Origin of the sequence: Vibrio sp. Y29_XK_CS5, from assembly GCF_024181835.1 — a bacterium.
Classification (GTDB): Bacteria; Pseudomonadota; Gammaproteobacteria; order Enterobacterales; family Vibrionaceae; genus Vibrio; species Vibrio harveyi.
On the sequence record NZ_JAMZAM010000001.1, the window covers coordinates 1,552,581 to 1,595,456 of the forward strand.

A 42,876-nucleotide genomic window follows, 5' to 3' on the forward strand; every position below is an offset into this window, starting at 1 on the left:
TCTGGAGATAAGTTAATCGAGACCTTAAAATTTGGTCGATTCGCCAAAGGCGCCACTTCACGCAGTGTGGTCTCAACCACCCATAAATCCAACTCACTCATTAAGCCGACTTTGGCAAAGTCCTCAAGAAACGTTGGAGGCGTGATCTCGCCCGTTTCTGAGCGGTGACGAATCAGTACTTCAAGCGACCGAATCTCCCCTGTGCGAGCATTAACCTGCGGTTGGTAGAACAACACGAACTCGCCATGCTTTTTCAGATCACTGATACGTTTTTGTGCCGCGAACTTATTGGTAATTTCAGGGAAAAATGCCCCAGCGACTTTGCCATTGTCTAATCCCTCGTAATTGAAAAAATCATCAGAGACTGACTTTGCAAACAACGTATTCGCATTCCCAATCTTGTCCATTTGCTTGAAGAACGGATAGTAAATCAGCACACCGACTAAGATGATGATCAGTTGTAATACCACACCAGTCCATGTGTAACCAGTCCCGATGTAACCACTGGCGAGCGGCGGAGTCATCCAGCTAACGATCTCGGTAATCGGTGCCACCAACCCCATTGCTGTTGCAATATACGCGATGACTAACCCCACAACCGGTGCGATTAAAAATGGCACAATCATGACTGGGTTGAACATGATGGGTAAGCCATAAATAATGGGCTCGTTAATATTAAACAAGCTCAACACCAGTGCTGTTGCCGCCAAGGCTTTATAACTGCGATTTTTAGTCAGAAACAGCATACACAGCACCAACGAAATGGTGTTCCCTGCACCACCCATTCCTGCATAAAAATCAAAGAAGTTTGTGGTTAAAATTGGCAGTGGTGTGCCCAGCGCTTCGTGGTTTTCTATCGCGACACGAGTTACCTCATAAAGCTCTGACTTGTAAGGGGCAAAAATGATGTGACCATTGATGCCAATCGACCAAAATAGGTTACGCACAAACTCATAAATGATCCCATCAAGCAACGAGTTTGGGTCTAGTTTCGGCAGTAACAGATCGGCAATATCAGCGGCACAGAATGCCTGTCCAAGTGCATAGCCCAACACAGTGTAACCAACCACCAAGACTACGGTCGCCATGATGAGGTTGTATGATTGATCCACCACATTTGGTAAATCGGAACGCATAAACCATCTGCGGTTTTGCATGAAGCGTACAGACCAAGCGACGACTGTCGGAACCAGAATCGCTAATGGGTAGTTACTCGGAACAACAGTACCATCTTGCAATAAGCCCCATTCGTTACAGACGATAAAGTAAATCATCAACGAAGGCGTTATCACGTTTACTCGCGAGACTTTTAGCAAAGAGGAAAGGAACTGCGAGAAGTACACTAGAAGCAAAATGGGAAATAGCTTCCAAATAATGGCGCTTGCTGCCCCAACAGTCATACCAAGTTGTTCATAGCCTGCGATCATCAGTAGATTGCTTAACAATGTACTGAATGCAGAAATCAATGAAACAGGCAGCAACATCACTAAGACGTTACACAAACCATTAATGTATAAGTTGGAAGAAATTACAGTAAAAAGCCGATTAATGTATCGATTGTTCATTTGGCTCAGTTAATCCATCAAAGTACGACTCAAAGAGCCGCTCAAGAAATTCGCCGCAATTAAATCCATTTAATTTGTTTCGCAATGAGGGAGAGTTTCGACAAACACGTCGAGGACGGTATCATTCGAGTAACAAAGCGTTGATCGTTCAAAGTTGCGAATAGTCACTCAACAAGGGTAGCCACAGCCAACTTGTTGTAATCGACCAAACAGAAAGAGCACCTTTTAAGCCCCTCGGTACTCTCTCGTTTGATAGAAACGCGTTGCTTCTAAGGTCAACGTCGTTCGTTAATTCGCCTGCTATTTAAGCAAGGAGGCGCACATTAGCGCCAGCAAGTCTATATTTCCACTCGACTTTGTAATTGTGACGATAGAAATGGTTTTTCTTGCTGTTCACCAAGAATGTCTAATAAAGGCGATGGACGAGCAAAGAAATAACCTTGCACCTTGTCCACGCCGCAGCGTTTAACAAAGTCATATTCCGCTTGCGTCTCCACCCCTTCTGCCACGACTTCACAATGGGTGATGTGACCTAGTTTCGCAACCAACTTGTAGAGATCTTTGCCCTTTTGATTGTTTGCATCCAACAAAAGTGAACGGTCTAGTTTGATCTTGTCGAATGGGTATTTCAGCAGGTGTGGAAACGACGCATAGCCTGTACCAAAATCATCCATTGCAATACGAATACCCTGTGCCTGAAGCGCTTCCATTGTTTTGATCAAAAAAACCTTATTGCTGAGAATCGCTTCTTCTGTGATTTCAATTTCCAACCACTCAGGAGAAATACCGTAATGGGCTAAACGCGAAAGCAAATGCGGCACAAACTCTTCTTGTTCTATCGTCGCCACCGCGATGTTGATGGCAATACGACGATCTTTCGATAAGTGCATTTTCTGCATGTCTGCCAAGACTTTCTCTATCACCAACTTATCCAGCAATGGCATCGAGTTGAGCATCTGAAAATCACTCACAAACGTCGGCGGGCATAACGTGCCATCTTTATCGATGTAACGAAGTAGCGCTTCATAAGAAAACTCACTGACGTTTTTGGTCGACTGGAGCTTTTGATAGAACATCACTAACTCACCTTCACGCAAAATCGTGGTTAAGCGTTTCTGCGCCGTCGACTTACTGATACTGGAGTTGTTCGACGCCTTTACGTTACTTAGCAGTGATTTAAATATCGAGCTTTCGATACCGGTATAAGCCGTATTCGCGCGAAACTGTGCTGAGTATTTTCCTGCGTACGCCAAATAGAACGGTCGATAGATGAAGATGCCCAATACAATGATGAAGGCTTGAAGAATCGAACCTTCTATTTGATTCCCCATCGCCATATAGCCACTGAACAAGGGTGGTGTCATCCAGTTCACAATATTCTCTACCGGCGGTACCACCCCCGATGAAATGCACAAAAAGGTGATGACAAAGCTCACTAACGGCACGAGCACAAAAGGAATGATCAAAATCGGGTTGAAGATGATTGGCAAACCAAACAACAAAACCTCGTTGATGTTAAAGATCACCAGAGGCATCGCTGCCAGAGCAAGCATCAAATGATTGCGCTCTTTAGCAAACATCAGCACACAGAAAAGCAAACTGATCGAGTTGCCAGATCCGCCCATCGACATAAATGCGTCGTAAAAGCCTTGGCTAATCACATTCAGTGACGCCTCTCCGGCCTGCCACGCCATTACATTGGCTTCGGTTGCGGCAAAGATCTGCTGCTTAATCGCAAACAACAGGTTGTGCCCATTGATGCCAATCGAGCCAAGTAAACCCAGCACAGTTTGATAGATCAAACCACCTTTGAATGTCAGCGGGTCTACGCCGAGCTCACGAACCATGCCACCTGACAACGCCATAAAGATCGCCGTGAAATGGGACATCACCAACGCGATGAGCACAAATAAGAAAAAGTGCACCACGTGCTTAAGCAGTCGTGATGAAAAGTCGAGGGCTTGGGGTTCTAACAGACGTATCTTGAAAATGCTGCAGTAAACATACGTCATTGTCGCGCTCAATAACGCCAACAATGGGTTGTTCGGTAACATGTAAGTCTGTGAAAGACTGCCATTCTCTATTGAGATCAAGTAGAACATGATCAACGAATAGATGATGAACACGGCACTCGAAACGTTGGTTTTATGGGAAAGGTAGTAACCCGCCACGACGCAGAATGCACTTGGATATAAGTTGATCAGGATATCTGATACATGAAACAGCAGTTGGGAAAAATCCGCTAAGCCAGTAAAACGGAATACGTGTCCAAAAAAAACTGCCAACGCATTAGACAGAATCAAAGGTAACAGCAGCAATGCGATTGACGCCAAATCCGTTAAATAGGATTTCGACGCTGACTGCCACTGCCCCATCAATGCGAATAGACGTTGAGAAGGCGAAAATTTGATTTTAAAGCCAGTTTGCATGAAGCATCTTAATAGTAATGTTATGAAGAGATTCAGCGGTTTAATAAACAGCCATGCGTGCAACCTTTACCGTTATGTCGTCGAGCCCGTGGGGAGCCAACCATTACGGTACGGACTATCTGAGTAGTCTTAATTGATGTTTTTATTGTGTATTTTGAGCAACAAGCGGAAGTTGTCTGAGGACAGATTGCGGGCGTAATTTAACGATTATATGCGCCTCGATCCATTAAGATATTTTATCGTAACGACAAATGGACAATAAAAATAACCCTCACCTTTGATTGGTGAGGGTTAACATTGAGGTGATGATTATTGAGCGAGAACTCAGTGTTCCGGATTCATCGGGAATCGTTGCTCATACAGCTCCATAAAGTCTTTGCGAATCAGGTGTTCTAAGTGGTTGGCTTTGTCCGTTGGACAGAAAATCATGATATGCACGATTTGCTCACCATTGATGTTGCTTGAGATATGGATATGCGGCTCTGCACCCGGAAGATCGACACCGGCGTGTTTTTCAATCATCGCGTTGTAGCGATGCGCGACATCAGCAAAGTAACTGCAATGTTCGTCAATCTTATCGGTCAGTAATGGCAAAATTGGGTATAGGTTGACGAAGTCTTTCACCACAACAGAAAAGTCATGGTAAACGTAACGCTTCATAAAGTTGAGGTTCTTCACTGGGTAGGTGAAAAACATGCTGTTAGGCAACGTCGCGGTTTTTCCTGTGAAGTGGTATTGCCCATGATGCAGGTCGATTTCTTGAATCACTGTCGCCATCATATTGTGCTCAATTACTTCGCCACATAGCTTACCGACTTCAATCCAGTCACCAATGCGAAATGAACGAGAACTGGCTCGTTGAATCGAACCAGTAAAACAAAGAATAATCTCTTTAGATGCGACAACAATCGCTACTGCAATCGCGGTAACGCTTAGGGCGAACTCGCTGATTTCTGATTGCCATAAGATGAACAACAGGATCAGCGTAAGAGCGAACGTACCGTTTTTGGTTCTCGACATCCAACTGCGTTGTTCTTCCGTAATGAAGGCATCGTCGCCACGAATTCGAGACAGAATCAAACGACGCAGAACAATGATGAACAGCAGGATTAATGCGGAAAATAAAATTTTGTGAGTGAGAAGAAAATCGACGACTAACTGCACTTTCTCCATTACCCGACTCCCTGTTTGGTTTGGATAGGTTGACCTTTGTATGCTAACTACCGCTATGAAAACAGGTAGGTAGCTAGCTTGCGAGAGGACAACCTTACCAAATTATTCCGTCGGTTGCCCCAGTTCGCTCTCTTTAAATACGATAAACGCACGGCGGTTTAAAGCATTGGCTTCTGGAGATTCTTCGTTGATCACAGGTTGAAGCTCACCAAAGGCTTTTACCTCCCACACAAACTGCGATGGATCGAGTTTCGTCTTGAGATACGCCACTACGGTTTGCGCTCTTCGCTCCGCCAGTTGTTCATTATAAGAGAGCGAGCCCACTTGGTCGGTATGACCAGCCACCATAATGCTACCTTCTAAACCTTGCAGTTTGGCGATGAAGTCATCTAATTGTGAAAGGTCTTCCGGTTTTAATTCCGACTTATCGAAATCAAAGTGTGGTGTCATCGCCATGTAGATCTTGCGTTCTGGTTTTGGCGGCTCACAGAAAGGCATCTCTTCGTATTTCTTCGCCTCTTCAAACATAACGTAAGCACGACGGTTTTCGGCGCGAGCTTGATCCGATTTACTCAACGCTAGCGGCTGCGACTCACCAAAGTGCTTCACTTCCCAATCGTATTGCTCTGGGTTGAGTTGTTGCTGAAGATACGCTTCTACCGATTCAGCACGACGCATAGACAGCTTCTCATTGTACTCATCAGAGCCTTTAAAGTCGGTATGACCAACAATCGTGATGCGCCCACTCAAGCCTTGAATATCATGGATGAACGCATCTAGACTTGCCGCATCGGCTTCACGAATGGTGGACTTATCGAAATCGAAATGTTCGGCAACCGCGATATGAATTTCGCGCTGCGGCGCCAAACATTCACTGATAAGAAATTTGGAGACATTCACGTCCGCAAACTTTTCTCGGTTCTCTTGGCTTACATACGCATCCGCCGAACAACCTGCCAATATTGCCCCTGCGATCATGCCACTTAACAAACGAATCGTCGTTTTCATATCGCCCTCTTATAGCTTACCAACTAGGTTAATGAACACGCCTGATGCGTCGTAATCGTCATCATTCGCTAGGTTGCCATCAAAGCCCGAGAAGTTGTAACCCACGCCGACTTTGAAGTTATCACTCAAATGTTTGTTAACGGAAACCAATGCGCCCTGCTCTAGCTCATCGTAGGTGCTGTCCGTCTTCCAATGGTACTCGCCGGTAACATCCCAATCTTTCATGACACGATAAGATGCACTCAAGCCGTACAATGAAATTTTGCTATCGACAGGAATGTCTTCGCCTGACTGACGAGTGAAGATTTCATGTTTGTCCTTGAATGCGTATTTCGCGCCTAAATCCCAATTTGCATCCAACGAATAGATACCTTCAATTTCGATGATATGGCTCTCTTCATCTTTGTAATCTACATCGCGGTTGAGCTGGTCGAAATCCACCAAATAGGTGTAGCGAGATAACAAGTTCAAACGGTCGTTGTAGATTGGGCGATACGCCAGTCCTGCCGTCGACTCAATAAAGCGAGCCAATACTTTATCGCTCGACTTACTCTCAGAGCGCGAGTAGTTGAACTTGCCAAATAAGGTGTACTCTTCCGTCAGGTGATGCGTGTAACGGTTAGTCGTCACCCATTGGTCGATACGTTTCTTATCTGGGTCTGCAGAATCATCGGTCTTGTCGACACGGTACTCCACTTTGTTCTTGAACAGCACGTCATCGATATCAATCGAAGTGCTAACGCTCACCGCTTGGCGCTCTGTGGTGATCTTCTGTTCGTCTTCGATTTCGCCTTTTTGGTAGCCGATGCCCATGTCGATGTCGTCGTTCATGTCGTAACCAAAGCCAAACGAGTCAATACGACCTTTGCCGTTGTTTTCATCAACAAATTGGTTTTCTTGGTAGAAATCAACCGTAGAAGTTAGGTCTGCACGCTGACCAACAATCACATTGTTTTTGCCTTCGTATGTGTCATCTACATAGGTTAAATACGTACTGTAATCTTCGGTTACGTCATACGTCACACTCGCTTCTGCGGCATCGCCACGATCGCCAGTGGTGTATTCAGCACCTACCACAAAGTCTTCTAGAATCCGGGTTTCACCACCCAGAGTGACGCTGTCGTTCTCGTCGTATTCATCCGTTTGACCTACGGTTTTCTGACCTTTGATATAAACGTTGTTATCGCTATCCCAGATGTAGTCAGCACGCAGACCCGCTAAGGTGCCTTTGCCTTTTTCATCTTGGTTGTTTAGCTCTTCAACTTGTTTACCCGCCGCCGAGATCTTGATGTGTTTGGTAACCTTAACTTGTGTTTCCAATTCCGCTTGTTGGGTATCGGTGCGTAAATCACCGTCTGATTCACGTTCTTCAACCGAGGTAAAGCGCGTCTTTACTGCAACTCGGTCAGTGGCTTGGAAACGAATTTCGGTACCGTATGACTCTTGCTCTAAGTCGTCATCTTGACTGGCAAAACTGTAGCCTGCATCTTTGGATTTATACCAAGCTTTGACGTCGTTACCCACTGCAGAAAAGACGTTCGGAGCGAGATCGTATAGGTTCATCACCCCTTTCACTTGGTAGATATCACCTTCGCGATCTTCTGCGTTATTGCCAATTGGGGTGAAAGTTAAACCTCCGTCTAAAGAGACGTAGTTAGAATCAGTTTGTCGACCTTTACTGTGCCCGAATTCGGCTTTTAAATAGGTGCCTTCTGAAGCACGCAAGGTTAAGTCTGTGCCGTATGCTTCGTAGTCTTGATTGTCTTTTTCTTCGGTTTGGTAGTTTGCCCCGATGCCGATGTAATCGTTCACCCAACCTTTCACGCGACCACCAGCAGTCATAGAATCTATCGCATCAGTGCCTTGAGGCACGTACTCATAATCCACCGCAAGATAGTTGTCGTAGCCAGAAGAAGGCTGGTCGTTGATAACCGAACCAAAGTTGTCAGAAATGATGTTGTTTAGTGGTCTGGTTAGAATGATGCGACCTTGATACGGGTCGATTTCATAGTCTCGTCCCGATTGCAGTGGCATTTCCTGAACCGTAATGCTGCTATCAGGGTCAACAACTTTCACCATCACCTTGTCGCTGCCCGGAACCACTTCACCATGACGCAAGAAGTACAACGAACCACCAGTGCCTAAGAATTCATCGTGAGCAAAGAGCGAGTCCGATTCAGCCGCAAAACCAACGATGTTCAGGCGATCTTCACCAAACTTGGTGGTAGAGCGAGTACGGTAATCACCTTTGAAACCATATAAGCTACGGTTGTAATCGTTGTTGTCTGTCCCCGTAATTCCTGTGTTGTAGTTACCCCACAACACATTGGATTTATCGTATTCGACGTTGAGGTAAACCTTACCTTTGGTATTGACCACTTTGTAGATGTTCGAACTGTCACCGTAGTTGCCGTAATACATCTCATCGTCGTCTTCTAGAATGTCGAATACACTGGATGAATCAGAGGCAAACGGGTGCTTAAACATGTCTCGAACGTCACTCTCTTTGGTATCAAAGTGAGTAGTAATTCTGAGTTTGTCACCAAACTTACCCTGTCCAAAGTACGCTAAGCGTCCTTGGTTGTAGATGTCATCTTGGTATTGGTCGTCGACGGCCAATGCCGCTGAGTTACCGGTGACCTTGTTTTTACCAATGTAGAAGTCAGCAAGACCCGCTTGTACCCAATACTCATCTGGAATACGTACATAAAGCTGATAACGGCGCTCTTCACCATTGTCGAACACCACGCGAGTTGGGAATAAATAAGCGTCTGCTGGTAGGTATTGCTCTGCGTATAGCTCACCTTCTTCCACATCGAACTCATCTTCGCCAATCACAACTTTGTCGACACCTTTTAACCCTGTACCCATGAATCTTGCCAGACCCGCAGAAGTTGGAATGTTGTGACGCATTAATTGGGCTTTACCAAGTTTGCGGCTTTGATCCTCTTCGCCGTCATTCTTGTCAATATCAACTTCAGAATCAGGCTCAACAAGGTCAATCACACCAACTGTAGTCACGTCCATATTGCCGTCTTTATCGAAGGCTTTTAGGCGGAACAACAGCTGTGTGTTCGATTCAAATTGGTAGTCTTGCGTGGTAGCGCCGTCCCAAACAATGTTGAAGTCATTAGCAAATTGCTGTCCTTCTACCACGGCTAATGGGTTCACTAAACCGCGGTCTCCACCCCGAAACACCTCAAGTTGGTAATGATCGACGTAGTAGCTAAAGTTGGTCGTAATAGCGAAGCTCATCTCTTGTAATGGCTTGCCATCTTTCACTTCCACATCACTGCTGATGCTCAGGTCGAGCACTGGGTCAAAACGCATAATGTCGCGGCTTACCCAAATCGCACCTTGATCTAAGTAGATGCGCGAGTTATCTGTTTGTTCGTGAGCTTTAACTTCAATACCCAGAGAGTCACTGTCAAGTTTTTCCAATTGGCTGGTGTCTTTCGCGTAGGAAAGTATCGGCAAACCAGCCGCGATGCACATTGTCAGTTTTGATGGTCTCAATCTAATCATAATAATCCTGCTTAACCGTTTGAATTGTCGGCTGGGACGCACCCAGCCAGCGTCTGTTCTTCGAACGGTTAATCATCCCCACTGCTTTGAATACTGAAGTTAAATTTCGTCAGCTTGTTTGGTGTAATTCGGCGTACTTTCGGGTTCTCACTGATCACCTTCATGCCTGTTGGTAGCGAGTCTGTGTCAACTTTGACCAAGAACTGCTTACCTTTCTTATTCAACACCCACTGATCTGGAACGTGGTATCGACCATATTGGTCTGTCTCGATAATGATGCCTTCGACGGTCAGTAATCGAACGCCTGGAATGCCATCTTCGTATAGCCCTTTGTTCTCTACGATGATTTCCCATAAATACGCATCACCATCTCGGTAGAGGTTTCTCACTACATCAATGTTCTCTGCTGACAGACCTTTTTTCTTGTCTCCTTTGTGCTTGGTAATCGCATTACCTTGCTTGTCGAACTCGATATGCGTGCCGTTATCCGTGGTCACCTTGAATGGGAAGCCTTGGCGAGTTCGAGTCTTGAATTGGAATGCCACTTTGTTGCTGTGCTCAAGCGTTCGATTGCGTGACAAGCCGTATAACTCATCCACTTCGTAGCCTTTGTCGATGCTCGACATCAGCACACCTTGACCTTGTTGCGTGACTTGAACGTCTTTAAGCTGCGTTTCAACACCATCTTGCGTAATGAAGGTTGAACCGGGAATGTAGTCACCTGCGGTTAAATCGACATCGATATAAATATCATCCGCTGTCGCATCTGCTTGGAAGCCGTCACCATTGTGATCCTCAAACACCTTGCCGATGATCGAAGCGGTGTCGAATACCTTATCTGGCATCACTTCCACCGTTGCACTGGCTAGATTAGATTTCACCACATAGCTTGTGGTCGCACTCTGAGCAGAGAAGCTCTCTGCTGGTGGCGCTTCTGCCCATGCAGTGTTGGTATAGACACCAAAGGTGGCACCGACACTGACCCGCATTAGGTAACGAATACGAACAGAATCAGCCGTTTTAGAATCGCCTTTGCCGTAAATATTCATGTCACCAACGTCAAAGATCAGCTGATTGGTTTTGGTCGGGTCCACTGAAATTTGAATATCATCTGAAGTGTCAAATACACCATCAGGACCGCTATTCACCATCTCTGTAGAGTCTGGGATATAAGCAAAGCCACCTGGGTAACGGTCCACCAAACGCACACCCGTGAATGGGTTTTCTTTATCTTCGTTAGTGATGGTTACTTCGTACTCCACCACTTCACCTACACTCGCTTCTGACTTACTCGCAACCTTAGTTACGGTCAGCATGCCTTCGTTGTAAGCTTGTTTCTTCACTTTGATAGTGACATTGGCGGTCGCAACTTCGCCCGTCGGCGCGGTCGCAGTGAAAACGTTGGTGAAGTTGTCATCAATACCCTGATTGATCTCGCCTGCCACCACAATTTGATACTCGTTACCTTGGTAGGCTTTCATGGTGTGGTTTGAGTCAACGTTATTATCTGAGTCAACCGATACCACAGCACCAGATTTAAGCTCGGTGATGGTCGCCGTCCACGAGGTAAATAACGCATTTCCATTGCTGCCAATCAACTTATCGATTTCATCCAACAAGTTAACGTTGTCAGCATCAGCAGAACCACGGTTGGTTGCCGTCATGGTAAAGGCGATTTCATCGTCATCATTGGTGTATTCGGTTTTATCCGCAACCTTGGTGACGGCTAGGATGATCGGCTGTGGCTTAATCGTAACGAAATCGTCAGCAAGCACATCACTCTCTGTTTTATCGTACGCATACGCATGGTTGGTAATTTCCCCCATGGCATCCACATTCACGACACCTGTGATTTCGATTTCCAGTTTGTCGTTTGGAGCAAGCACTACACGACTATTGATATCCACGTTATCACCTTGGATTTTTGGCAACACGATGGTTCGATCATCACTGTATGAACTTGTCATTCTCCAACTGGTGAATGCAGCGGCTTCGGTGTCATGAATCGTATTCACCTTCAATTCAGAGAGCAGGTCTTTAAGTACAATCTCTTCGGTGAATGAGCCAGATTCGTTACTCAGCACGACATGGTAAGTTGCATTTTCGCCCGGACGGTAATATTCCTCGTCAACGGTTTTCTCAAGCTTGACGGACTCTGGCATCGATAGCAGCGTTGCACTCGCTTCTTGAGTATCACCGCGGAATGTGGCATTTGCGGTGTTTTCAATCTCACCCGTCGCATATTGATTAACAAGCCCTGTAATCACAAACTCAACTTCATCATTCGCAGCAATCGTCAGCATTGAGTCAATGTCTGCGTTCACTCCCGGAATGTTAGTGATGTCTGTTTCTGGATTGCTCTTATTCACATCAATACGCCAAGAGTCGAAGGCTTTAACGGTGGTGCCATCAAGGCGCACTACGTCAAGATCGCTGATGGCATCTTTCACCTCAACGTCTGTTGCTGGCACCGTACCTTCGTTCTTCACTTTGACACGGAAAGTCGCTTCTTTACCCGGAATGTAGTACTCACTGTCGGTGGTCTTCTCGATAGAAATACCCTGAGACTGCGGTTGAATCGTCGCGCTCGATTGCTGCGTGGTGCCATTCAAATCCGCAGTGGCAATGTTGGTAATGTCACTTGCTGCCAACGGATTCGTTTTCGCGGTAATCGTGAATTCAACGATGTCATGTGGCGCGATATCAATAACCGAACGAATGTCTCGATCATCTACTGGCATTGGCGTAATCGTCGTACGAGTGTCTTTGCTAGTGGTTTTAATTGTCCAACTGATAAACGCGCGATCACTGACACCATTCACGTTAGTCGTTCTGATACCCGACAGAATGTCATCGAGTTTGATGTCGTTATCAAAGCCATCGGTACCGTTGTATACGCGAACGTGGAATACCGCGTCCTCACCCGGAATGTAGATAGGTGATTCCACCGTTTTCTCTATCCATACTTCCTCAGGTAAGGTTTCCAAAGTTGCCGTAGCATCAATCGTTGCACCGCCAAACTCTGCTGTGGCAGTGTTTACAACGTTTGCGACCGCACTGACATTGACCGTACCCGTAATGGCAAACTCCACCGTATCACCTGGCGCAATATCAATATTGGTAGAGATATCATCATTTGGTCCTGGGACCTTCTCGATATTGGTGCGAGGGTCGCCCTTCGTAGTCACGATTGTCCAGTCTTTGAATGCCGGTGCCATAGCGCCGCCCGATGTCTCCACTTCCAGAGCAGAAATGAAGTCTTCCACTTTGACATCTGACGCAAAGCCTGAACCGTTGTTGGTCACTTTGACGCGGAAAGTAGAGAACTCACCCGGCTGGTAGTAACGCTCATCAGTGGTTTTCTCCAGAACGATGTCACCCGGGCGAGGTTTCAGCGTCGCAGTCGCAGTAACGTCTTTGCTGTTATGGTTCAAGGTCGCTTGGTTAACGATATCTCCTGTAGCCTCAGCATTGACGAGACCAATCACGTACAGTGTGATGGTGTCATTTGGCGCAAGGTCGATGTTGTAGTCAATGTCCTTGTCCACGACTAGAGAGTTTGCATCCACCGTTGTTAATGAACTGCCCGAGACGTATTGCACTGCCCATTGCAAGAAGGCTTGATTGGTCGAGCCATCTATCGTCGTTACTGTCAATGCGCCAATCTCATCTTTCAGGTTGATGTCATTGGCGTAGCTATTATCTTGGTTAACGATCTTCAAGATGTAGCCAGCTGCTTGGTTCGGACTATAGAACTCAACCATCGGTTCTTTTGTGAAGGTTAAATCTGGGATTTTTGCTGTACTGGTCGCGTCTGCAGTCTTGGTCGTGCCGTTATAAGTCACTTCGACCTTGTTAGTGACATCCCCGACAACTTCCGGATCTAGCTCCCCTTCTACGCTCAGAGTCACAACGTCATTTGGACCAATATCCAAACTACCGTCCAAGAACTCCCCTGTCGCTGATGGGAACTTTGTATCACCAGTTTGCGAAGCTGCATTAAAGAAGATAGTGCCAGACTCAAACGCTTTCACCGTTGCACCAGTAATGTTGGTAGAGGTGATGTCGTTTACAAGGTCTTTAACTTGAACGTCATTCGCCCAGTTCGCGGTCGTGTTTTCAATTTTGATTGTATAAGTCAGTGTATCGCCAGATTCATACTGGTTCTTATCAACCGTTTTATCGACAGAAAGATCTGCCGTCGCAGCAACATAAGTTGCTTCGGCTGTTTGAGAACTGCTTGAATCACTCACTTCCACCAGGTTAGTGATGTCACCAACAAGGTCCGCTTTTACGACACCTTCAACATGCAATTGAACCGTATGGTCAGGGTGAATGTTGTAACGAACTTGATAGCCTTCACCTTTATCGCCTGTAATCTCCGAGCCAGCAATCTGTTGCGTCAGATTTGGGTTAGTGCCCACAACATTGATTGAGGTAGCAGACCAAGCATCAAACGCGCGCACTGGTAATGTAGATCCCGCTTTATCGGCACGAATATTTTTCCAAAGATCAGCGATCAGGACATTCGTTGCGTAACCATCACCGGTATTTTTGACTTCGATGTCATAACCAATGGTGTCACCAGGGTGGTAGATAGCCGGCGTAGTCGACGTGACTTTCGTTACTGTCAAGCTGCCCGGTTCTGGGACAATCACCTTCTCTTTTAAGTTGTAAGTGAAAAAGGTCGAGCCCGAGTTCAACTTACCTTGTAGTTGGTTGGTAAACTCACCAACTGCGTCATCACGAACATGCCCTACAACCTCAATTAAAATCTCAGTGTAAGTATCGTCAGCCGCTTTACCGCCCATTTGTACTGTGACATCAATGTCGCTATTCGCGGCAATGCTATTGAGGTTAGTAATATCCGTATATGACGGGTTGCCATCAGAAATCACACGAGCGCTGACTGTCCAATCTTTTAATGCTACCTGCTCTGAACCGTCAGCCACTTTTACCTTATAACTGCTAATAGCATCTCGAATATCAATCTTCTCGTTATTCGATGTTTGGTTTCGAATACGCATTTGATAACGAACTTCTGAACCAGGCGTGTAGGTCGGTGTATCTGTAGATTTTTGCGCGATTAGGCTCGACGTACCTGGGTCAAGAACAACGGGATTACTATCATCACCATTCACCTTGGCGATGTTAGTTATAGTACCTGTTGCGTCTGCAGCTACCGTACCATCAACCTCGAATACCACGGTATCTCCCGGCATCAAATCAAATGCCGCATTAAGTGGCACTGTACCTTGATAATCACCAGTGATAGAGAATCTATCCGCATCTGGAGCACTGATAATGGCAACACTGTAATCTTGGAATGCTGGCTTGCCATCGGATGTGTTAATTGTGTTCAGTTCATCCACGATTGTGGCATCGTTAGCAATACTCTCACCGGTATTAGTAACACTGACTTGGTATTGCACTTGACCATTCGGGTTGTAATGACACCCAGAGCCCGAGGTCGATGGGAAGGTACAAGTGCTGCTGTCAGCCGTCGTACTCAGTACCGACTTTTCAAAGCTCAATACAGGAACCACTGGTGGAATCACATCTGTGGTATCACTTTGATTGCCTGCTCGCCCGGTGTTGCCATCAATGTCTCCTAACGCGTCAGGGCGAACTTTTCCTTTCACCGTAAACTCTATGACTTCTTCGGGAGCGATATCAACTAACAGGTCCAAGTTATCGGATGCATCATAAGTTTCAATGTAGGTATCCTGCGTTCCCGAGGTACCTGTAGAGGTAAAGATATGAGAGATTGATGTCTCTGAGAATGCCGACTTCGTGGTTCCACCTACGACTTCAACACGAACGCCAGACACGATGTCTTGGATTACCGTCTGGTCACGCCAAACAGGCTCTGTATTAGTAACAGTAAACTTGTAAATCACCTCATCGTTAGGCTTGTAAGTATCGCCCGATGTGTAAGATTTACCTGCAATAGACACAATTTCTTTGCTCACGGCAAGGTTGCTGCCTTCCGGAGTAACCGTCGCTGCACTGAAGTTAGAGCCATTGTATTTCGGCTTCACTACGATTTGATCAAGTGCGTCTTGACGAATTTGCGACTCCATAACAAAGTCAATCCAACCACCTGGAGCAATAGACAGCTTGGCGATATCAATATCGACATCAGCACCGCCTACATACCCATCGATCAGCGTCGTTGCTTCTCCAGAAGTCGTTGCCTTCACAGTCCAACCATATTGATCGAATGCTGGTAGCGTCTGTGAGTCTGCTTCACCATCCGCATTCTGTGCAGTACGAACTTTGACTTTCGAGAAAAACTCTTCGAGAGATTTGTTGTACTCCAGACCTTTACCCTTGTTCTCGATACGCAAGTGGTAAACGATCTTCTCGCTACTCGTTGTGTGATTGTAAGTGGTTTTATGCGTAGCAAACGTTGTATCCGTATACGCTTTATGCGTTTTAGAGATATTTGCTGGCAGCATGTTCACTGGCTCTGATGGCAAGTTATGGCTGTTATCAACGACGGCTACGTTGAGAATTTGCCCTACGGCTTGCTCACTAATCTTCGCCTTAATGGTGTACTTAACAAACGTACCGCCGGTTACAAACTCATTTGCCGCGAGGTTGAAGTTAGTATTGATGTCCGTGTTGTTACTGACTTTACCCGCATCACTGATCGTACTCGCGTCCACACTCGGAGTAATCGTCCATGAGTCAAACGCACGGCCTTTCACACCGCCAAAGTAATCCGTTTGAATTTTGCTGATTTCATCTTTGATTGGCATCTGATTGATGTGAACGTTGTTTAAGTTCTTCAATAAGATTTCGTATTCGATGTAACCACCAGGCGTGTATCCGCCCGTCAATTCGGTGGTGCCATCTTGGTCATAGAGTTTTACGACGTGTTTAGAGAAATCGTATTTCTCGGCAGATGCCTTAGTCTCTGCACTCACGGTATCGCCGTCGACGGTCAATAGGTTTAGGATCTTACCCACCGCATTTTTATTGACGGTTGCAGTAACTACATATTCAATCTTTGTACCCGTCGGGATGGAGGCATGGGTATTGATGTCTTTGTTATCCGCTATACTGCTATCTAAATCGAGGATCGCTTTATCACTGCCACTCACAATACGTGGCGCTACCGTCCAACCAGAATCAAAGGCTTTTTCATTTTTACCATCGACGAGATCAACCGTGATACCCGACAATTCATCAATCACTGGGATGTTATAGGCGTTACCTTTACCATCGTTTTCAATGGTTAATCGGTAAACCAATGGCTTCCCTGGCTCATAACTGGATTGATCGACCGTTTTACTAAATGAAAGATGGTAGCCATTTGGAACAACTGTGATACCACCGATAGTAATCGTGCCTACGGCGTCCTCACGAACAACACCTTCCACTTCAAAAGTCACCGAATCACCACCAGCCACATCAATCGTTGTATTGATGTTCTGGTTATCTGCAACGGTGCCATCCAAAGTACCATCGGTGGTGCCGTCGCCACCATTTGAATCGCCTTTGGACACATCTACAGTGAAGCCTCTATCAAATGGCGTCTTCAAGTCTCCATTTAATAACTGAGTCGTCACACCATTAATATCTTCAATTACTTTATGGTTGTTTACGTAGCCCGTTTGAGAAGAAACGGTCACTTGATAGGTTAAAGTATCACCCGGCGAGTAGAAGTTTGATTCTTTACCGTTAACCAGCAGCTTTCTGACCACGTCACCGCCATTGTAAGCGCGCTCCATTTCGTGGTGAGAAACGTGTGAATCTTCGTCGTTGCCGACATAACGATACACGTAGGCATCATTTTCGATCTTGTTGTTGAGAGTGGTTCCATCCAGTGAGCCAACAACGTTATCTTTGACGCGTGCTTTGATCTGAAAAGTTCGAATCTCTCCAGGGTCTAGGCTCATTGTCGCGCCTTTACCACCCGGTGGGTAGATAAAATCATCGTTAGTGGCAGGCTCGAAATCTGAACCAGTCTTAAACTGCCAGTATTCAAACGGGTTTTGGTCAGGAAAATCTTGGAACTGATTGTCTTTGTCGTTCGCTAGAACTGACTTGATATCATTCAGATAGTCATAGACTTTGAGTCCATGTTCTGTAGTTGAACCATTGTTTTTGACACGGATTTCATAAGTCACGTCTTCACCAGGAATAAAGCGAACTTTATCGGCTGTTTTAAGAATCGAAACGTTTAATGAATCCCCAGATACATGACCGATTTCAGCAGAAGAAGACTGATTCAAATTGGTCGAAGGGTCGTAGGTTTCAGCCGTGTTAGAGATTTCACTCTCCTTGTAGTCGTTCTTAACGACACCAGTTACAACGAATGTTACAGAGCCATCAACTCCACTTACATTGGGGTCAATATCGACTCGGGCATCAAGATTTTCATCCGTTTGGTAACCACTTGAGTCCCCTGCATAGCTGCCTGTTTTATAAGGCGAATTGTTTGAGTCAGTTTCAGAGGTGTAACTCCAGGTAGAGAAGGCATTAAGAGCTTTGATATCATCAAATACACGAACTTCGTCTGCATAACCAAGCCCTCTGTTTCTTACCGTTATTTTGAAAGATACCTCTTTTCCTGGAATAAAATCATCATCTGGAGTTGTCTTCACAACAATGATTTTTGGATCATGTGGATACACGGTAACCGTATCAACCACGGAAGATTGAATGCCTGAATCTGGCGTTTTGACATCCGCAGTGTTGTTAAAGCGAGTAAAGAGGATTTCATCAGGCGTATCACGATCGATTTGAGCCACAATGGTGTATAGCACTTCCACGTTCGGTGGAATCTGCACTTTGGTATTTAAGTCCATGTTGTCAGCGAACGTACCAACATCGGTATATGTAGCGTTTCCATCTAAGCGAGGGTCATCCGAAATAATCTCTGCACTAATTTGCCAAGACTTAAACACTGGTTTCGTCATGCCATCTGGCTCAAGGACGCCAGCTTTAATCGTCGACAATAGATCTTTTACTTCAACGTCAGTCGCGTAGCCGTTCTCTTTCGCGTTCTTTAGACTGATTTGGTACGTCACTTCGTTGTCTAATTTTGAGTAAGCCGTCTGCTCACCATGGAAGCTTGAATCTGTGTTTGTTTTTACTCGCTTGTTTAACTGAATCACAAAGTCACGCGGGTCAGAGCCACGGTCGGCATAAACCGAGCCATCCACAGTCACTTGGTTAGAGATATGTCCATTTGCGAGCGGATTGGTTTCAGCAACAATGGTGTATTCGATGTAAGAGTGAGGCTGAAGCGTCGCAATCACATTTAGGTTATCCGGGAACTTCACCTCACCAGCAATACCGGTGTCACTTGCGGTTGCAGTACTTCCGTCGTCTTTGAAAGCCTGTGCGGTAATGGTCCAGCCCGTATACGCGGCGATCTCACCACCATGAATATCTTGAGTTTTGACTGACTTAAGGTCATCCAAAACCTGAACTTGGTTAGCGAAACCATCACCATCATTGGTTACTGTGATGGTGTAAGTCAGAGCCTGACCTGAAGAGTAGAAACGACTGTCGACATCTTTGCTCGCACGTAAATTATCGTCCGGCGTTTGTACACCAGATCCTTCTTCCGTCACGTTATCATTGGCACAGCTTGCACTGTCATCCAAAATAAGACCGGTACTCGTATCACTCGTTTTTGCCGTTAGCTTGTATTTGATCGTTTTGCCCGGCGCGATATCCGGTGTCAGTGAAAGCGGGCTTGACGTCCAAGTACCATAACTAAACGAACCAGGGTCCGAACCAATGGAATCCTCACCTGAAATAACATCCACTTTCCACTTTTCAAAAGCTTGACCATCGCCCGCGCCGCCTGCTTGTTCAGTCACCACACAAGTCAGGTTATCTTGGACCAAAAGGTTATTGGCAAAATACTTGGAAGAGCCATTGGTAACCGTGATTTCGTATTCAATCTCACCACCTGGCACATACTCTGACGCCGAGGTCGTTTTGGTAATTGAAATGTCGGAATCCGCAACACTCAGTACTTTCTCTGCATTTACCGTGTCTGAAATACTTGAACTCTTAACTAGGGTGTCAGCTTGATCCGTCACTGACGCAGTGAAACCTTGCAGAGCGCCAATGGTAACAGGGGTTAACGTTGCTTTAACTTGGTAGGTAATCGACTCTCCTGGATAAATCGAAACGATATCATTGAAGTCAACGTTCGTTTGCGTACTGCCCGCATAAGATGAATCTGACTTTCCACCAATGTTTGATACCGTGATGTCCCAAGTATCAAAAGGATTTCCGTCCACATCCGTATTGTTGTAGGAAGAAGTACGATCATTCGCTAGACCATTTGGGCTAACCAAATCTTTAATATTCTGTTTTACATGATAATTGTGAGCAATCGCTCCGCCGTTGTTGGTGACCTTGATTTGAAAATCAACTTCACCGTTAATTAGGTAAGGAGATGTCGACTGTAAAGTATGTGCCAGAGCGATATCTGGATCTGCCGGAGGCGTTGTAAGTTCACTACTGTTAACAGTGCCAGCACGAGTCGTTGATGTCGCTTTGGTGACAATGTCGCCAACAAGGTCATCAACAACGGTCGCTTTGATGGTGTAGGTGACGTGACCACCAACAGAGAGCTCAGCGTCTTTAACCGACAAATCACCAGAAGTAGCAAAAGTACCCGTTTTGCTGCCGGACGAGGCTTTAGCACTGATATGAACATCACTGAAAGCTGCACCTGTTGAGCCATCTTGTTTTTGAGCCGTCAGCGTCTCGAACGCTTGCTCGATATCTAACCCTTTAACGGTAACAGAGCCTCTGTTGGTCGCAATCAGCTTATAAGTTAGCTTACTCCCCACTTGGTATTGAGCCGGCTGAACGGAAGCTTCTAACGTGTAGTCGTAATCCGCAGGAGTAAACGTAATCGTTGATGTATTGGTAAACGTCGTTTCTGTGCCGGAAACGGTACCTTTTACCTCGGTGTTGCCTAAGACAATATCCTCAGCGGCGTCATCCGCAACGGTCGCTTCAATTTGGTAAGTAACCCGTCCAAAAGGGAGTAGGCTAGCCCCATTCACATCGAGGTTACTGTTACTTGCGGTGTAAGTGCCTGGGCTCGAACCTAATGTATGAGAATCAGAGATTGTTAAGCGGCTAAATGCTTTATTCGAACCAGACATGACTTCCCATATCTTATTCGTCACAGCAACATTACTAATAGTATTCGCTGTTGTATTTTTCACATCAATGGAATAACTGATTACTTCCCCATTTTCATAAGCAGTTCCTGATGTGGGACTAAACGATATTTCAATTTCCCCCGCGGCCATCGCTTGGGCGGAAACTAAAAACATCAAAAAGAATAAAGCGAGATAACGTTGAATCACTGGCACAATACTTTTCCGACTCATACAAAATATTAATCATTTATTGATTTATGACAGGACAGCGCCCCGTCAAAATACAGGCGTCGAGATACTGGCGACAGAAACGCTCCTTTTGTCACGTTTCTGTCAGTTATTATTCGACATGAGTTAAAATTGTTTGGGTATTAGCTCTGATTCATTTTTGCGACAGATTTGAGCTGTGCAGACGTAATAAATTCACCAAAGGTTTCACACCAAACAATGACTGACGTGTAGTTATCTAAGGGCAGATCTTGAGGAAGAGTGACCATAAAACGGTCAAATGTTTTCACCTCTCCCACCTTCACCATTTGTGACTTCAAGCGATTAAAATCCGCCTCGGTTTCAACAAACGTTGGTGAGAGATACAGCTTATAATCCGGTCCAGGAGCCAATTCTCCTTGAAAAGCAATCGTATCTTCAGTGACCCATAGATCCCCTTCTCCCCAATGAAGAAAGTCACTATCTGTTCGATTTCGCTCGAACATGCCACGGTAGAGAACACCTTCCGAAGAGTTAGACACAACCGAAACATCTGGTGAATCAGGTTGGATAAGAATAGGCAGTGCATAAATACCCGCAGCAAAACCCGCCACTGCAAACAAGATGTGGCTCACAAGCAATAAAATCCATTTCATCGTTATACCTAGCTTTAACTAACAAGACGTCAATATCAAAGTTAGTTCATAAATCCATTTAAAACAGAGCATTACTACAAACTCAGAAATTTCCTATATAGTTTTAAGGGCAATATCACAATTTCGGTGATAATTTCCCCAACCCATCGTCTTTTTAAAAAGTATGTCACTGTTTTTTAATATATGAGTCCTAACCCGAAGCACGAAAAATAGATATCGTCGCCACTGGTTTTAGAGTGTATCGAAGCAGAGGAATTATCATTCGGCATCTTTTGCGCAAAGAGTTTTTTAAATGCCTATTTCAAACGGTGAAAATGAATGTACTCAAAAACAGGGGGGGAGAATAAAGAGGAAAGTAAACGACTACCGATAAAATAATAAGAAGTACTCTACTGAAGAGCACTTCTGTACCCAAGAAAGTAAGCTTAATCAATCAAACTGTCTTGATAGATCATTTTCTTACTCATTCCACCATCGACAACCAAGTTGTGTCCATTAATAAAGTCATTCTCTGGATGAGATAAGAACAAACACGCATTTACAATATCTTTTGCCTTACCTACTCGACCCGATGGATGCTGCTGATGGTCAAAGCTATCTAAATCTTCATACCCTTCAACTTGTATCCAACCAGGGCTTACAGCATTAACGGTAATGGGAGTATCAGACAGAGAAATCGCCATGGATTGAGTCATCGAAACTAAGCCTCCTTTAGATGCACCATACGCATCCCAACCAGCTTCATTTTGATTCCAACGTGTCGAGGCAATGTTGACAATTCTTCCAAAAGATTGAGCACGGTTTAATGCAATAAATCGACGTGAACACGCAAACGCCCCTTTGAGATTGACATCAATGACTCGAGAGAATTCTTCAAAAGTCAGTTGTTCAACGGGTTTGTTAAAGTTCGCGATTGCACCGTTGTTGATCAGAATGTCAACCTTACCGTATGCACGTTGGATCTCATCAAAAGCGAGCTCAATCTGCGTAGGCTGCCCTAGATCGACGTGATAAAACTCGACGCTCGGATTTTGGTTTACGGCAATATCAAACACAATGACCTTCGCTTGTTGGTCTAAATAAGCCTGCGCGAGATACTTACCAATACCTTGGCTGCCGCCTGTAATAACCACCACTTTGTTTTTGTACATACTGCGTTCTTAATTGTTTGAGATGACATTGTTTGAGATGACCTTAATTCTAGAGTGTCAGGGCATAAAAAAATAGGCACGATCCTCGCGAAACCGTGCCTAAAACGAGCTGACTAATCAGCGCTATTGTTGTTATTCGTTATCCAAAGTCCCCTGAGATATAACGTTTAGTACGGTCGTTGTCTGGGTGATGGAAAATGTTTTCAGTCTTACCGAATTCTTCGAGCTTTCCTAGATACATAAAACCCGTGTAATCGGAGATGCGCATTGCTTGCTGCATGTTGTGTGTTACGATAACGATGGTGTACTTCTCACGCAGCTCTGTTATCAGAGTTTCAATGGCGGCGGTGGCAATAGGATCCAGCGCGGAAGTCGGCTCATCCATTAAAATAACCTCTGGCTCTAGCGCAATCGTTCGAGCAATACATAAGCGCTGCTGCTGACCACCTGATAAACCATTCGCATCTGCATCTAGCTTATCTTTCACCTCTTCCCACAAGTGCGAACGCTTTAGTGCAGACTCGACACGCTCTCTAACTTCGGCTTTGCTAAATGCACCTTGTATCTTCAATCCAAATGCCATGTTTTCGTATATCGACATGGGAAATGGCGTTGGTTTTTGGAAAACCATGCCCACTTTGGAACGCAGTTCATTGACGTCTGCATTGCTAAAGATGCTCTCACCATCAAGTAAGATTTCGCCTTCAGCGTACTGATGCCCATACAAGTCATATATACGATTTAACGTACGAAGCAGTGTAGACTTACCGCAGCCCGATGGACCAATCAGTGCCGTCACTCGGTTTTTATAGATTGGCATTGATACGGATTTCAACGCTGCATCAGAGCCTTTGTTGTAGTAAAAATTTAAGTTTTGAATGTCCATACGATGAGTCAAACTTGCTGAGACATCGTTGGCGCTAACACTGTGTACCAAAGTATTCATAGTGGATTCATTCATGCTTGCTCTGACTGGATTTAATGTTGCCGTGTTCATGCTCTTCTCGCTTTTAATAATTGCGGCAACGACGTCGCCAGTACGTTAACAATCAAAATAAAACTGGTGATAATCAATGCGCCAGCCCATGCTAGCTCTTGCCATGAGCTGTAAGGGCTCATAGCAAATTGGTATACCGTCACTGGTAAGTTTGCCATCGGTTTGCTCATGTCGGTCGTCATAAAGCTACTGTTTAACGCAGTAAACAAAAGCGGTGCCGTCTCCCCAGAAATACGAGCGATGGATAAAAGAATGGCAGTGATAATCCCCGGAGCTGCGGCGCGGTAACTAAGTTGGGTGATCACTCGCCATTTAGGCGCCCCTACACCGCTTCCCGCTTCTTTCAACGTTGGCGGAACCAAACGTAGCATCTCTTCCGTTGAAGCAACGATCACTGGTAGTGCGAGAACGGCTAATGCGATGGCACCTGCCCATCCAGAATAACCGCCTGTCGGTACCACAATCATGGCGTAGACAAACAACCCGACCAAGATAGAGGGAGCACTCATTAACATACCGTTAAGAAAGCGCAGCGATTCGGCCACTGTGTTTTCTTTATCAGCTTCTGCCAACCACGTGCCCGCAAGAACCCCAATCGGTGCAGCAATCAGAATGCCCAAGCCAGTCAGCATTAAGCTCCCCACAATGGCATTTTTTAAGCCACCTTCACTGCCCGGACCAGGCGTTAACTCGGTGAAGATAGCGAAGCTCAAGCCCTTTATTCCTTCACCAATCAAGGTGTATAAGATGCTCGCGAGAACGAAGACACCGAACGCTGCCGACAAAGTGCTAAATGTTAGAAAGCTAAAGTTCTTTAATTTTCTGCTATTCATGATGACTTCCTTAACAAACGACGAGCAAAACCCATCACAAAGAAAGTGATAAGAAACAACACCACTCCCAGACCAATTAACGATGCGATATGGATTGGATCTGTTGCCTCGTTAAATTGCTGAGCAATCGTCGAAGAAATGGAGCTTGCTGGCATAAAGAATGAAAATTCAATACGGCTCGCACCACCAATAACAAAGGCGACAGCCATGGTCTCACCGAGAGCGCGACCGAGACCTAAAATGCCAGCACTCACTGTTGCATTCTTAACTTTAGGGATAAGCACCTTGGTGATGACTTCAAATGGTGTCGCTCCCGTTCCATATGCTGCTTCACGGAGGACATCCGGAATGGATTTCAATGCGTCACGCGTTAAAGAAGTCATGATAGGCAGAATCATAAATGACAAGATGATCCCCGCCGCCAATAAGCCTATCCCAATCGGCGGACCATTAAACCAACCACCTACCAAAGGGATATCGACCAAGTGCACGCCGGCCCACATTTGGAAACCTTCAGAAAACCAAGGAACGAAGACAAACAGTCCCCACATGCCGTAGATGATACTTGGTACAGCAGCAAGCAGTTCAATGGCTTTACTTACTGGTTGACTCAACCATTTAGGAGCTAACTCAGCAAGGAACACCGCCGTACCTAACGCAATCGGTGCAGCAATAACAATAGCGATGAAAGAAGTAACCAGCGTGCCATAAATTGCTGAGGCAGCGCCAAATTGACCGTTAATGGGATCCCAAATATCTCTAAAAATGAAGCCTGGACCAAATTCCTTAAAGGCTGGCCAACCACCTTCAATAAGAGATAATAAAATACCAATTAAAGTTACGAAAATTAATAAAGCACTAGCAAAACTCAGCTTATTAAAAACCGAATCGCCGTTCACTTTACTTTTAATAGCTAAAGTAGTCATAATATTTTATATAGTAGCCTGACAAATATATTACTTATCAGGCTACTTGATTAATTATTGAATAATCGTGTGACCGTTAGATTTCAAACCCTCTTTCCAAGTCTCATTAACCATGTTAACGACTTTATTTGGCATTGGGATGTAATCCAACTCTTCTGCAAGTTGACCTTGCTTATAGCTCCATTCAAAGAATTTCACGATTTCTTTCGCTTTGTTCGCATCCGCCTGCTCTTTATGCATAAGAATAAACGTCGCTGCTGTCATTGGCCATGAGTTTGCACCCGGCTGGTCGTTTAACAATAAGTGATAACCCGGAGCATTATCCCAATCAGCATTGGCAGCTGCAGATTGGAAAGTGTCCATGCCTGGGTTTAGAAACTTGCCATCTTTAGATTGCATTTGTGTATAGGCGAGATCATTTTGCTTAGCAAACGCATACTCTACATACCCAATGGCTCCTCGGGTACGGTTAACAAAGTTTGCTACACCGGCATTGCCGTTCCCGCCAATGGTTGTTGCTTTTTTCGGCCATGTAATGTCTTTGCCAACACCAATAGACTGATGCCATTCGGGGCTTACACGGTCGAGGTAGTCCGTAAAATTGTAGGTGGTGCCAGAACCATCTGAACGGTGGACAACATAGATAGGTTGATTAGGTAGGTCGACACCTTTATTGAGTGCGACAATCGCAGGGTCATTCCAGTTTTTGATGTTACCAAGGAAAATGTCTGCGAGAACTTTACCTGTTAGTTTCACCTCTCCAGCATCAATACCAGGAATGTTCACTACAGGAACAATAGCCCCCATCACCATTGGAAACTGAATCATGCCCTCTTTGTTCAGCTCCTCGATAGTCAGTGGCGCGTCAGTCGCACCAAAGTCCACTGTGTTTGCTGTAATCTGGCGAATACCACCACCAGAACCAATAGCTTGGTAGTTAATCTGAACACCCGTTTCCTTCTGGTATTGCTCAGCCCATTTCGCATAAATTGGATGAGGGAATGTCGCACCAGCGCCGTTGATCGTTGTTTTAGCAGCAACGCCAAATGATGCTGCAACCAGAACTGAAGACACTAGAGCTGATTTCATAAATTTCACAATATATCTCCGATATAATTTAGTGAGAAATTTGGGCTAATTAAAAACCAATATTTAATTAGCCCTGTTAGTTTTAGTGTTCAAGTAAAACTAGGTATTGAAGTAAATAAACAGTCAATCGGTACTAATCAATCGACGCGTTGAGATTAAAAATTTAATATGACATTTTTATTAAAGAAATAAGTTAAACAGCTTAGTGTGAATAACAATTATCTCCAGCAAATAATTTATGATAAGAAGAATTCACAAACATCATATGAAATCTATATAGATAGGGACGTTTCTAAGGAAATATGTATGCAATGCAAAATAATAAGATTGCAAATTTTAAATATTGATGAAGGGTAAGGAGTCCTTTAGACTCAAATGATGGATATGTTACTCATCTTCAAAATTTACCTCTTCTATGGCTTAGCTTTCTTCGCCATCTTTTTTGCGATTCTGTTTCGAGATCTACGCAAAAGTCGCATTGCTATTGCTTCTGCTCTGCCCATTCTGGCTTTATTTGGTTTCATCCACGGCTTCCATGAATGGTCCGAACTTTACTTGGTGATGTATGAACACGAATTTACCCTGACTAAAGGCATAGAGACTTTCAAAGTATTTAAGCTCTTGTTCTCATTCATTGCTCTCGGGGCTTTCGCTTGGAAGATGCTAGATCTGACCAGTTGGAAGAAGGTCAAGTACATCAAATACGCCGCGATTGCGGTTCTGACTCTATTTATCGTTAGCTTGGTTTACCGCTTCGGCAACAAAGAATACGCCATTTATGTCCATAACACCGCTAACCAAGTACGCTGGATTTTTGGTTTAGGCTCTGGAGTCATCTCTGGTCTAGCCATGATGAGCTACGCCAATATTCTTGAAAAAGAAGGTCATGGCGCTTCACTGCCTTTTAAGCTGACGGGGCTTTCTCTCGTTGCTTATGGCATTGCCGCAGGCGCGCTGACGGTCGATTTAGGACTTTGGGTGCTGATCGTTAGAATGGTGTGTGCGCTCTCTATCTTGTGCACTCTTTGGATTGCCCTCAGAGTATTTGACGATGAAAAGAACAAGCAGCTTGAAAGTCATATCCAACTCTCTCAACAAGACGCTAAATTAAAAGAACTTGGTGAACTGACCTCAGCGGTTGCACATGAGATTAAAACACCACTCTCCAGCGCAACCATGAGCTGCGATTTATTGGAAAAGCAGCTGCCGGATAACGAAGCAACTCATCGACAACTGGCTAGAATTCGGCAGGGTCTTGAGCGCGCAGCAGAGATCAGCCACGAAGTACTTAACTACGCTCACCATAAGCCAATACGACGTGAGGTGGTTTCGCTCAAAGAGGTTGTTGAACATGCTTTGTCTCTCAATCAATACCGCTTAGAAGGCTTTATTGTCAGTACATCACTAGACGACAAATTGAGTGTGCGAGGCGATGCGGGCCAGTTAGAAGAAGTGGTAACAAACCTCATCGGCAACGCTATCGATGCAAGCCAAGAACATAAACAGATTTATATCGAAACTTATCAAGACAAACTCGTAGCAACACTCTCAATTTCGGATTGGGGAACAGGGATGCCACAAGACAAAATCGCCAAAGCAAAGACGCCGTTCTACACCACAAAACCTCGGGGAGAAGGTACGGGAATGGGACTGGCTATCAGTAATCAAATTATCTTACAACACGGTGGCGAGCTAAACTTGAGGAACTCGAAAAAGAGTGATCAGGTAACAGGCTTAACAGTTGAAATCCGCTTACCAAGGAACATTGAATGACATTAAAACTCTTACTTGCAGAAGACGATGTAGAATTGAGAGAGGTCCTCGTTGAGGCATTAACCTTGGAATCGTTTGAAGTCATCGCATGTGATAATGCAGAGGATGCGTTAGATATTGCTAGCGAGCAACATTTTGACTTAGCGCTATTCGACGTGGTGATGACTGGGATGACAGGTATTGAAGCTCTCTCCACTTTAAGGCGTCAACATCCCAACATTGGTATTATCATCACAACGGCATTTGCTACTGTTGACGTTGCTGTCGACGCCATGAAAAAAGGGGCAGATGAGTTTCTCACTAAGCCTTTTAACCTCGCTGCACTATCGGTCACCTTAAAGCGCGTCCATGCTGAACGCTCACCAAAATCCCCTCTTGATGAAAGAAAGCATGACCAAATCTTTAGTGCATTATCCAATCCAATTCGCCGCTCGGTAATCAAGCAACTTAAAATCCATCGTAAAATGAAGTTTATGGATCTATGTCGAGTGGTGGGTATTGAGGATCACACCAAGTTTAATTTCCACTTAAAACAGTTGGTCAATAGTGGTTTGGTGATCAAGGAAGACGGTCGTATTTATTCACTGACCGAACAAGGTCAACAAGTACATTCCAGTATGCTTTAGACCTCGAGTGTCTATTTGAACTCAGAATGAGAACCCCAAAAAAGCCGACTCAGAGTCGGCTTTTTGTTTATTTGTACTTTTTGTCTACTTGCGCTTTTTAGTTTATTTACTTCGCCTTTACTGCTCAATAGAACGAATTACTTTGCATGGGTTACCAGCGGCTACAACATTCGCTGGGACATCCTTTGTCACGACACTACCCGCCCCAATAACAGAATTCTCACCGATAGTGACACCAGGGCAAACAATCACACCGCCCCCCAGCCATACATTGTCACCAATCGTAATTGGCGTGCCAAATTCAACGCCTTCTTCCACGCGTCCTCTGACATCGAGAGGGTGACCCGCAGTGTAAATTTGCACGTTAGGAGCAAACAAAACATTGTCCCCAATGTGGACTTCCGCGACATCTAACACCACGCAATTGAAGTTGGCATAGAAGTTTTTACCCACTTTAATGTTTGAGCCGTAGTCGCACCGAAATGGCGGTTCAAGGTACGCCCCTTCAGAATCAGGGATCAATTCATCAATCGCACTTCGCCATTCATCCGTATCAGGAATGCTGTTGTTAATCTTTTGCAGAACCTTTCGGCATTCAATTCGCGCTTGGTAGAGCTCTTGGTCCCAAGCATCGTATGGCTCGCCTGCCAGCATTTTTTCTTTTTCTGTTCTCATCGTTCATCTCACCAAAATAAAAGCGCATCAAAGCACATCACAACGTCGCAAAATGTGACTGGCGTAGTGGATTATTTATTTGTGTAAACACTGTGATGAGATTTCAAACAGAAGCTATCCATCAATCTTCTCGGAATGCGCGATTCATACTCTCCGTTAATGGTTTAACCAAATAACTTAGGGGTGTTCTCGGTTCAGACAGAATCAACACTTCTGCATTCATACCAGATGTCAGCCTATGCTTCGCAACATCGTCTTGAGACAGCGCAATACGAGCGAGATAAAAGTCATCTTGATTCTGCTCAGATAATTTATCAGCAGAGACGGTTAATACTGTGCCATCTAGCGGTGCAAGTGTTCTTGCATTTAAAGCCGTTAAACGCACTTGAGCATGTTGCCCTGGACTGATCAAATCAATATCTTGAGGGCTTACTCGAGCTTCCACCAACAACTTATCGTCTTGAGGAACCAATTCCAATAAGGTTTCACCAGAGCCGATAACACCTTGCTCGGTAAATACTTGCATGTTGACCACTCTGCCAGAGATTGGCGCAACAATGGCAGTACGCGCAACAACGTCTTTCGCCGAACGGTACTCCTCACGAATTGAAACGATCTCTTTCTTAGTGTTACGCAACTCTTCTACGATTTCATTGAGCCGTTCAAGTTTTAGCTCTTCAACTTTAGCTTGGTTCTCATCCAAACGCTTGCTGACGGTGAGAGACTGGCGATCAAGCTGACTTAAGGTGCTTCGTACTTCTGCAGCAAGGCGCTTTAGCTGTAATAAAGCTGACTTACCTGAAAACCCTTTCTGTACCAAAGCTTGATTGCTCGCAATTTCCTCTTCGATAAATTTGAGGCGCTCCCTCTCAATTACTTTGGTTTCCTTAAGGTTATCCAATTCCAAACTCGCGCCGGAAACACTCTGCGCAATGATGTTTAACTTGCTGTTAAAAAAGCGTTTTCTTGCCTCAAAAATCTTGTTTTGAACAGACTTTGCTTCGGCAACAATCTCACTGTTCACGAACATTGTTAGATCTTGCGACCAAACAATCTCTGGAAGCTCATCCAACTCTGCATTGAGACGATTTTCTTTTGCGATAGTGTGGATGTACTGACCGCCAACAGAGTCCAGCTTAGCGTTAGCTTGACGCTGCGAGAGCTGAATAAGTAATTGCCCTTTTTCAACCAAGTCGCCTTCTTGAACGTAGAGCTTTTCAATAATGCCCCCCTCTAGATGTTGGATCTCTTGTCGTTTGCTCAATACAGAAAGATCACCATAAGCGATAGCTGCACTCTCAAGCTTAGACGTCGCCGCCCAATAACCAAGCCCACCTAAAAATAGCGATAGTGTAAGTACGCCAAGCAAAATGGGACCTTTTAAACGAAGCTCCGAAGATGGCATAAAGCGCACCACCTTTTCAGCAGCTAATTCGTTAACGGTTGGCAGTTGATTGCTCATTTCGCACCCTCGGTATATCTGTTCTCTCTTCACCCATTAAACGCTTAAGAACTTCATCTCTCGCTCCATACAGCTTCACGCGCCCCTCAGCCAAGTAGAGCAATCGGTCCATTTGCCTTAACGTGCTTGGGCTATGGGCAATCACAATCACGGTAGAACCTTGGGATTTAAGGTGAGCAATCAAGCGTTGGTACGCCGCTTCCCCCTCTCCGTCTAAGTTTGCGTTTGCTTCATCAAATACAACGACCGAAGGGTCACCATAAACGGCTCTGGCTAAAGCAATTCGTTGGCGTTCTCCACCCGATAAACCTCGTCCATTTTCACCGACCATGAAATCATAGCCTTTGTTTTTCTTTAGTATGAGCTCATGACAACCAGCTAGCTGAGCGGCTTGAATCACTTTAGCGGGGTCTTCGTCTTTGAAACGCGCAATATTTTCCCGAATAGTCCCAGGAAACAATTCCACTTCTTGTGCTAAGTAACCGAAATGTGCTCCCCGATCTTCAGAAGCCCATGTAGAGACTTCCATGCCATCTAACGTCACTTTGCCCGCAAGAGGCTTGATATTACCAAGGAGCAATCTAGCAAAGGTCGATTTACCAGTGCCTGAAGGACCAATTACGCCAACAGACACACCGGGAGGGATAGACAGCGTAATGGCAGACAAAACTGGCTCCGTTGCACCAGGATGGCGATAGGCTAAACCTGTCAATTCGAAGTGCCCCTTAGGTCGAGGCAAAGGCATATCAGACTCATCGTGTTTGACAATCTTGTCTATTTCAAACAGACGGCTGTAAGCGTTTTTTGCCGACATTGCACTGCGCCAAGTGCCGATCGCTTGCTCCATCGGTGATAGTGCTCGACTCATTAAAATTGAGCTCGCAATCATCGCGCCTGCAGTGATCTCATGCTGGATTACCAACCATGCGCCACCACCTAACAAACAAATTTGTAATGAGCCTCGAACAAACTTGGAGAAATTAGCAAGGTAGATCGATTTACCCGCCACACGCTGCTCCAACTGGTTGGATTCATTCACTCTAGAATACCAACGCTCTAAAAAGGCGTTCATCATGCCCATCGCAATGATTGAGTTTGAGTTTTGAGTCGCGACTTCTGCTTGATTGATATGAGAAATCGAACGAACTTCACTCTCTTGTAAGGTTTTGCGTGTCACAAGCTCATTAATTAACCCCAAACTAAACAGCACAATAGAGCCACCTAGGGCTATGTGACCCAACATAGGGTGCAGCAGATAAACGAATAAAATGAAAACGGGGGTCCAAGGAGCATCAAGTAAAGGGTATGGCGCTTGGCTACTTAAAAAGCTTTTGATGTTTTGAATGTCTCTCAGCACTTGAGAGGTGTAGCTTTTACCCGTGTGGGCTTGGTATTGAATACTGCGTTTAAGCATAAATACCGACAGTTTTGAATCTATCCAATAACCGAAGGATTTACTCATTTGAGCGCGAGCAATATCGATAAACGACATGGTTAGTAGCGCTGCAAGTACGATAACCGTTAATAAGAAAAGCGTATCAATGGAATAGGAAGAGATTACACGATTGTACACCTGCAACATGTACAAAGGGATTGAAAGTACTAATAAATTTATAAATAAACTAAAGCCAATCAGCAAACCTGTGAGCGTGCACAGTTTCTGTTTAACTTCTTTGAAAACCGTATTTTGCACGATTACATCCACATATGTTGATACGTGGGCGCTAGTAATTTAGCGCCCAATAGAATGACTTAGATAATGAATAAGTCGCTTCCGTATGACTCGATATCTTCTTGCGTGACGCCAATTAGTTTCACAGTTAAGTCTGCACCGTCCGTGAACACTGCGCTGCCGTTCGCATCGTAAGTAAACGTCAGGTCTTCATATGATGTTACTGAATCACTGACGATATGAAGTGAATCTTCACCAATAGTGAAATCAACGACCTTCGCCTCACCATGACCACCAAACTTATCTGTGAAGATAAACTTATCTGCGCCAGTACCACCGATCAGCACATTGTCACCTGAACCAGATAGAAGCGTATCGTCACCGACACCACCGTTAAGCTTGTTGTCACCTAATAGCCCTAGCAATTTGTCATTACCTGTACCTCCGCCCAAGTAATCATTGCCTTCACCAGCCTTCAAAATATCATCTCCGGCACCGCCAATAAGACGATCGTCTCCCGCGCCACCTACGACGTAGTCATTGCCGCCGCCCGCAACAAAGGAGTCATTGCCACCAAATCCAACAAAGATGTCGTTGCCGCCATCAAAGTCAGTTTTATGGTTGTCACCTGAATCACCGTTGTGCGTATGATTTATACTCATTATTGTTCCCTCTTGGCTTTATTTTTGAATAGACCTTTTCACGTCTGGACTACGACTCAATTTCAGACATAAAAAGTCTAATAAATAACCTCAAAGGAGCGAGTTTGAATATGGGATGAGATTTAAAGCTGACTCAATTATCAAAAAAATATTAACTCATACTTTCTTCAATATTCTTTATCCAATACAAAGAGTTACTAGTAGTACTAAAGATTTCTTTTTGCCCAACTTGTTGCTTGGGTTCGATTCTTTACTTCAATTTTTCTAAAAATGTTATAAAGATGAGATTTAATTGTATGTTCACTGATAAATAAAGAATCGGCAATTTCCATATTTGAGCCACCTTCTTTCAAAATCTGTAGCACTTGTATTTCTCGTCGGGTTAACTCCACTTCTATAGCTGGCTCAATAATTCGATTCACTTCCTTATCTTTGTAATAAGTAAGTAACTGTTCTAACAGTCGACGTGATAACCAGTTTTCGCCTTTTATAATTGCCTCTAAGCCCTGACATAACTTGTTCATAGAATCATTGGGACCAAAAATCCCTTTCACGAAAGGCCACGCAGCCAACTCTTCTATTTGAAGCTCATGCCCAAGGTTAAGCATTATTGTTCCTAGTACTTTTTCATTATTTTTTAAATAATCTAAAGTTTCAGAAGGAGTATCTATAGAAAAGTCAACAAGTAGAAAATACTTCTCTGGAATAAGTTCGTGGTAACTAGGATTCTTGTTATCAATAATCGTAATCTTGGTTTCGGTATTCTTAGAAAGCATCTCCTTGAAGTTTTCACTCTGTAAACTTTGCTGAGTGATCATTAGGATTTCAGGCTTATCCTTATTGTTTTCCATAATGTTTCTCATACTTTCACTAACGTATCATTCTAAATTTAATAATTATTAATCAGCACTTGGTCTCATATCTAAGTGCTAGTCGCTAGAGTATGTTTATTTCCTACTTTTTTGAATTGCAATTTCGTTAAAATCATAAACAAAAAAAGTGTTTCTCATAAAAGAAACACTTTTTACATATCAAATATCTATATAAGATCTGACTCGCAAACTAAGGCTAGAAAGGGGAGTCCCTATAAGTTTTATACGGCAATCGATAAACCTGAAATGTTTTCTTTAGCCCAAATTAATGCTTGCACTCTGTTTTTTACATCAATCTTCTTGAAAATATTGTGGAGGTGAGTCTTAACAGTATTTTCGCTCACAAATAGTTGCTCAGCGATCTGTTGATTCGAAGCCCCCATAGAAAGGAAGGTGATGATTTGTTGCTCTCTTTTGGTCAAAATTGCGGACACGCTCTTATTAACTGGTCTGCTATGTCTGCGCAGATGGGTGATGTATTGCTGAGAAAACTTACGGCTAAACCACATGTCACCCTGTAATACTTTGCCAATTCCAGCCTGTAATGTGCTGATATCGTCCGATGTGTAGAAGATACCCGCGAGTGTCTGCCATACAAATAGCTCTTCCGTTGAAATCGATTTGTCACAATTTAACAGAACTTCAATGGCATCTTTTAGCTCTGCTTTTTTAAACTCCATGTAACGAGAGAAGACTTCATCAGTCATAACACTATAATCGAGTAATATAGCGGAGACTGCTTCCAATGGAATTGTGTGCTTGGTGAGCTTTTCAGGGGCTATCAGAAAGACATTAATACCGAGTTTGGTTTCAAGAACATCTCTCAACAATGAAGACTGCAAGCTATCCTCAGTAATTAAAATTACGTTCCTTATATCTTTGTGCTCCATCTCGTTTGCAGTCCTTAATCATTTTGATTGAAATAAGCAATAGATTTAGGTACAGCGGGAGTATTGTCAAGTATGAAAAAAAGTAGTAACAAGGATTAATCTGTTGATTAATAAATAGATTAATAGGGTGAGTTAAATGGCGGGTATTAAAAAAGGGAGTATAAAACTCCCTCTTTATTAGTGAACTGGCACTGAATTTTTCTGATTGAACTTACCAAAGTATTGCTCAAGAACCTCTGGTGTCAGCTTTCCTTCAGCTTCTAGCTTCTTCAGTTCCGCTACGATTTCTTGTTGTTCTTCAAGAGATGGTAGCTTCACTTCAGGCTCGTCACCGGCTTCTTGTGAGATCAGTTCTAGTTCTTTTTCGAAATCATTCATAGTACTTACCTAAATATCGAGTCGTTAAACTTGTAAACTAGGTCTATTCTATCCAACTCTAGAGCTTGAAGCTACCAACCATCTTATCCAAGCGAGATGACAGTTCTTGTAGATCTCGACTTGCGCCAGCCAACTCTTCTGCCGTCGCAGTGGTCATTTCATTGATAGCGTTAATTTCTTCAATGTTCTGGTTGATGGTATGTACAACGGTTGATTGCTCTTCTGTTGCCGTCGCGACTTGCGTATTTCGATCTGAAATATCGGCGATACGCTCAGAGATATTCATCAGAACATCCACGGCTTCATCTGTTGATGCCACACCTTCAAACGTTACCGCTTTACCCGCTTCCATTGCTGTCACAGCATCTTGAGCATCACTTTGAAGTTGGTTAATCATCTTCTGGATCTCTTCAGTAGAATCAGCAGTACGTGACGCAAGATTACGCACTTCATCCGCTACCACAGCAAAGCCTCGACCTTGCTCACCCGCACGCGCAGCTTCGATCGCAGCGTTAAGTGCAAGTAAGTTGGTTTGCTCAGAGATATCACGAATCACATCCAAAATTGAGCCAATGTCTTTGGTCGTTGTCGCAAGTTGAGTGACCACCATGCTTGTGGTTTCCACATCACCAGCAAGGCGACTGATCACTTCTTTTGCTTGCGTTACGACTTGACGGCCTGTTTGGGTGTTATCAGACGCTTGGTTTGCCGTATCTGCCGCTGTTGCCGCATTAGATGCGATCTCACTGATCGTCGCACCCATTTGGTTGATCGCTGTTACTACCTGAATAGTTTGGTCGCGTTGCTCTTGGCTATTATCGTGCGTAGATGTTGCCTTACTTGAAACACTGTCTGCTGCTTGGCTTAGCGCACCACTAGTTAGTGATACTTCTTTCATGGTAGCGTGGATCTTCTCAATAAAGCCGTTAAAGCCTTTTGATAGCTGAGCGATTTCGTCGTTACCTTTGATTTCAATACGCTGAGCAAGATCACCCTCACCTTCACCGAGGTCAGTGAAGCGGTCAGCAATTTGACGAATTGGGTTAGTAATGCTGTTGGCAAGTAGAACACCCATCGCAATGAAGATCAGCGCCACGATTGCTGTTGTGAACAACATTTTCTCTGCGGTTGCATCCAGATCAGCAAACACTTCATTCACAGGAACCACACCAACAACAAACCAGTCCATTGATGGCACGTATAGGCTCGACACAAACATGTCTTGCCCTTCGAACTCAGTCGTAACTAGATTAAAGTGACCTTTATTTAGCAATTGAGATACTGCGCCGCCGAACAATTGATTAATAGATGTTTTGTTCTTACCTTGTTGGCGATGGATTTGGATGTCACCTTTACTATTTGTTAGGAACACATAACCCGTTTTCTCAATTTTAAATCCATTAAGTAGCGATACCATGTCATCCATCGACTTAGACAGACCAGACATCGAAATACCGTTTACGTCTTGGTAGTTGGCAAACATTTTCACGTCGCCATTCGCTTCTTGGAATACGCTAACTGACGTATCTTGACCAGAAGAAGTAAACCCAAAGAACCATGCGTCTTGTGAGTGGTTAAGTTGACGCAGGAAACCATTTTGGTTCCAGTAGTAAGCCGTTTGTCGGTTCGCAACGGAAGCGTCGTTCAACTGATATTGGGATTTAACATTGTTAAGCTGTTGAACAAGTTGTGCTTCTACTGATGGGTTACGGTCTGTCGTTGATAGGGCTTCAACGACAAATTCATTAGTAGCAAGTTGTTTTGCCGCTTGTTGCATCTGTACAACTTCGCGGTCAATTTCAGTATTAATTTGCTGCAACATAGCAGGCAGCTCAATGTCGATTAAGCGGTGACTTAGCACCTCACGTGCATGGCGCTGAGCCATCACACCGACAATAATTGTAGAAGCAAGAACGGCAAAAGTAATACCGATGACAACCTTCTGTTTGATACTCAGGGAGTTAAGTTTCAACATATCTGGACCTTTAAAAGAATCACTTATTATCTGCATTCTGAACAGAGTAAAACTAGGTGCATATAAGCTTGGTATGCACGGCATGAAATCTATATCGACCTCCCCCTACAAAACTAGAGAAAATTCTCACAAAATTATGCAAATGTGATGTAACAGACTGTCGAGTAAGGTAATTCACGCTTTTCAATGGCTTGCAATCACTTTACTCGCCCCAATATTGAAAAGATAAATTACGCGGACGTACTGGAACTTTTCCCCTTGAGAAAGTGACCAATACTCAAAACAAGAATCATATGGATACCCAGAGAGTCCAAAAAATGCACAAAACAAACTTCGAAACTCTTCAAAGCTACTTAGAGTCTCAGATCATTGGTCAGCATGATCTCGTTAAACAGCTTCTTATTGCTCTACTTGCCGATGGGCACATCTTGGTTGAAGGTCCTCCAGGATTGGCTAAGACTCGTGCGGTTAAGTCTCTGTCGGATTGTGTAGAAGGTGATTTCCACCGAATTCAGTTCACACCTGACTTACTGCCAGCAGACTTGACGGGCACCGATATCTTCCGTCCAGAAACAGGCGAGTTTACCTTCCAGTCTGGTCCAATTTTCAACTCATTGATCCTTGCCGATGAGATCAACCGTGCGCCGGCTAAAGTGCAAGCTGCGATGCTTGAAGCAATGGCTGAGAAGCAAGTGACAGCGGGAAGAAACACCTATGCCCTACCAGAGCTATTTTTGGTGATGGCGACACAAAACCCGATTGAACAAGAAGGTACTTACCCACTTCCAGAAGCGCAGCTCGACCGCTTCTTGTTGCACCTTGATGTAGATTACCCAGATGCAGAGCATGAACTGGCGATCTTGCGCATCAACCGTGGGGAGGCAAAAGGTGAAGCAACGGTTGAGCGTCCAAGCTTAAGTCAAGAAGACATCTTCACTGCGCGTAAAGAAGTACTCAATATCCATATGGCAGATGCGATTGAGCAATACATCGTTCGTCTTGTTATGGCAACTCGACAGCCAAGTGACTACGACTCAGAATTAGCGAAATGGTTGTCTATGGGGGTGAGCCCACGCGCGACAATCGCCCTTGACCGTTGTGCTCGCGCTCATGCATGGCTAGCAGGTCGTGACTTCGTCTCACCAGAAGATGTTCAAGCCATGGCCTACCCTGTGCTACGCCACCGTCTTCTACTTAGCTACCACGCTCAAGCAGAAGGCATTACAGCGAATCAGGTTATCGACAAACTTCTTAGCCTTGTAGGTAGCGCATAACGTAGGTAGGTGACATGTCTGCATCATATACATTGCCACCTCATGCGAATGGGGTGACATTGACCCTAGAAGAGCTGCTTCAATATCGCACTCAATCGGTTCGTTGGTTGCCACCAGCCCAGAGTATTTGGTCACAAATGAGCGGTAATCATACCAGCCGTCAAAAAGGTCGTGGTATGGACTTTATGGAAGTGCGCCAATACCAAGCGGGTGATGATATCCGCAGCATCGATTGGCGAGTTACTGCTCGAACGGGAAAAGCGCACACCAAGTTGTTTGCTGAAGACAAAGAACAAGCGGTGATTTTGTACATCGACTTGAGTCCTAGTATGCACTTCGGATCGCAATACGTGTTGAAATCGGTTCAACTGGCGCACTTCGCTAGCGTCTTGATTTGGCTAACATTAGCCAAGAAAGACCGCATTGGCGCGGTGATTGATGATGGTTCCCAGTGCATTGAGTTCCGCCCTTCCTCTTTACAAAAGCAAGGGCTGAGAATTCTTGACGCGATAGTGAATACTCACAATCAATTACTTACAAATCAACAAGCTGCCAGCACACGCACGTTGCCATACATGAGTGCAATTGAAACGCTGCACAACCTCACTCCGAAAGGCAGTGAACTGATTCTGCTGAGTGATTTTGCTCAAGTTGAAGAGAAAGAGTTGGTTCAACTACGCCGGTTAAAACAACACAACAGTGTTCGTGCAGTGCAGTTTTATGATCCTCTAGAGCGAGGCGAAACTGACTTTAGAGGACAAGCAAAAGCGTCTGATGGACACCGTAGTCAATGGTTTAACTTCGGCTCAAAGGGACAACGTAAGGAATTAGAGTCTCACTTTGTCAAACATCAGCAAGCAATCAAACAACAATGTCATTCCATGGCAATTCCGTTTAATAGCCTATCGAGCGGGTTACCGCTGGTTCAGCAATTAAGCTAATAACAGCAACAACATACAAATCATTCAAGCAGTAGTAATAATGACAACGAATAACCAAAGCCTAAACCTTGAACCTTTGATCCTACCTAATGCACCTGATTGGTTCCCACTAGCTTGGGGATGGTGGGCTGTTTTGGGCGGTGTAATTCTTTCCATCTTAATTGTCGCATTGTACTTAAGGTGGCGTTCAAAGCGTCTTGTTGCAAAGAAGACCGCATTGAAACTGTTAACCAACCCAATAACACCACATACGCCTTCTTCTGCATTAGAGGTTCTTCGTCAAGCAGCTTTGAGTTACTTCCCTCGTGAAGACATCGCGCCATTAACAGGCTCTGCTTGGTACGAGTTTCTTGATAGTTACACCAAAGAAACTCGATTCGTCGACAAACAACAACAGTGGCAAGCGGCGCTGTATCAAAAATCTGGTCAAGAGCAACATCAGGATTTGATTGATGATTGCACTTTCTGGATTTCGACCGCATTGCCACCAAAGAAAAAGGCAAAAACTCGTGACTGAGGCAACTCTCGTTTCGAGCCTTTCTCAGTGGATGAACATTGAGTTTGTCTGGTGGTGGGCACTGCTATTACTGCCCCTACCTTGGATAATTTTTAAGTTCTTCCCTGAAGAGACTCAGCAAGCTGAAATTAAACTGGCGTATTTGCCAGATAATCAGCACAACAGTAAACCAAAGCAACTGGTACAAAAAGCCCTGTCTGTTGGAGTATGGGCTCTATTGGTCATCGCCTGTGCTCGCCCCGTTTGGTATGGCGATCCGGTCGACTTCCAACCCAAGTACCGCGATATGATGTTAGTGGTCGACTTATCTGGCTCAATGCAGAAAGAAGACATGAACTACAATGGCGAATACATCGACCGCCTAACCGCAGTCAAAAAAGTCTTATCCGACTTCGTAGCAAAGCGCCAAGGTGATCGTTTAGGTGTGGTTTTATTCGGTGACCACGCTTATCTGCAAACGCCTTTGACCGCAGATCGCAAAACCGTGATGCAACAAATCAACCAAACCGTAATTGGTTTGGTGGGCAATAGCACCGCGATTGGTGATGGTATCGGTCTAGGAACAAAAACCTTTGTCGATAGTGATGCGCCACAACGTGTCATGATCTTGCTTAGTGACGGGAGCAACACATCGGGAGTTCTCGATCCTATCGAAGCGGCTAAGATTGCCAAAAAATACAATGCCACTATTTACACCGTTGGCGTAGGTGCTGGCGAAATGATGGTGAAAGACTTCTTCATGACGCGCAAAGTAAATACGGCTTCAGATCTTGATGAGCAGACACTTACAAAGATCGCAGAAATGACAGGTGGTCAGTACTTCCGAGCGCGTGATGCTAAAGAACTTGAAAAGATCTACGACACCATTAACCAACTAGAACCAGTCTCTAGTGAAACCCAAACCTGGCGTCCTCAGTCGGAATGGTTCCCTTATCCACTAGGCGCAGCACTTGCACTTTCCGTGTTCTTGTTTGTAGTAAGGAGAAAACATGGCTGAGTTTACTTTCTTACACCCATATTGGTTGCTAGGCTTGCTCGTCGTTCCTGTCGCGCTTGCCCTTAATAGTCAGTACAGAACGAAAAAGTCATCATTAATTGCTCCTCATTTAGCAAAGATGCTTGGTCATTCAGTCAAAACCAAACATTACTTTGCAGTATGGGGAGTGGCTTGGGCAGTAGCATGTATCGCCTTGGCAGGTCCTAGTTGGCAAACCAACACTCGCCCAAGCTTTGAGTTGAGCCAAAATCGAGTGCTAGTTCTGGACATGTCACGCTCTATGTACGCAACGGACGTGAAGCCAAATCGACTGTCACAAACGCGCTATAAGGCACTGGATTTACTGCCGAAATGGAAAGAAGGCTCCACTGGTTTGGTCGCCTACGCTGGTGACGCTTATACACTTAGTCCACTCACGACAGACTCCAGCACACTTGCAGGTATTATCGAAAACTTGTCTCCTGAGTTAATGCCCTACCAAGGCTCTAACTTACCATCAGCAATTGAAACAGCAGTGAACCAGTTCACTCAAGCAGGCGTGAGTCAAGGTGATATCGTTCTATTAGCGGACGACTTAGATGACACTGAGCTTTCTCGCTCATTGGCATTGCTTAACGGCAAAAACATCCGTGTGTCAGTACTCGCTATCGGCACAGCAACAGGTGCGCCTATTGCCTTGCCTGACGGTTCATTAATGAAGAACCGACAAGGTAATACTGTGCTAGCCAAAACAAACCTAAAAAACTTGCAAAAGCTAGCAAAGGAAACCGGCGGACTGTTTGTGCCAATTCAGCACAATAACCGTGATGTTGAGAACATCGCAGCCTTTACCAACAACGCTAGCCACAGCCTAGGTGCGAAACAAAGTGACGATGTCAAAACCGATTCTCGCTTGAATGGTGGTTTCTGGTTGCTACCTTTGTTGCTTTTTCCTGCCGCTCTGCTCTTTCGACGCGGCATGATTTGGGTACTCATCGCAACAGTATTGCCAATGACTTGGACGCCGAAAGCAGAAGCTAATGCCTTCCTAAACCAAAATCAGAAAGGTGAGCAACTCTACCAGCAAGGTGAGTTTGAGAAAGCGCAAAGTACCTTTACCGATCCAAATTGGAAAGGCGCGGCAAGTTATCAAGCGGGCGACTATGAAAGCGCTATTGAAGCATTCTCAAATAACCCAAGTTTGAATGGACGTTATAACCTTGCGAACGCACTAGCCCAAAACGGGCAATTGGAAGATGCAGAAAAACTCTACGAACAGTTAATCAAAGAAAAACCTGACTTTGATGCTGCGAAAAAGAACCTGTCGGTTGTAGAGGAGAAACTGAAACAGCAACAGCAACAGCAACAGCAACAGCAACAGCAACAGCAACAGCAACAGCAACAGCAACAGCAACAGCAACAGCAACAGCAACAGCAACAGCAACAGCAACAGCAACAGCAACAGCAACAGCAC

Annotated in this window: 27 protein-coding genes (1 of these 27 cut by a window edge); 7 read left to right on the top strand and 20 right to left on the bottom strand. The window is 44.7% G+C overall.

The window, feature by feature from the left end; genetic code table 11:
- The 12 genes from NL647_RS06985 to pstS all read right to left on the bottom strand — a co-directional run.
- A protein-coding gene (locus tag NL647_RS06985) for an EAL domain-containing protein (protein WP_017818530.1) crosses the window boundary here: on the bottom strand, positions 1-1,565 show its 5' portion. The gene continues 502 nt to the left of window position 1, outside the view; 1,565 of the gene's 2,067 nt are visible here — the first part of the coding sequence; its start codon is at positions 1,563-1,565; its stop codon lies beyond the left edge, outside the window.
- A gap of 338 nt (positions 1,566-1,903) precedes the next feature.
- A complete protein-coding gene (locus NL647_RS06990; RefSeq protein ID WP_253649888.1) occupies positions 1,904-3,994 on the bottom strand; it encodes an EAL domain-containing protein in 2,091 nt (696 codons plus the stop codon).
- A 324-nt stretch (positions 3,995-4,318) separates the two neighbouring features.
- Positions 4,319-5,167: a mechanosensitive ion channel family protein gene (locus NL647_RS06995; RefSeq protein ID WP_005452782.1), complete on the bottom strand. Its 849-nt coding sequence runs from the start codon at positions 5,165-5,167 to the stop codon at positions 4,319-4,321.
- Positions 5,168-5,269: 102 nt separating this feature from the next.
- Positions 5,270-6,175 (bottom strand): OmpA family protein, encoded by a 906-nt coding sequence (locus NL647_RS07000; RefSeq protein WP_253649889.1) that lies wholly within the window; start codon positions 6,173-6,175, stop codon positions 5,270-5,272.
- A gap of 9 nt (positions 6,176-6,184) precedes the next feature.
- Positions 6,185-9,700, bottom strand: a complete 3,516-nt coding sequence (locus tag NL647_RS07005; RefSeq protein ID WP_253649890.1) for a hypothetical protein — start codon at positions 9,698-9,700, stop codon at positions 6,185-6,187.
- A 68-nt stretch (positions 9,701-9,768) separates the two neighbouring features.
- Positions 9,769-20,850 (bottom strand): DUF11 domain-containing protein, encoded by an 11,082-nt coding sequence (locus NL647_RS07010; protein WP_253649891.1) that lies wholly within the window; start codon positions 20,848-20,850, stop codon positions 9,769-9,771.
- Between the two features lie 371 nt (positions 20,851-21,221).
- Positions 21,222-21,713: a DM13 domain-containing protein gene (locus NL647_RS07015; RefSeq protein ID WP_005452792.1), complete on the bottom strand. Its 492-nt coding sequence runs from the start codon at positions 21,711-21,713 to the stop codon at positions 21,222-21,224.
- Between the two features lie 425 nt (positions 21,714-22,138).
- Positions 22,139-22,864 carry an SDR family NAD(P)-dependent oxidoreductase gene (locus tag NL647_RS07020; protein ID WP_239910806.1) on the bottom strand — a complete coding sequence of 242 codons (726 nt, stop codon included), beginning with the start codon at positions 22,862-22,864 and terminating at the stop codon, positions 22,139-22,141.
- Positions 22,865-23,003: 139 nt separating this feature from the next.
- On the bottom strand, positions 23,004-23,861 hold the full coding sequence (pstB, locus tag NL647_RS07025; protein ID WP_253649892.1) for a phosphate ABC transporter ATP-binding protein PstB: 858 nt from the start codon (positions 23,859-23,861) through the stop codon (positions 23,004-23,006).
- The gene (pstA, locus tag NL647_RS07030) at positions 23,858-24,694 is read right to left on the bottom strand and encodes a phosphate ABC transporter permease PstA (RefSeq protein WP_253649893.1); all 837 of its coding nucleotides are present in this window, start codon (positions 24,692-24,694) and stop codon (positions 23,858-23,860) included. The genes pstB and pstA overlap by 4 nt, the downstream gene beginning before the upstream one ends.
- Entirely contained in the window at positions 24,691-25,620 is a 930-nt protein-coding gene (gene pstC, locus NL647_RS07035) for a phosphate ABC transporter permease subunit PstC (RefSeq protein WP_009697019.1), read from the bottom strand. Before pstC ends, pstA begins: the two co-directional genes overlap by 4 nt.
- Positions 25,621-25,674: 54 nt before the next feature.
- Entirely contained in the window at positions 25,675-26,709 is a 1,035-nt protein-coding gene (gene pstS, locus NL647_RS07040; protein ID WP_017189574.1) for a phosphate ABC transporter substrate-binding protein PstS, read from the bottom strand.
- Positions 26,710-27,087: 378 nt separating this feature from the next.
- Here pstS and NL647_RS07045 point away from each other — a divergent pair, with 378 nt between their 5' ends.
- Entirely contained in the window at positions 27,088-28,482 is a 1,395-nt protein-coding gene (locus NL647_RS07045; protein WP_009697017.1) for a sensor histidine kinase, read from the top strand.
- Positions 28,479-29,108 (top strand): response regulator, encoded by a 630-nt coding sequence (locus NL647_RS07050; RefSeq protein WP_005452815.1) that lies wholly within the window; start codon positions 28,479-28,481, stop codon positions 29,106-29,108. The genes NL647_RS07045 and NL647_RS07050 overlap by 4 nt, the downstream gene beginning before the upstream one ends.
- Before the next feature lie 117 nt (positions 29,109-29,225).
- Here the strand turns inward: NL647_RS07050 and NL647_RS07055 are convergent, their stop codons facing one another.
- The 8 genes from NL647_RS07055 to NL647_RS07090 all read right to left on the bottom strand — a co-directional run bounded on the left by NL647_RS07055 (position 29,226) and on the right by NL647_RS07090 (position 37,694).
- Positions 29,226-29,783, bottom strand: coding sequence for a sugar O-acetyltransferase (locus NL647_RS07055; RefSeq protein ID WP_009697016.1), 558 nt, complete (start codon positions 29,781-29,783; stop codon positions 29,226-29,228).
- A 121-nt stretch (positions 29,784-29,904) separates the two neighbouring features.
- On the bottom strand, positions 29,905-31,245 hold the full coding sequence (locus NL647_RS07060) for an HlyD family type I secretion periplasmic adaptor subunit (protein WP_005452819.1): 1,341 nt from the start codon (positions 31,243-31,245) through the stop codon (positions 29,905-29,907).
- Positions 31,220-32,938, bottom strand: a complete 1,719-nt coding sequence (locus tag NL647_RS07065) for a type I secretion system permease/ATPase (protein WP_253649894.1) — start codon at positions 32,936-32,938, stop codon at positions 31,220-31,222. The genes NL647_RS07060 and NL647_RS07065 overlap by 26 nt, the downstream gene beginning before the upstream one ends.
- A 59-nt stretch (positions 32,939-32,997) precedes the next feature.
- On the bottom strand, positions 32,998-33,579 hold the full coding sequence (locus tag NL647_RS07070; RefSeq protein WP_005452823.1) for a calcium-binding protein: 582 nt from the start codon (positions 33,577-33,579) through the stop codon (positions 32,998-33,000).
- 206 nt (positions 33,580-33,785) lie between these two features.
- On the bottom strand, positions 33,786-34,442 hold the full coding sequence (locus NL647_RS07075; protein WP_017189577.1) for a LuxR C-terminal-related transcriptional regulator: 657 nt from the start codon (positions 34,440-34,442) through the stop codon (positions 33,786-33,788).
- Between the two features lie 230 nt (positions 34,443-34,672).
- A complete protein-coding gene (locus NL647_RS07080) occupies positions 34,673-35,341 on the bottom strand; it encodes a LuxR C-terminal-related transcriptional regulator (RefSeq protein ID WP_005452827.1) in 669 nt (222 codons plus the stop codon).
- A gap of 177 nt (positions 35,342-35,518) precedes the next feature.
- Complete coding sequence (locus tag NL647_RS07085; protein ID WP_005452830.1) at positions 35,519-35,719, bottom strand: hypothetical protein; 201 nt, start codon at positions 35,717-35,719, stop codon at positions 35,519-35,521.
- A gap of 58 nt (positions 35,720-35,777) precedes the next feature.
- Positions 35,778-37,694, bottom strand: a complete 1,917-nt coding sequence (locus NL647_RS07090) for a methyl-accepting chemotaxis protein (RefSeq protein ID WP_253649895.1) — start codon at positions 37,692-37,694, stop codon at positions 35,778-35,780.
- Between the two features lie 317 nt (positions 37,695-38,011).
- Between NL647_RS07090 and NL647_RS07095 the strand changes: the two genes are divergently transcribed.
- The 5 genes from NL647_RS07095 to NL647_RS07115 form a co-directional block, all read left to right on the top strand.
- Positions 38,012-38,968 carry a MoxR family ATPase gene (locus NL647_RS07095; RefSeq protein WP_005452840.1) on the top strand — a complete coding sequence of 319 codons (957 nt, stop codon included), beginning with the start codon at positions 38,012-38,014 and terminating at the stop codon, positions 38,966-38,968.
- A 14-nt stretch (positions 38,969-38,982) separates the two neighbouring features.
- Positions 38,983-39,909, top strand: coding sequence for a DUF58 domain-containing protein (locus NL647_RS07100; RefSeq protein WP_005452842.1), 927 nt, complete (start codon positions 38,983-38,985; stop codon positions 39,907-39,909).
- A gap of 40 nt (positions 39,910-39,949) precedes the next feature.
- Entirely contained in the window at positions 39,950-40,426 is a 477-nt protein-coding gene (locus NL647_RS07105; protein ID WP_005452844.1) for a DUF4381 domain-containing protein, read from the top strand.
- The gene (locus tag NL647_RS07110) at positions 40,419-41,423 is read left to right on the top strand and encodes a VWA domain-containing protein (protein ID WP_005452846.1); all 1,005 of its coding nucleotides are present in this window, start codon (positions 40,419-40,421) and stop codon (positions 41,421-41,423) included. Before NL647_RS07105 ends, NL647_RS07110 begins: the two co-directional genes overlap by 8 nt.
- Positions 41,416-42,876, top strand: a 1,461-nt coding sequence (locus NL647_RS07115; protein ID WP_253649896.1) for a VWA domain-containing protein, incomplete at its 3' end; no start/stop codon positions are given. The genes NL647_RS07110 and NL647_RS07115, both read left to right, overlap by 8 nt.

Coding starts and splice junctions, on each gene's coding strand:
- NL647_RS06990 (WP_253649888.1), bottom strand. CDS start 3,994: ATGCAAACTGGCTTTAAAATCAAATTTTCGCCTTCTCAACGTCTATTC.
- NL647_RS06995 (WP_005452782.1), bottom strand. CDS start 5,167: ATGGAGAAAGTGCAGTTAGTCGTCGATTTTCTTCTCACTCACAAAATT.
- NL647_RS07000 (WP_253649889.1), bottom strand. CDS start 6,175: ATGAAAACGACGATTCGTTTGTTAAGTGGCATGATCGCAGGGGCAATA.
- NL647_RS07005 (WP_253649890.1), bottom strand. CDS start 9,700: ATGATTAGATTGAGACCATCAAAACTGACAATGTGCATCGCGGCTGGT.
- NL647_RS07010 (WP_253649891.1), bottom strand. CDS start 20,850: ATGTCTGGTTCGAATAAAGCATTTAGCCGCTTAACAATCTCTGATTCT.
- NL647_RS07015 (WP_005452792.1), bottom strand. CDS start 21,713: ATGAAATGGATTTTATTGCTTGTGAGCCACATCTTGTTTGCAGTGGCG.
- NL647_RS07020 (WP_239910806.1), bottom strand. CDS start 22,864: ATGTACAAAAACAAAGTGGTGGTTATTACAGGCGGCAGCCAAGGTATT.
- pstB (WP_253649892.1), bottom strand. CDS start 23,861: ATGAACACGGCAACATTAAATCCAGTCAGAGCAAGCATGAATGAATCC.
- pstA (WP_253649893.1), bottom strand. CDS start 24,694: ATGAATAGCAGAAAATTAAAGAACTTTAGCTTTCTAACATTTAGCACT.
- pstC (WP_009697019.1), bottom strand. CDS start 25,620: ATGACTACTTTAGCTATTAAAAGTAAAGTGAACGGCGATTCGGTTTTT.
- pstS (WP_017189574.1), bottom strand. CDS start 26,709: ATGAAATCAGCTCTAGTGTCTTCAGTTCTGGTTGCAGCATCATTTGGC.
- NL647_RS07045 (WP_009697017.1), top strand. CDS start 27,088: ATGGATATGTTACTCATCTTCAAAATTTACCTCTTCTATGGCTTAGCT.
- NL647_RS07050 (WP_005452815.1), top strand. CDS start 28,479: ATGACATTAAAACTCTTACTTGCAGAAGACGATGTAGAATTGAGAGAG.
- NL647_RS07055 (WP_009697016.1), bottom strand. CDS start 29,783: ATGAGAACAGAAAAAGAAAAAATGCTGGCAGGCGAGCCATACGATGCT.
- NL647_RS07060 (WP_005452819.1), bottom strand. CDS start 31,245: ATGAGCAATCAACTGCCAACCGTTAACGAATTAGCTGCTGAAAAGGTG.
- NL647_RS07070 (WP_005452823.1), bottom strand. CDS start 33,579: ATGAGTATAAATCATACGCACAACGGTGATTCAGGTGACAACCATAAA.
- NL647_RS07075 (WP_017189577.1), bottom strand. CDS start 34,442: ATGAGAAACATTATGGAAAACAATAAGGATAAGCCTGAAATCCTAATG.
- NL647_RS07080 (WP_005452827.1), bottom strand. CDS start 35,341: ATGGAGCACAAAGATATAAGGAACGTAATTTTAATTACTGAGGATAGC.
- NL647_RS07085 (WP_005452830.1), bottom strand. CDS start 35,719: ATGAATGATTTCGAAAAAGAACTAGAACTGATCTCACAAGAAGCCGGT.
- NL647_RS07090 (WP_253649895.1), bottom strand. CDS start 37,694: ATGTTGAAACTTAACTCCCTGAGTATCAAACAGAAGGTTGTCATCGGT.
- NL647_RS07095 (WP_005452840.1), top strand. CDS start 38,012: ATGCACAAAACAAACTTCGAAACTCTTCAAAGCTACTTAGAGTCTCAG.
- NL647_RS07100 (WP_005452842.1), top strand. CDS start 38,983: ATGTCTGCATCATATACATTGCCACCTCATGCGAATGGGGTGACATTG.
- NL647_RS07105 (WP_005452844.1), top strand. CDS start 39,950: ATGACAACGAATAACCAAAGCCTAAACCTTGAACCTTTGATCCTACCT.